Annotated in this window: 57 protein-coding genes, 3 tRNA genes, 1 other RNA gene and 1 riboswitch (1 of these 62 only partly in view); of the genes, 29 read left to right on the top strand and 32 right to left on the bottom strand. The window is 72.8% G+C overall.

Features of this window, described 5'->3' with window-relative positions:
• Both CTE05_RS17835 and CTE05_RS17830 read left to right on the top strand, forming a co-directional pair.
• On the top strand, window positions 1-174 hold the end of the coding sequence (locus CTE05_RS17835; RefSeq protein WP_146847646.1) for an ANTAR domain-containing protein. 525 nt of this gene lie to the left of the window's left edge; 174 of the gene's 699 nt are visible here — the last part of the coding sequence; its start codon lies beyond the left edge, outside the window; its stop codon occupies window positions 172-174.
• Between the two features lie 32 nt (window positions 175-206).
• Window positions 207-1,880 (top strand): cation:proton antiporter domain-containing protein, encoded by a 1,674-nt coding sequence (locus CTE05_RS17830; protein ID WP_146847645.1) that lies wholly within the window; start codon window positions 207-209, stop codon window positions 1,878-1,880.
• 10 nt (window positions 1,881-1,890) lie between these two features.
• On the opposite strand, the gene CTE05_RS17825 is transcribed toward CTE05_RS17830, so the two are convergent.
• From CTE05_RS17825 to CTE05_RS17815, 3 genes are all read right to left on the bottom strand, one after another.
• Entirely contained in the window at window positions 1,891-2,121 is a 231-nt protein-coding gene (locus CTE05_RS17825) for a helix-turn-helix domain-containing protein (protein WP_246123735.1), read from the bottom strand.
• 144 nt (window positions 2,122-2,265) lie between these two features.
• Window positions 2,266-2,880, bottom strand: a complete 615-nt coding sequence (locus CTE05_RS17820; protein WP_186814927.1) for an alpha/beta hydrolase family protein — start codon at window positions 2,878-2,880, stop codon at window positions 2,266-2,268.
• A 30-nt stretch (window positions 2,881-2,910) separates the two neighbouring features.
• Entirely contained in the window at window positions 2,911-3,501 is a 591-nt protein-coding gene (locus tag CTE05_RS17815) for an acyl-CoA thioesterase/BAAT N-terminal domain-containing protein (RefSeq protein ID WP_146847642.1), read from the bottom strand.
• 81 nt (window positions 3,502-3,582) lie between these two features.
• On the opposite strand from CTE05_RS17815, the gene CTE05_RS17810 reads away from it, so the two are divergent.
• Window positions 3,583-4,020 carry a protein-tyrosine phosphatase family protein gene (locus tag CTE05_RS17810; protein WP_146847641.1) on the top strand — a complete coding sequence of 146 codons (438 nt, stop codon included), beginning with the start codon at window positions 3,583-3,585 and terminating at the stop codon, window positions 4,018-4,020.
• Here the strand turns inward: CTE05_RS17810 and CTE05_RS17805 are convergent.
• Window positions 4,010-4,711, bottom strand: a complete 702-nt coding sequence (locus tag CTE05_RS17805) for a hypothetical protein (protein WP_146847640.1) — start codon at window positions 4,709-4,711, stop codon at window positions 4,010-4,012. The genes CTE05_RS17810 and CTE05_RS17805 overlap by 11 nt on opposite strands.
• Window positions 4,708-6,087, bottom strand: a complete 1,380-nt coding sequence (locus CTE05_RS17800; RefSeq protein ID WP_146847639.1) for an acyltransferase family protein — start codon at window positions 6,085-6,087, stop codon at window positions 4,708-4,710. Before CTE05_RS17800 ends, CTE05_RS17805 begins: the two co-directional genes overlap by 4 nt.
• An 87-nt stretch (window positions 6,088-6,174) precedes the next feature.
• Here CTE05_RS17800 and CTE05_RS17795 point away from each other — a divergent pair, with 87 nt between their 5' ends.
• Both CTE05_RS17795 and CTE05_RS17790 read left to right on the top strand, forming a co-directional pair.
• Entirely contained in the window at window positions 6,175-6,603 is a 429-nt protein-coding gene (locus CTE05_RS17795; RefSeq protein WP_146847638.1) for an SRPBCC family protein, read from the top strand.
• A 228-nt stretch (window positions 6,604-6,831) separates the two neighbouring features.
• Complete coding sequence (locus tag CTE05_RS17790) at window positions 6,832-8,208, top strand: M23 family metallopeptidase (RefSeq protein WP_146847637.1); 1,377 nt, start codon at window positions 6,832-6,834, stop codon at window positions 8,206-8,208.
• A gap of 3 nt (window positions 8,209-8,211) precedes the next feature.
• On the opposite strand, the gene CTE05_RS17785 is transcribed toward CTE05_RS17790, so the two are convergent.
• Window positions 8,212-8,481: a DUF7218 family protein gene (locus CTE05_RS17785; RefSeq protein WP_146847636.1), complete on the bottom strand. Its 270-nt coding sequence runs from the start codon at window positions 8,479-8,481 to the stop codon at window positions 8,212-8,214.
• A gap of 189 nt (window positions 8,482-8,670) precedes the next feature.
• Between CTE05_RS17785 and CTE05_RS17780 the strand changes: the two genes are divergently transcribed.
• Window positions 8,671-10,215 (top strand): HD-GYP domain-containing protein, encoded by a 1,545-nt coding sequence (locus CTE05_RS17780; protein WP_146847635.1) that lies wholly within the window; start codon window positions 8,671-8,673, stop codon window positions 10,213-10,215.
• Window positions 10,216-10,350: 135 nt separating this feature from the next.
• On the top strand, window positions 10,351-11,073 hold the full coding sequence (locus CTE05_RS17775; RefSeq protein ID WP_146847634.1) for a hypothetical protein: 723 nt from the start codon (window positions 10,351-10,353) through the stop codon (window positions 11,071-11,073).
• 79 nt (window positions 11,074-11,152) lie between these two features.
• Here CTE05_RS17775 and CTE05_RS17770 read toward each other — a convergent pair whose 3' ends face one another.
• The 3 genes from CTE05_RS17770 to CTE05_RS17760 all read right to left on the bottom strand — a co-directional run bounded on the left by CTE05_RS17770 (window position 11,153) and on the right by CTE05_RS17760 (window position 13,190).
• Window positions 11,153-12,397 carry a WS/DGAT domain-containing protein gene (locus CTE05_RS17770; RefSeq protein WP_186814926.1) on the bottom strand — a complete coding sequence of 415 codons (1,245 nt, stop codon included), beginning with the start codon at window positions 12,395-12,397 and terminating at the stop codon, window positions 11,153-11,155.
• A 156-nt stretch (window positions 12,398-12,553) separates the two neighbouring features.
• Window positions 12,554-12,629, bottom strand: a tRNA-Asn gene (locus CTE05_RS17765).
• Between the two features lie 48 nt (window positions 12,630-12,677).
• Complete coding sequence (locus CTE05_RS17760; RefSeq protein WP_146847632.1) at window positions 12,678-13,190, bottom strand: hypothetical protein; 513 nt, start codon at window positions 13,188-13,190, stop codon at window positions 12,678-12,680.
• A 63-nt stretch (window positions 13,191-13,253) separates the two neighbouring features.
• On the opposite strand from CTE05_RS17760, the gene CTE05_RS17755 reads away from it, so the two are divergent.
• The 3 genes from CTE05_RS17755 (at window position 13,254) to CTE05_RS17745 (ending at window position 14,584) form a co-directional block, all read left to right on the top strand.
• A tRNA-Ile gene (locus CTE05_RS17755) sits at window positions 13,254-13,330 on the top strand.
• A gap of 80 nt (window positions 13,331-13,410) precedes the next feature.
• Window positions 13,411-14,199, top strand: a complete 789-nt coding sequence (locus CTE05_RS17750; protein WP_186814925.1) for a DUF1206 domain-containing protein — start codon at window positions 13,411-13,413, stop codon at window positions 14,197-14,199.
• A 75-nt stretch (window positions 14,200-14,274) separates the two neighbouring features.
• Window positions 14,275-14,349: riboswitch (cyclic di-GMP riboswitch) on the top strand.
• Between the two features lie 16 nt (window positions 14,350-14,365).
• The gene (locus CTE05_RS17745; protein WP_055913562.1) at window positions 14,366-14,584 is read left to right on the top strand and encodes a BldC family transcriptional regulator; all 219 of its coding nucleotides are present in this window, start codon (window positions 14,366-14,368) and stop codon (window positions 14,582-14,584) included.
• Window positions 14,585-14,651: 67 nt separating this feature from the next.
• Here CTE05_RS17745 and CTE05_RS17740 read toward each other — a convergent pair whose 3' ends face one another.
• The 4 genes from CTE05_RS17740 to CTE05_RS17725 are packed head-to-tail and all read right to left on the bottom strand — an operon-like array spanning window position 14,652 to window position 19,156.
• The gene (locus tag CTE05_RS17740) at window positions 14,652-15,896 is read right to left on the bottom strand and encodes an arginine deiminase (protein ID WP_222595510.1); all 1,245 of its coding nucleotides are present in this window, start codon (window positions 15,894-15,896) and stop codon (window positions 14,652-14,654) included.
• A 19-nt stretch (window positions 15,897-15,915) separates the two neighbouring features.
• Window positions 15,916-16,458, bottom strand: coding sequence for a TetR/AcrR family transcriptional regulator (locus tag CTE05_RS17735; protein WP_146847629.1), 543 nt, complete (start codon window positions 16,456-16,458; stop codon window positions 15,916-15,918).
• Between the two features lie 13 nt (window positions 16,459-16,471).
• Window positions 16,472-18,472: a YhgE/Pip domain-containing protein gene (locus tag CTE05_RS17730; RefSeq protein ID WP_146847628.1), complete on the bottom strand. Its 2,001-nt coding sequence runs from the start codon at window positions 18,470-18,472 to the stop codon at window positions 16,472-16,474.
• Between the two features lie 9 nt (window positions 18,473-18,481).
• Window positions 18,482-19,156: an AAA family ATPase gene (locus CTE05_RS17725; protein ID WP_146847627.1), complete on the bottom strand. Its 675-nt coding sequence runs from the start codon at window positions 19,154-19,156 to the stop codon at window positions 18,482-18,484.
• A gap of 148 nt (window positions 19,157-19,304) precedes the next feature.
• Here CTE05_RS17725 and def point away from each other — a divergent pair, with 148 nt between their 5' ends.
• The 5 genes from def (at window position 19,305) to CTE05_RS17700 (ending at window position 23,373) form a co-directional block, all read left to right on the top strand.
• Complete coding sequence (gene def, locus CTE05_RS17720) at window positions 19,305-19,793, top strand: peptide deformylase (RefSeq protein WP_146847626.1); 489 nt, start codon at window positions 19,305-19,307, stop codon at window positions 19,791-19,793.
• Window positions 19,794-19,930: 137 nt separating this feature from the next.
• Window positions 19,931-20,431, top strand: a complete 501-nt coding sequence (locus tag CTE05_RS17715; protein WP_056588075.1) for a DUF3145 domain-containing protein — start codon at window positions 19,931-19,933, stop codon at window positions 20,429-20,431.
• A gap of 134 nt (window positions 20,432-20,565) precedes the next feature.
• Window positions 20,566-21,009 (top strand): FMN-binding protein, encoded by a 444-nt coding sequence (locus tag CTE05_RS17710; protein WP_146847625.1) that lies wholly within the window; start codon window positions 20,566-20,568, stop codon window positions 21,007-21,009.
• The gene (locus CTE05_RS17705; RefSeq protein ID WP_146847624.1) at window positions 20,996-21,859 is read left to right on the top strand and encodes an FAD:protein FMN transferase; all 864 of its coding nucleotides are present in this window, start codon (window positions 20,996-20,998) and stop codon (window positions 21,857-21,859) included. Before CTE05_RS17710 ends, CTE05_RS17705 begins: the two co-directional genes overlap by 14 nt.
• Window positions 21,856-23,373, top strand: coding sequence for an FAD-dependent oxidoreductase (locus CTE05_RS17700; RefSeq protein ID WP_146847623.1), 1,518 nt, complete (start codon window positions 21,856-21,858; stop codon window positions 23,371-23,373). Before CTE05_RS17705 ends, CTE05_RS17700 begins: the two co-directional genes overlap by 4 nt.
• Before the next feature lie 45 nt (window positions 23,374-23,418).
• Here the strand turns inward: CTE05_RS17700 and CTE05_RS17695 are convergent, their stop codons facing one another.
• From CTE05_RS17695 to CTE05_RS17675, 5 genes are all read right to left on the bottom strand, one after another.
• Complete coding sequence (locus CTE05_RS17695; RefSeq protein ID WP_146847622.1) at window positions 23,419-24,666, bottom strand: beta-ketoacyl-[acyl-carrier-protein] synthase family protein; 1,248 nt, start codon at window positions 24,664-24,666, stop codon at window positions 23,419-23,421.
• Window positions 24,667-24,744: 78 nt separating this feature from the next.
• Window positions 24,745-24,993 (bottom strand): acyl carrier protein, encoded by a 249-nt coding sequence (locus CTE05_RS17690; RefSeq protein WP_056090400.1) that lies wholly within the window; start codon window positions 24,991-24,993, stop codon window positions 24,745-24,747.
• A gap of 77 nt (window positions 24,994-25,070) precedes the next feature.
• Window positions 25,071-26,075, bottom strand: coding sequence for a beta-ketoacyl-ACP synthase III (locus tag CTE05_RS17685; protein ID WP_146847621.1), 1,005 nt, complete (start codon window positions 26,073-26,075; stop codon window positions 25,071-25,073).
• Complete coding sequence (locus CTE05_RS17680) at window positions 26,072-27,049, bottom strand: ACP S-malonyltransferase (RefSeq protein ID WP_146847620.1); 978 nt, start codon at window positions 27,047-27,049, stop codon at window positions 26,072-26,074. The genes CTE05_RS17685 and CTE05_RS17680 overlap by 4 nt, the downstream gene beginning before the upstream one ends.
• Window positions 27,050-27,160: 111 nt before the next feature.
• Window positions 27,161-28,474: a PucR family transcriptional regulator gene (locus CTE05_RS17675; protein WP_146847619.1), complete on the bottom strand. Its 1,314-nt coding sequence runs from the start codon at window positions 28,472-28,474 to the stop codon at window positions 27,161-27,163.
• A 135-nt stretch (window positions 28,475-28,609) separates the two neighbouring features.
• On the opposite strand from CTE05_RS17675, the gene CTE05_RS17670 reads away from it, so the two are divergent.
• Window positions 28,610-29,296, top strand: coding sequence for a hypothetical protein (locus CTE05_RS17670; protein ID WP_246123734.1), 687 nt, complete (start codon window positions 28,610-28,612; stop codon window positions 29,294-29,296).
• Between the two features lie 59 nt (window positions 29,297-29,355).
• Here CTE05_RS17670 and aceE read toward each other — a convergent pair whose 3' ends face one another.
• Entirely contained in the window at window positions 29,356-32,100 is a 2,745-nt protein-coding gene (gene aceE, locus CTE05_RS17665) for a pyruvate dehydrogenase (acetyl-transferring), homodimeric type (protein WP_146847618.1), read from the bottom strand.
• 321 nt (window positions 32,101-32,421) lie between these two features.
• Between aceE and CTE05_RS17660 the strand changes: the two genes are divergently transcribed.
• From CTE05_RS17660 to CTE05_RS17630, 7 genes are all read left to right on the top strand, one after another.
• Entirely contained in the window at window positions 32,422-32,844 is a 423-nt protein-coding gene (locus tag CTE05_RS17660; RefSeq protein WP_146847617.1) for a DUF3052 domain-containing protein, read from the top strand.
• Window positions 32,845-32,886: 42 nt separating this feature from the next.
• Window positions 32,887-33,366 carry a peroxiredoxin gene (locus CTE05_RS17655; RefSeq protein ID WP_146847616.1) on the top strand — a complete coding sequence of 160 codons (480 nt, stop codon included), beginning with the start codon at window positions 32,887-32,889 and terminating at the stop codon, window positions 33,364-33,366.
• Between the two features lie 60 nt (window positions 33,367-33,426).
• Window positions 33,427-33,500, top strand: a tRNA-Val gene (locus CTE05_RS17650).
• 78 nt (window positions 33,501-33,578) lie between these two features.
• Window positions 33,579-34,451, top strand: coding sequence for an MOSC domain-containing protein (locus tag CTE05_RS17645; RefSeq protein WP_146847615.1), 873 nt, complete (start codon window positions 33,579-33,581; stop codon window positions 34,449-34,451).
• A gap of 10 nt (window positions 34,452-34,461) precedes the next feature.
• Window positions 34,462-35,631, top strand: a complete 1,170-nt coding sequence (locus tag CTE05_RS17640; RefSeq protein WP_146847614.1) for a Nif3-like dinuclear metal center hexameric protein — start codon at window positions 34,462-34,464, stop codon at window positions 35,629-35,631.
• 38 nt (window positions 35,632-35,669) lie between these two features.
• Window positions 35,670-36,416 carry a zinc ribbon domain-containing protein gene (locus CTE05_RS17635; RefSeq protein ID WP_146847613.1) on the top strand — a complete coding sequence of 249 codons (747 nt, stop codon included), beginning with the start codon at window positions 35,670-35,672 and terminating at the stop codon, window positions 36,414-36,416.
• A 44-nt stretch (window positions 36,417-36,460) separates the two neighbouring features.
• Window positions 36,461-37,207: a histidine phosphatase family protein gene (locus CTE05_RS17630; protein ID WP_246123733.1), complete on the top strand. Its 747-nt coding sequence runs from the start codon at window positions 36,461-36,463 to the stop codon at window positions 37,205-37,207.
• 4 nt (window positions 37,208-37,211) lie between these two features.
• On the opposite strand, the gene CTE05_RS17625 is transcribed toward CTE05_RS17630, so the two are convergent.
• Window positions 37,212-38,381, bottom strand: coding sequence for an SLC13 family permease (locus tag CTE05_RS17625; RefSeq protein ID WP_146847612.1), 1,170 nt, complete (start codon window positions 38,379-38,381; stop codon window positions 37,212-37,214).
• On the bottom strand, window positions 38,382-39,161 hold the full coding sequence (locus CTE05_RS17620) for a YaaA family protein (RefSeq protein WP_146847611.1): 780 nt from the start codon (window positions 39,159-39,161) through the stop codon (window positions 38,382-38,384).
• Between the two features lie 47 nt (window positions 39,162-39,208).
• Between CTE05_RS17620 and CTE05_RS17615 the strand changes: the two genes are divergently transcribed.
• A complete protein-coding gene (locus CTE05_RS17615) occupies window positions 39,209-39,592 on the top strand; it encodes a tautomerase family protein (RefSeq protein WP_146847610.1) in 384 nt (127 codons plus the stop codon).
• Here CTE05_RS17615 and CTE05_RS20810 read toward each other — a convergent pair.
• The gene (locus tag CTE05_RS20810; RefSeq protein WP_146847609.1) at window positions 39,574-39,855 is read right to left on the bottom strand and encodes a LuxR C-terminal-related transcriptional regulator; all 282 of its coding nucleotides are present in this window, start codon (window positions 39,853-39,855) and stop codon (window positions 39,574-39,576) included. The genes CTE05_RS17615 and CTE05_RS20810 overlap by 19 nt on opposite strands.
• Window positions 39,856-39,914: 59 nt before the next feature.
• On the opposite strand from CTE05_RS20810, the gene rnpB reads away from it, so the two are divergent.
• An RNA gene (rnpB, locus tag CTE05_RS17605) (RNase P RNA component class A) lies at window positions 39,915-40,296 on the top strand.
• 33 nt (window positions 40,297-40,329) lie between these two features.
• Here the strand turns inward: rnpB and CTE05_RS17600 are convergent.
• Window positions 40,330-41,124, bottom strand: coding sequence for a M23 family metallopeptidase (locus CTE05_RS17600; RefSeq protein WP_146847608.1), 795 nt, complete (start codon window positions 41,122-41,124; stop codon window positions 40,330-40,332).
• Between the two features lie 275 nt (window positions 41,125-41,399).
• Here CTE05_RS17600 and CTE05_RS17595 point away from each other — a divergent pair, with 275 nt between their 5' ends.
• Window positions 41,400-41,849, top strand: a complete 450-nt coding sequence (locus tag CTE05_RS17595) for a GatB/YqeY domain-containing protein (protein WP_146847607.1) — start codon at window positions 41,400-41,402, stop codon at window positions 41,847-41,849.
• Here the strand turns inward: CTE05_RS17595 and CTE05_RS17590 are convergent.
• The 6 genes from CTE05_RS17590 to map form a co-directional block, all read right to left on the bottom strand.
• Entirely contained in the window at window positions 41,842-42,726 is an 885-nt protein-coding gene (locus tag CTE05_RS17590) for a hypothetical protein (RefSeq protein ID WP_146847606.1), read from the bottom strand. The genes CTE05_RS17595 and CTE05_RS17590 overlap by 8 nt on opposite strands.
• A gap of 71 nt (window positions 42,727-42,797) precedes the next feature.
• A complete protein-coding gene (locus CTE05_RS17585) occupies window positions 42,798-43,208 on the bottom strand; it encodes a VOC family protein (protein WP_146847605.1) in 411 nt (136 codons plus the stop codon).
• A gap of 40 nt (window positions 43,209-43,248) precedes the next feature.
• The gene (locus CTE05_RS17580) at window positions 43,249-43,536 is read right to left on the bottom strand and encodes a DUF6191 domain-containing protein (RefSeq protein ID WP_146847604.1); all 288 of its coding nucleotides are present in this window, start codon (window positions 43,534-43,536) and stop codon (window positions 43,249-43,251) included.
• Window positions 43,537-43,541: 5 nt separating this feature from the next.
• Window positions 43,542-44,237 (bottom strand): MBL fold metallo-hydrolase, encoded by a 696-nt coding sequence (locus CTE05_RS17575; RefSeq protein ID WP_186814924.1) that lies wholly within the window; start codon window positions 44,235-44,237, stop codon window positions 43,542-43,544.
• A 73-nt stretch (window positions 44,238-44,310) separates the two neighbouring features.
• The gene (ppgK, locus tag CTE05_RS17570; RefSeq protein ID WP_146847602.1) at window positions 44,311-45,087 is read right to left on the bottom strand and encodes a polyphosphate--glucose phosphotransferase; all 777 of its coding nucleotides are present in this window, start codon (window positions 45,085-45,087) and stop codon (window positions 44,311-44,313) included.
• On the bottom strand, window positions 45,084-45,956 hold the full coding sequence (gene map / locus CTE05_RS17565; protein WP_146847601.1) for a type I methionyl aminopeptidase: 873 nt from the start codon (window positions 45,954-45,956) through the stop codon (window positions 45,084-45,086). Before map ends, ppgK begins: the two co-directional genes overlap by 4 nt.
• A gap of 79 nt (window positions 45,957-46,035) precedes the next feature.
• Between map and CTE05_RS17560 the strand changes: the two genes are divergently transcribed.
• A complete protein-coding gene (locus CTE05_RS17560) occupies window positions 46,036-46,209 on the top strand; it encodes an SPOR domain-containing protein (protein WP_146847600.1) in 174 nt (57 codons plus the stop codon).
• Between the two features lie 161 nt (window positions 46,210-46,370).
• Complete coding sequence (locus tag CTE05_RS17555) at window positions 46,371-50,420, top strand: eCIS core domain-containing protein (RefSeq protein ID WP_146847599.1); 4,050 nt, start codon at window positions 46,371-46,373, stop codon at window positions 50,418-50,420.
• Between the two features lie 23 nt (window positions 50,421-50,443).
• On the opposite strand, the gene CTE05_RS17550 is transcribed toward CTE05_RS17555, so the two are convergent.
• From CTE05_RS17550 to CTE05_RS17540, 3 genes are read right to left on the bottom strand one after another with little or no spacing between them, the layout of a single operon-like run.
• Complete coding sequence (locus CTE05_RS17550) at window positions 50,444-51,424, bottom strand: endonuclease/exonuclease/phosphatase family protein (RefSeq protein WP_146847598.1); 981 nt, start codon at window positions 51,422-51,424, stop codon at window positions 50,444-50,446.
• A complete protein-coding gene (panB, locus tag CTE05_RS17545) occupies window positions 51,421-52,233 on the bottom strand; it encodes a 3-methyl-2-oxobutanoate hydroxymethyltransferase (RefSeq protein ID WP_146847597.1) in 813 nt (270 codons plus the stop codon). Before panB ends, CTE05_RS17550 begins: the two co-directional genes overlap by 4 nt.
• A gap of 23 nt (window positions 52,234-52,256) precedes the next feature.
• Window positions 52,257-53,942 carry an NAD+ synthase gene (locus CTE05_RS17540; RefSeq protein WP_146847596.1) on the bottom strand — a complete coding sequence of 562 codons (1,686 nt, stop codon included), beginning with the start codon at window positions 53,940-53,942 and terminating at the stop codon, window positions 52,257-52,259.
• 81 nt (window positions 53,943-54,023) lie between these two features.
• Here CTE05_RS17540 and glnA point away from each other — a divergent pair, with 81 nt between their 5' ends.
• Window positions 54,024-55,361 carry a type I glutamate--ammonia ligase gene (glnA, locus tag CTE05_RS17535; protein ID WP_146847595.1) on the top strand — a complete coding sequence of 446 codons (1,338 nt, stop codon included), beginning with the start codon at window positions 54,024-54,026 and terminating at the stop codon, window positions 55,359-55,361.
• Window positions 55,362-55,425: the final 64 nt, after the last annotated feature.

The raw sequence follows: 55,425 nt of genomic DNA, 5'->3' as shown, positions 1-55,425 counted from the left end.
TCCGCGGCGCTGGAGGGCAGGGCCGTCGTCGAGCAGGCCAAGGGGGTGCTCGCGTTCCAGCTGGGGCTGGACATGGCGGCCGCCTACGACGAGCTCCTCGCGCGCTCCGCGACCAACGGGACCACGCTCGCGCAGGTCGCCCGGAACGTCGTCCGCGCCGCTCAGGCAAGATAGGCCCAGACCACCGCGCCGACGAGAGGACCCTCATGGCAGCAGCGGCCCTGTATCTCGGCGCCGCTCTGCTCGGCGGGTTCATCGCGGTGCTCCTGCGCCTGCCGCCCCTCGTCGGCTTCCTCGCCGCGGGTTTCGCCCTCGGTGCCGTGGGCGCCCCGGAGCTGCCCTACCTCGAGCCGATCGCCAACTTCGGCGTCGTCCTGCTGCTGTTCGCGATCGGGCTGAAGCTCGACGTGCGCACGCTGCTGCGTCGCGAGATCTGGCTCACCACCCTCGTGCACCTGGGGATCAGCGTCGCGATCGGGGTCGGGTTCCTCGGCCTGCTCGCCGTGATCGGGTTCGGGTTCCTCGCCGCCGAGTCGTTCGGGGCGCTCGCGCTCGTCGGGTTCGCGCTGTCGTTCTCGTCGACCGTGTTCGTCGTCAAGGTCCTCGACGACCGGTCCGACACCACCTCGCTCTACGGGCGCATCGCCGTCGGTGTGCTCGTCATGCAGGACGTCGCGGCCGTCATCTTCCTGTCGATGTCCAGCGGCGAGCCGCCGAGCCCGTGGGCCCTGCTGCTCGTCCTGCTGGTCCCCGGCCGGCGGATCCTGTACCGGATCTGGGACCGCGTCGGCCACGGCGAGCTGCAGGCCCTGTTCGGGGTGTGCGTCGCGGTGGTGCTCGGGTACGGGCTGTTCGAGCTCGTCGGCATCGCGGGCGACGTCGGAGCCCTCGTCGTGGGCGTGCTCCTCGCGTCGCACCCGCAGGCGGGCGAGCTGTCGCGGTCCCTCATGACGTTCAAGGACCTGATGCTCGTGGCGTTCTTCGTGCAGATCGGCCTGCACGGCACGCCGCACGCGCTCGAGGTCGGCCTCGCCCTGCTCCTGCTCCTGCTCCTGCCGCTGCAGGTCGCGGCGTACGCGGTCGTGCTGTGGCTGATGCGCCTGCGGCGGCGCACGTCGTTCCTCGCCGCGCTGGTGCTGTCGAACTACTCCGAGTTCGGGATCATCGTCGTCGCCGTCGGCGCGAGCACCGGTCTGCTCGACGACCAGTGGGTCGTCGTGGTCTCGCTCGCCGTCGCGTTCAGCTTCGGGCTGTCGGCGGTCGTCAACCGGCGCGGGGTCGAGCTCGCCTCGCGGATGTCCCGGCTGCTCCCCGCCCGCGACAGCGACCGGCTGCACCCCGACGACCGCCTGGTCGACATCGGCGACGCGGACGCGCTCGTCCTCGGGCTCGGCCGGGTCGGCTCCGCCACGTACGCCCGTCTGCGCGACGAGTACGGGCTGTCGGTCGTCGGCGTCGAGCACGACCAGAACCGCGTCCTGTCGCTCGAGGAGGAGGGGTACGACGTCGTGCGCGCCGACGCCACCGACCTGGAGTTCTGGAACCGCGTGCAGCGCGCCGGCCGGGTCAAGATGGCCGTCCTCGCGATGCCGTTCCACAACGCGAACCTCATCGCGCTGGCCCGGCTCCAGGCTGCCGGGTTCACCGGCAAGGTCGCCGCCGTCGCGCGCTACGACGACGACGTCGCCGAGCTCGAGCGCCACGGCGCGGACGCCGTGTTCCACCTGTACGGCTCGGCCGGCTTCGCGCTCGCGGACCACGCGGCCGAGGTGCTGCTGCAGGAGCGGGCAGGTGCGCAGCCCGTACCGCACCCGCCGGCCCGGCCGGGAGACGAGCGGGACATCCTCGACCCGCTCGAGCGGCGTGCGGAGCCCGCCTAGACCTCGACCGTCAGAGGCCGTGCGCCCGCGCCCACGCGACGGCCTCGGCGCGCGTGGACACGCCGATCTTGCGGTAGGCGCTGCGCAGCTGGGTCTTCACGGTGTTGCGGGTGACCCACAGCCGTGCGGCGATGTCCTCGAGGGTGATGTCCTCGCCGAGCTCGCCCATGACGACACGCTCGCGCTGGGTCAGGGCGCTCAGGCCGACGGTGGGCGCGGGGACGGTCTGCTGGTGGGTCACGGGGTGCCTCCTGCGGTGTGACATCGGTTCAGCTGGGGAGGCCGTGCCGTCCGACGAAGGTGCCCGACGTCGGCCTCACCCGCTCTATCGGCGCGCGAACGGGTGAATATGAGCGAGATCGGCGACCAATCTTCTGCGGGCGCGCTAGTGGTCGTCGGCGGCGGACGCGAGCACGTCCGCCGTGGCGTCCCAGAAGGCCGTGCGCACCCGGTGGGTCGCCGACCGGACCTCCATGGGGTGGTCCTGGTCGAACCCCGGCACCCCGGGTGCCACCGCGACGTAGTGGCTGGCACCGTCGCCGGGCACCGCGATCGTCTGTGCCGCACCGCGACGCTTCACGATGTCGTCCATGAAGGAGCACGACGGCCAGAGCTCGTCGTCGCTGCCGCAGGCGAGCACCACCGGACCGGCGATCGCCGCCACGTCGACGGCCGACGCGTCGGGCGGCTCGACGTCGCTCGCTCGCACGCACGCGGGGCTCAGCGGCTGCCCGCCGAGGGTCCACGCCGGGACGGAGTCGTCCGGGTACCCGCACACGAGGTGCCCCGACCCGACCGGCGCGAAGGTCCCGGCGACGAGCTCCGGGTGCTGCGCCGCGAGCCACAGCGCGAGCTCGCCGCCGCGCGAGACACCGAAGGTGAAGAGTGCGTCGGTGTCGACCTCGGCCTGCCCGCGCAGCCACGCGAGGGCGGCGAGCACGGGCTCGACCGGCACGTTCTCGAGCTCCGCGGGCTGGCCGGGCTCGTCGAAGTACGCCACCGCGAGCGCCGGGTACCCGAGGCCCGCGATTCAGCGCGCGGTCGTCGTCGCCGACTCCAGGCCACCTTCCGACCCGCCGAGCACCAGAGCCGCCGGGAGCGGCGGACCCTCGCTGTCCGCGGGCAGCGCGTACGCGCCGACGAACCCGCCGTCCCTCACCGGGCGCGTCTCGACGCCCGGTGCCGTCCCGGGCCGGTCGACCGTGAGCTGAGCGAGGTCCGTGCCCGACGTGCCGGTCACGGTGAGGTCGACGACGTAGGGCTCGTCGAAGATCGACAGCGAGGGGCGCCGGGTGCTCCCGGTCATCGACCAGAACGGTCCCATCGAGTCCGCCGTCGACCATGACCCGCTGGTCGGCGCCGTCGTGGACAGGTCGATCGTGCCGTCGGCGTCCGCGACGAGGTCGGCCTCGGAGACGAACCGCACGTCGTCGACGAGCGTGGTCGCGCTGAGGGTGACCGCCGCTCCCGGCGACAGGCCCGTCACGCGGAGCGCGACCGGAGCGAACGCGCCGTCGACGGGCGTCGCGATGATCTCGGGCCGGTCGCCGCTGCAGGCGGTGAGCACGAGGACGGCCGCGGTCAGCAGGGCGCCGGCGAGCAGGTGGCGAGGCGTGCGCATGTCCGTATCCAACCGCTGCACCGACCACGGCAGATCAGCCGTGCGGGGGAGAGGAGGGCGGGCCGGCGAGAGGATGTCCGGGTGAGCGTCTGGAGCACGCACGTCGAAGGTGTCGTCACCCTGCCCGACGGTCGCCGCGTGCGTGGCCGGGGGTTGAGCGCCGGTCCTCCGCACGGCGACGAGCTGCCGGAGTACGGCGTCTACCTGACGGCGACACCACCCCCCGAGATGGGGTGGGAGTCGCACTGGGTCTGCTGGCCCGACTTCCGGCTCCCGCGGTCGTCGGCGGACGCGATCGCCGCCCTGGAGGCGGCGTACGAACGCGCGGCGTCGACGAGGGTGGAGGTCGCCTGCGACGGGGGCACCGGACGGACGGGGACGGCGATCGCCCTCCTCGCCCGGTTCGCGGGCGTCCCGGGCGACGAGGCGGTCGGCTGGGTGCGGGAGCATTACCGTCCGAGAGCGGTCGAGACGCCGTGGCAACGCCGCTTCGCCGCCCGTGCTGCCCTCAGCCGCTGACCGGGGCGTCCCGCTCGGTCGGCGACATGGCGGCGCGTGCTGCGTGACCCACCGTGGGCGCCAGGACGACGAGCGCGACGGCCGCCAGCACGTGCCAGACGCCGTGCCCCTGCCAGAGCGACGTCGGGTCGCACCAGGGCCAGCCCTCCCGCGACATCGTCCCGGCCGCGGCACCCACCGCGAGCAGCCCGAGGGCCCAGGCGGTGCGCCGCCGCAGCTCGGGGAACGCGCGGGCCCGCACGACGGTCAGGAGCACCGCGACGGCGGCGACGACGCCCTGCGCGAAGTCCCCCGGGCGCGGGGCGAGCACGACGAGCGGGACCAGCGCGATCGCGGGCGCCGCCCACCACCACCACGCCCGGCTCCGACCGCCGAGGTCCGCCACCGCGTCGGCGCCGAGGAAGGTCAGGGTGGCCAGCAGCGGAAGGTCGTGGGCGACGTCGGACCACCCCGGGTCGGGTCCGTGCTCGAGGAGGGAACCGATCCCGACACCCGCCACCAGCGCGGCGAACGGGAGGACGCGTCCGACGGACCCCGTCTTCCGGGCCTGCAGGACGATGACCAGGGCGCCGACGACGAACGCCAGGCTGGTCCACGCGGCCACGGGTTCGGCCCACGGTCCGTCGGTCACGCGCTCGCACTGCTGGTCGGTGGGGACGGAGCTCAGCAGCCACAGGACGGTGTCGATCACGGGCCGGGCTCCGGCGTCGCGCCCGACCGCCGTCGGCCGGTCAGGAGCGCGAGCCCGAGGGCGACGAGCAGCAGCTCGCCCACCGGCACCCCGGCGATCGTCGGCAGCAGCCCTCCGGGCCCGCCGACGCCGAGCCCCGCGAGGCCGGCCAGGCACGCGACGACCCCCGTGCCGACCACCACCGGGGTCGGCTCGGTGCGGCTGACGGGTGGCACGCGGCGCTCCCAGCGCGCGGTCACCGCGACGATCCCGACGAGCATGACCGCGAGGATCGCGATCCACGGCACCCGCCAGGCGAACCACGCGGCGGAGCCGACCTCGCGCTGCTCGAGCACCCCTGTCGCCACCAGCGTGGTGCCGGCGATCACGACGGGGACCATGTGCCACAGGTACACCGTCAGCACGACGGCATTGACGGCCACGACGCCGAGCCACAGCCGAGGACGCCGCAGCGCCCTGTCCGCCGCGGGCCGCAGGAGGAGCACCACGCCGGTCTGCGCGCACGCGAGCGCCAGCAGGGCGAGGGTCGGTGGCGCCGTGTTCTCCAGCTCCGGTGGCCGGGCGCCGCCCACCATGGTGACGGCGTAGGGACCCCACCCGGTCAGCACGACGAGCGCTGCCAGCCCGCCGCCGGTCAGGGCGTAGGCCGGCCAGCGGGCTCGGGTCAGAGCGCCCCGGTACCAGGCCACCCCGAGCTGGTGGATCGCTGCCCACGCCGCGAGGTAGCTCGCCCCCGCCGCCGCCGCGTGGCCGGACAGGATCCGGGCGGCGTCCCCCGCTGCGACGACGCCGACGAGGACGAGGACGCTGCCGAGGCCCCACCTGCGGTCCGCGGCGAGGAGCAGGGGTGCCAGGCTCACCACCGCGAGGTAGACCACCAGGAACCACAGCGAGATCGCGGCCGCCCAGACCGCCGTGCGGGCGACCCGGACGTCGGCTCCGAGCAGGATCGCAGCCCCGTAGCCGCCGACGAGCACGGTGAGGAAGGCCGCGGCCGGCCGGAGCAGACGTAGTGCCCGGCTCCGGACCCAGGCGGCAGCGCTCACGCCCCTGCTGCGGTGCGAGGACCAGGACGCGGCGTTGGCGTACCCCCCGACGAGGAACACCACGGGCATGACCTGGAACAGCCACGTCCACGGGTGGGTCCAGGGGAGGGTCGTGAGGACGTTGGTCCACCCCAGGCTCCCGCGCTCGACGGTGACCGCCGAGACCGTCCAGTGGCCGAGGACCACCACGACGATCGCGACGGCCCGGAGCAGGTCGACGTAACGGTCCCGGTGCGCGGGCGTGGCTGCGTCGACCTCGGCCGCGCGCGACGACACGCCGGTCGTCCGGCTCGGCCAGGATCCCGGCTCGTGGTCGTCGGTGTGGGGCACCGGCCCTCCTCTGCCCGGCCGTCCTCTCTCCCCGAGGCTAGTGCGCGCCGCGGCGGGCGAGCCTGACCTCGTCCCTAGACTCGGCGCATGCCCGGCCTGCAGCACTCGGTCACCATCGCTGCCCCTCCCGCGCGGGTGTGGGCGGTGCTCGTCGACGTCGAGCGGTGGCCCGAGCGGATCCCGACGGTCGACGCCGTGGAGCGGCTGGACGCCGGACCGCTGGCCGTCGGCTCCCGGACCCGGGTGCAGCAGCCCCGGCTGCCCGAGGCGGTGTGGACGGTCACCGGGCTCGTCGACGGGGTGTCGTTCACCTGGGAGTCGAGCTCGCCCGGCGTCACGGTCACCGCCAGCCACGTCGTCGAGCCGCACGCAGCGGGGAGCAGCCTGACCCTCGCCCTGACCGTGTCCGGACCGATGTCGGGGGTCGGCTGGCTGATGACGCGGTCGCTCACGCGCCGGTACGTCGAGACCGAGGCCGCCTCGATCTCGGCGGTCGCCGAGACCGCCGGCGCGTGAGGAAGCCCCCGCCGAGGGGGGTGAACCCGGGCCGCGGTCGCGTGTCAGGACCGTCCGTCGGGGCGACCCGCACGTAACCTGCCCCAGGCCGCGCCTGCCTCCTGTCCCCGAACCCGGCCGCACCCCATGTCGACACCCCCTCGCGGTAGACGGTCCCGGTCCCGGGCCTCCTCCGGCGTGCCCGGGCGTCGACTGCGACACCGGGCAGGTGCCGTCCTCCTCGCCGGGGTGATCGCCCTGACGGGTACCGCCGAGGCCGGCTTCGCGGACGGCATCGACGACCGCCGTGCCGAGGCCGAACGGCGCAGCGGCGCGGCCGACCGTCGTGCCGAGGAGCTGGAGGCGTCGATCGAGGGTCTCAGCGTCGAGCTGAGCCGGGCCGCGCTGGACCTGCAGGCCACCCAGGCGCGGTTGCCGGCGGCGCAGGCCGAGCTCGAGGACGCTCGCGCGGCGCTCGAGGCGTCCCAGCGCGAGGCGGCCATCGTCGCCGGCCGGCTCCAGGACGCGACCGACCTGCGAGGGAGCCTCGTCGCGACCATCGCCGAGGACCGTGCCGACGAGAAGGCGCTGCGTGCCGCGGTGGGCGCCATGGCCCGGGAGGCGTACCGGGGCGCACCCGGCGTCTCCGCCATGGACGTGATGCTCGACGCCGAGGACGCGACCGACTTCCTCGACAACGCCCGGCTCGTCGACGCGGCGCTGCGCAGCCAGGCACGCGTCCTGGACGAGCTGCGCCAGGTCGAGGCGAACAACCGCAACAGCGAGACCCGCCTGGGCGCCGTGACGGACCGCGTCGCCGAGCTCAAGGAGCAGGCCGAGGCGAACGTCGTCGCCGCCGACGAAGCTCGTCGGGTCGCTCAGGCGCGCGAGGACGAGATCACCCGGCTCATCGCCGACCAGAGTGCCAAGCAGGACGCGATCGCCTCGCTCAAGGGGCAGGCCGAGGCCGAGCAGGCGGAGGTCGACGCCGAGCGGGCCGTCATCGAACGTGAGCTCGTCGCGATCATCGCCGAGCAACGAGCAGCACGGGAGGCGGCCGAGGCAGCGGCACGGGCCGCCGAGGCGGCTGCACGCGCGGCCGCCGAGGCCGCTGCGCGTGCCGCCGCGGAAGCAGCCGGACGGGAGCCCCCACCGCCCCCTCCACCCCCGCCGCCCGTGCAGCCTCCGTCGGGGTCGGGGTCGGGGTCGGGGTCCGGGGCCCTGTTCTCCAACCCCACCGCGACCACCCCGATGTACGTGACCTCGGAGTACGGCATGCGGTTGCACCCGATCCTGGGCTACGTGCGCCTGCACGCCGGGATCGACCTGCGCACCGGGTGCAACAACCCCCTGTACGCGCCGCGGGACGCGACGGTGCTCTGGTCGCAGTGGCGCAACGGGTTCGGCAACCAGGTCATGCTCGACTACGGCACGGTCGGCGGGGACTCGGTCATGAGCAGCTCCAACCACCTCACCCGGTCGGTCGTCCGGGCAGGGCAGTCCGTGACCCGGGGGCAGCTCATCGGGTACTCCGGCAACACCGGCCTGTCCGGTGCGTGCCACCTGCACTTCGAGGTCTACGTGAACGGCTCGCCCGTGAACCCGCGGCCCCTGCTGGGTCGCTGACCCTCAGTGGTTCCGCAGGGCGCGGACCAGCTCGGACTTCGTCATCGACGACCTGCCCTCGATGCCGATCTCCGCAGCGCGCTTGCGCAGCCTGGCGACCGTCCAGTCGTCGTACGAGCCGGACTCGCCGCCCTTGGCCGCGACCTTCTCGCGGCTCGACGCCGCCGCGGCGTTGGCGATCCGCGCCGACTTCTCCTTGCTGTTGCCCTCGTCGCGCAGCTCCTCGTAGAGGTGCTTGTCCTTGACGCTGGGTCCAGGGTCCCGTCCCGGCATGGTGGTCTCCGATCCGCACTCCGCCGTCGATCGCGACTGCGCCCGCTGCTGGACTCCCGTCGAGCGTAGGCAGGAGCGCCGGCTCGCGCGCGCGCACGGGAGTCGACCGCCGGGGGTCGCCCGTGCGGATGACGGCGCGTCACACGGTCGCCCTATCAAGGTGGAGGTGCGCGACGTCGATGCAGAGACGTGGCCTCCGGTCCGACGCAGAACTACGACGATGTCAGCCTCAGCGTGTGGAAGGGCCACCCGATCCTTGCCGGGGTCGTCCGCGTGCTGATCGCCGTCGTCCCCGTCGTGCTGTCCGTGGGGCTGGGCCTCGCCGCGGTGCACTGGTTCCCGCCGCGACGTCTCGGCGTCAACCCGTGGGTCTGGCTGCTGGCCGAGCTCGTCTGCGTGACGGTGGTGCTGGTCGTGGCCACCCGGGCCGTGCGCACGCTGCTCCCGCTGACGACGCTGCTGCGACTGACGCTGTACTTCCCCGACCGCGCTCCGTCGCGGCTCACCGTCGCCATGAACCACTACTCGCCGCACGTGCTGCACGCGCGTGCGGACCGTGTCAGCCGCGGGCGGGGGGTGCCTCCGGACGGCGAGCATGCGGCGGAGATCCTGCGCCTCGTCGCGTCCATCAGCGATCACGACCCGCTCACCCGCGGCCACTCCGAGCGTGTCCAGGCCTACTCGGCACTGATCGGCACCGAGCTGGGCCTCTCCGCGCAGGACGCCGCCAAGCTCAGCTGGGCGGCGCTCCTGCACGACGTCGGCAAGCTGCGCGTCCCCGCGGGCGTCCTGAGCAAGCCGGGTGAGCCCACGGCGGGTGAGTGGAGCGTCCTGGCGGGCCACCCGCAGGCAGGGATGGAGATCGCCGCGCCTCTGCGCGAGTGGCTCGGACCGTGGCTCGACGTGATCGGTCAGCACCATGAGCGGTGGGACGGCGCCGGCTACCCCGCGGGGCTCGCCGGGACCGAGATCAGTCTCGGCGCCCGCATCGTCGCGGTCGCCGACGCCTACGACGTGATCACCTCGGCGCGCTCGTACAAGAAGCCCCTGCCCGCAGCCGCCGCGCGCGCCGAGCTGGCGCGGTGTGCCGGTGAGCAGTTCGACCCGCAGGTGGTCCGCGCCTTCCTCGAGATCGGGCTCGGCAACCTCCGCCGCGTCGCCGGACCTCTGGGCGTGCTCTCCGCGCTGCCCGGTCTGCCGTTCCCCTTGGCCGACCTGCCCGCCACCGTGCAGCGGCTGAGCAGCGCAGGTGCTCTGCAGGGCGCGGGAGCGATCGGCCTCGTCCTGTCGCTCACGTCCGCGGGCGCCCTGGCAGGCGGAGCCGGCTCGCCAGCGGTGCCCCCGTCGGCGCCGGCCGACCAGTCCCAGGGCACCGTGCCTCGACCCGAGGCGGACCCGGGCACCTCGGCGGTCCCTGTCGTCGTGCCGACGTCGACGCCGGACCCGGCCGACGAGCCCGTGGCCGCGGCACCGGACCCGCCCGGCGAACCCGTGGACACGGCGCCGGACCCGGTCGGTGAGCCCGTGGCCCCGGCGCCGGCCGGCTCCGGCGCACCGAAGCCGGCCCCCGACCCGCCTGCAGCCCTCCCGGCCCTGCCGACCGCTGCGGCGCCGTCGCCCGACGGTGCCGACGGGGTGAACAGCAAGGGGACGGGGAGCACGAACGGTGGCGTCGGAGCGGACCGCACGAAGGGGGCCGAGGGCAACCGAGGGAACGGCGCGACGAACGGGTGACGGAGCCGGCCGCGGACTGGATCGGCTGGCCGGGCGTGTCGTCCAGCACGTGGCTCACGACGTCACGGGCGCCTCTTGCCGCGAGCGCCGGGGCGACGGAGACTGAGCGGATCCTTCCGGTCGGAGGTGTTCGACGTGCACGACGACTCGACGTTCCCGGACGTTCTCCCGATGCTCGCCGTCGGGCGTCATCGGGACCCCCGCGACGGCGGCTGTCTCATGGAGTGGGTGAGCGTGCTCGCCGGTGAGCGTTGGAGCGACCATCCCGCGTGCACCCATCCTCTGCTCGCCCACCTCGCCCGCTCGGTCAACGACCGCGTGAGCGACGCGTCCCGGCATGCGCTCCTGGACCTGGCCCCGTTGCTCGCCGGTGCTCGGAGCGGCGTTCCGTCGTGGTCGCTGGAGATCGCCGTGGTCACCGTGCGGCACGCCCTGCGGCGGGCGGGGGCGCTCGACGGGCGCGAGCTCGCTGTCGCCCTGATGACGCTCGACCGGTTGCTCGCGCCGCCGGACGGGCGCGAGCCGGCCGAGATGCGTGCTGCGACCGCCGAGGCGCTCGCGACCGTCCCGACGGCCGCCGCGTGGGCCGAGGACTTCACGCGGGCGATGGGCCCGCCGCGGCACGTCCGGGGCCTGACGCGCGGGATCGTGGACGCCTCGGTCACGACCGTCTCCGCGTCGTCCGACGCGGACGACGCGCTGGTCTCGATGCTCACCGACGCTGTCCTCACCTACCAGGAGCTGACCGTCGGCGGTGCGGTGGCGAGCGATCGCTCTCGGGGGACGACGCCTGAGCGGCTCCATGGCACACCCCGTGGCACGGGCCCTGCCCTGTCAGTGGCGGCCGCTCAGGGCTGACCCTGGACCGGCGACTCCGTGAAGCACACCGCGCTCCGTGGGCAGTCCCATCGCCCGCGCGGACCTCCCGCATCGTCGGTCAACCCGGCAGTCGGCTCGCCTTCGGGGCCCGGTCGACGCCCGGCGGTGCCGCGGCCAGGGCCGCGATCCCGTCGAGCCCGGCGCGGAGGTCCCGGGCCAGCGCGTCCGCGAGGTCGGCCGACTCGGGCGAGCACACGACAGCGACATCGAGTCGACCGCCGAGCGACACCGCCACGGCGCAGGTCGTCACGTTGCCGACGGGAGGGACCAACGGGACCGTCCCCACGAGGGGCGCGCCGAGCATCCGCACGGGCGCTTCCGGTCCGGGTGCGTGGGTCACCACCGTGCTGATGAGCCGTTGGCGGTGCAGGACGACCGGCAGCAGGCCGAGCCGTGCCGCGACGCAGACGCCGAAGGGTGCGAGCGGCCACGTCCACGGGCGGATGCGGCTCTTGGCACGGCGCGTCCGCGCGGCGAGTGCTGCCAGCGCCTCTGCGGGGTCACCGTCCCCCTTCGGGACCGCGATGCGCAGCGCGCCGACGTGATTGCCGAACCCGGACCCCTGCACGGTCACCGGGACGGAGATGACGATCCTCTCTCCGGGTCCGGCGCGGGCGAGGTCTGCACGCCCGAAGGCCCGTGCCCATGCCCACAGCAGCGCGTCGTTGACGGTCGCCCCGCAGGTCCGCGCCCCCGCACGTACAGCGGCTCGATCCACCGTGACGGAGACGGCGGTGACGCCACCCGTGACCGGTCGCAGCAGCGGGCTACGACCGGCGCGGCCGTTGTGCGCGAGAGCGTCGCCGGCCCGCACCGAGCCGCGGCGGACGGACGGCCGTGCGGTGCCGATCGGAGCGTCGGAGAGGGCATCGAGGAGCAGGCCGAGCAGGCTCGGGCCGTTGCCCAGCACGTGGTGGCTGGTCCACACGAGCGCCGACCGCGCGTCGTCGCCGATGTCGAGCACGGTGAGCCGCCACGCCGGGCGGTCTTCCGGGAGCGGTCGCACGAGGTCCTCGACGGCGACCGTGACCGGGTCGGCGCCCGGCAGCGTGCGGTGGACGACCTGCAGGCTGAGTTCGACCGTCCCGACCTTCCACGTCGGCGCCCCGAACGGTCCGCGCGGCCGGTGCACCCGGGCCGTGAGGCGAGGCTGGGACTCGACAGCGCGCTCGAGGCGACGGCGCACGTCGACGACGTCGGGCGCCGGTCCGCCGAGCACCAGCAGCACCGTGATGTGCCGCGGGTTGGGGCCGACGTCCGTTGCGAGCTCCGCCCGGTCGAAGACCGTCAGCCGATCCACCACAGGGGCAGTCTGGACGGTCCTGGTTCGCCCGGGGCAGAGCCGAAGGTCCTGCCGACCGCCCTGCATCGCTCGCCTGGGCGCCGGACACCCGACTGAGTGGCCGCGGGAACGAGAAAGGCCCCCGCCTGCGTCTCCGCTGGTCAGAGGCCTGTCTGCTGGCTCCCTCGACTGGACTCGAACCAGTAACCGTCCGATTAACAGTCGGATGCTCTGCCAATTGAGCTACGAGGGATCGTGCGGGAAGAAACTCTAGCAGCCGTGAACGGGTGCCCCGGACACGTCAGCGAGGCAGTCCGACGGCGTCGCGGACCTCGTCCTCGGCGGCGTCCACGACGGCTGCGACGGCAGGATCGGACAGGTCGATCGACGCATCCCCGAGGACCTGCGTGAACATCGTCCCGACCTCGTCGCGCCGCAGGACGACCCGGGCGCGCTGACCACGGGGGAGTGTGACGGACACCGCATGCACCACGGACTGCTGCACGCGCTCACGGAACGTCTGCGAGAACGCGAACGACCCGGGCACCTCGGCGAAGGTCAGCCGCTCCGACTCTCCCCACACCCAGCGCAGCGACATCGTGCGCGTCGCCGGGTCGAGGGAACCGTGGTCGACGTCGGACCACGGGTGCCGGACGACCGGACCCTCCGGGGGGACGAGGTGCAGGGCACGTCGGGACGCGACCGCCCACCGTCCGTCGGACAGCTCGGTGCTCACCAGGACCGTGTCGCCCGGGCGCAGGTCGAGCCGGGTCCGGTCGGTCGCGGGCAGTCGATGACGGGAGAACAGGGCCACCACCTCACGGTACCCGCGTGGGGGCCGTGGCCGACTCACGCTCGGTAAGGTGTGCGGTGCTTCGGGGCAGTAGCTCAGCCGGTCAGAGCAGCGGACTCATAATCCGTCGGTCGTGGGTTCAAGCCCCACCTGCCCCACCACCTCGTCGTCTCTCCGGTCGCCGGAAGGGCCCGCTGCTGCCACGATCGGCGCCGGGGGGTCGAGACGAGGAGACGACGCGGTGACGACGAGCGGTACGGCGAATGCACAGAGGTCCTGGGAGCTGGCGGCGCGGGCCGGGTACGCGGTCAGCGGGGTCCTCCACATCCTGATCGGTGTCCTGGCCCTGCGGGTGGCCTTCGGGAGCGGCGGTGAGCAGGCGGACCAGTCCGGTGCGCTGAGCACGATCTCCAGCACCCCGTTCGGTGCCCTGGTGCTGTGGTTCTCGGTGGTCGCGTTCCTCGCGCTCGGTGCGTGGCAGGTGGCGAAGGCGATCCACGGGGGCTTCGGCTCGAACGACACGGGGGAGCGCGCGAAGGCCGTCGGGCGTGCGGCCGTCTACATCGCGCTCGCGTTCGCGGCCCTGAGCTTCGCGCGCGGGGGCGGTTCCGACGCGTCGACGCAGACCGCGGACATGACGGCGAGGCTGATGGCGGCACCGTTCGGCCGGCTGCTGGTCGGCGCGGTCGGTCTCGCGATCATCGGCGTCGGCGTCTACCACGTCTACAAGGGGTGGAAGAAGAAGTTCCTGGAGGACCTCCAGCGCCTCCCGTCGGGGACGGCAGGACCTGCGGTCCGCCGGCTCGGGATGCTCGGCTACGTGGCCAAGGGCGTGGCGCTCGGCATCGTCGGTGTGCTCTTCGTCACGGCCGCGGTGACCGCGGACCCGTCGAGGTCGACGGGTCTGGACGGTGCCCTGCACACCCTGCGGGACCAGCCCGCCGGCGTCCTGCTGCTGGTCATCGTCGCTCTGGGGTTCGTCGCCTACGGTGTGTACTCGTTCGTCCGTGCCCGATATGGCCGCATCTAAATCACCCGTTTGCGCGCGAATCGTGCGGCCCAGGTTGTTGCACAGGCGTCCAGATACGGGCATAGTTCTCTTTGTCAGCGACAACGGCAAACCCGCTGCAAGGCGGGGACGCAAAGCCACGGGGCCTACAGGGCCAGCCGAGCTACCGAACGACAGGAGAACCATCATGGCTGTTACCACCACGGACGCCCCCCTCTCGCAGGGTGCACTGCTCACGCCGGGCGAGGTCGCCGTTCTGTTCCGCGTCGACCCGAAGACGGTCACCCGCTGGGCCCAGGCCGGCAAGCTCTCCGCCGTCCGCACCCTCGGCGGCCACCGCCGTTTCCACGAGTCCGAGGTGCGTTCGCTCCTCACCGGCGTTCCCACGCAGCGCACGGCGGAGTGAATTCACTCTCCACAGCACCCAAGAAAGCCCTCCGAGCTCATTGAGCACGGAGGGCTTTCTGCATTCCTCACAGGTCGATCGGGTCGCGGCTGATCGGGCACGTCATGCAGTGCCCGCCCCCGCGTCCGCGGCCCAGCTCCGCGCCGCGGATCTCCAGGACCTCGACGCCCGCGGCCCTGAGCAGGGCGTTGGTCGTGGTGTTGCGGTCGTACGTGAACACGACGCCCGGCTCGACGGCGACCGCGTTGTTGCCGGAGTCCCACTGCTGGCGTTCGGACGCGTACGCGTCACCGCCGGTCTCGATCACGCGCAGCCCGGGGAGCCCCAGGGCTGTGGCGACCACGTCGACGAACGGGGTCGTGCCTTCGTCGGTGAGGTGCACGCGGCCGTGGTCGGCGGGGCGCAGGGTGAACGAGTGGATCGCGTCGACGATCTTCGGGTAGAGCGTCACCACGTCCCTGTCAGCGAACGTGAAGACCGTGTCGAGGTGCATGGCCGCGCGCAGCCGGGGCATCCCGGCGACGACGACGCGGTCGGCGGCACCCTGCGCGAACAGCGCCGCCGCCAGCTGGGTGATGCCCTGCCGGGACGTCCTCTCGCTCATCCCGACCAGCACCGTCCCGTTCCCGATGGGCATGACGTCGCCGCCCTCCACGGTCGAGCGACCCCAGTGCTGCTCGGGATCACCCCACCAGACCGTCGAGCCGACGAACGCCGGGTGGAACCGGTAGACGGCCTTCATCAGGAGCGTCTCGTCCTGACGGGCCGAGAAGTAGAGCGGGTTGAGGGTGATGCCTCCGTACAGCCAGCAGGTGGTGTCTCGGGTGTAGAGCGTGTTGGGCAGCGGGGGCATGACGTACTCGCGGGCGTCGGGGGAGTACTCGGCGAGCGCGAAGTGGTCGTCGTCGAAGCCACCGGTGATGTCGACGGTCGCCAGGCCGCCGATGAGGAACTCGGCGAGCTGCCGCGGGTCGAGCCGTTCGAGGAACTCCCGGGTGTCGTCGATCAGCTCCAGTCCGACGTCCTCCGGCACGATCTTGCGGTCCAGCAGCCAGTCGCGGGCGCCGGGCACCGCCATCGTCTCGGCGAGCACGTCGTGGAGCTCGAGCACCTCGACGTCGCGCGTCCGTAGCTCGGCCACGAACGCACGGTGGTCGCTGATCGCGTTGTCGACCCAGAGGACGTCGTCGAACAGGAGATCGGCGGCGTTGGTCGGGGTCAGCCGCCGGTGCGCGAGCCCGGGCTCGCAGACCAGCACGCGGCGCAGGCGTCCCACCTCGGAGTGCACTCCGTTCGGTGCGTCCATGGGCATCTCGGCGGCTCCGGTCGGCTCAGTGCACGGTGGCGAGCACGGCTGCTCTCACGTCGTCCAGCGTGCGCGACGGCTGGAAGACCAGCCACTCGAGCCCGGCCAGGAGCGTGGCGCCGAACAGGGCGGCGGCCGTCAGGGACGGGTCGCGGTCCGGCCAGGTCTCGGCGACGACAGCGGCGAACGCTCCCATCGACTCGTCGCGGACCAGCCGGATGGAGTCCTGCCAGCTGCGGCCCGTCCGGAACGTCTCGGCGACCATGAGCTTCGCGAAGTCGGGGTGCGCCCGGATCTGGGTGAGCAGCTCGGTGACCAGCGCCTCGAGCGCCTCTCGGCCGTGCAGGCCGTCGGTGGCGGTGCGCAGCGCAACGGTGAGCCGCGCGACGCCCTCGGTGATGATCGCCTCGAACAGTCCCGACTTGGAGCCGAAGTTGTAGAAGACGCTGCCCTTGGCCACACCGGCGGCCGAGGCGATGTCGTCGACGGACGTGGCCGTGAACCCCCGGTCGGCGACGAGGGAGAGCGCGGCCTCGACGATGTGGTCACGGGTCGCGGTCGCGCGCATGCTCGCCAGCCTCTCAGATGCTCAGGGCGGGATGCAGTCGCGGTACGGTCCACGTCCGCAGGCGCCCCGCCTTCCAGGCGGTGACGGCCAGCGAGACGGCGGCGACTCCGAGCAGGTACACCACCGCGGTCCAGAGCCGGGCGTCGGGCGTCCCCGTGATCAGGCTGCGCAGGCCGCCCACCGCGTACGTCATCGGCAGCACGTGGTGGACCGCCTGGAAGAACGCCGGCGTCGTCTCCACGGGGTAGGTCCCGCTGGCCGACGTGATCTGCAGCATCAGCAGGGCGATCGTCGCCACCTTGCCCGCCGCCGAGCCGAGCACCGACAGGAGCATCTGCTGGAGCGCCAGGAAGCTCGCGGCGACGAGGAGGAGGAACGCGACGGTGCCGACGGGGTGCCCGATGCTCAGACCCAGCCCGAGGCCGACGACGCCGAGCAGCAGCGCCACCTGACCTGCGCCGATGACCAGCGACGGCAGGTACCCGGCGAGCGCGACCCGCCACCCCGACGCGGGCGTCGCGAGCGCGCGGGTGGGCAGGGGTCGCAGGAGCAGCCACGTGATGAGGCCGCCGACGAACAGGGCGAGCGGGAGGAACAGCGGGGCGAAACCCTCGCCCAGGCTCGCGGCCGGGGCGACGTCCTCGTCGTCGATCGCCACCGGCGTGGCCAGCGTGTCCGCACGAGCCGTCCGCTGCTCGTCGCTGTCGTCGGGGATCCGCGTCGCACCGTCGGTCAGACCTCCCGCGAGCTCGTCGGCGCCGCCGCCGAGCCGGCTGGTCCCGTCGGCCACCTGGGCCGCACCGTCGGCGAGCGTCGCCGTGCCCGTCGCGAGGGACGCCGATCCCGCTGCGAGGCTGTCGGCACCGGCCGCGGTCCGCTCGGAGCCGGAGGCGAGCGCGGACGCGCCGGACGCCACGGCGGCGGACGAGTCGGCGAGCGTCCCGAGCCCGTCGCTCAGCGTCTGCGCGCCCGCCGCGGCCTGCGCGGCACCGGAGTCCAGCGCGTGGAGCTGGTCGGTCATCGCCGTGACCGTGGTCGCGTCCGGCAGGTGCGACCCGTCGAGCCCCGCGAGGAGGGCGGCCGCGTCCGCGTCGCCGGCGGCGGCGCGCGCAGCGAGGTAGGCATCGACCTGGGTGAGCCCGTCGACGAGCGCGGGGAGCCGCCCGGCGACGGCGTCGACCTGCTGGGTCGCGGTGTGGACCCCGTCGGCGACCGCCTGCGTGCCGGAGGCCAGGTTCCCGCTCGCGTCGGCGGCCGTGCGCGCGCCGACGGACAGCTGCGCGGCGCCGGACGACAGCCGGTCGGCGCCGCCCGCGACCTGCCGGACCCCGTCGTCGAGCGTCGCCGCTCCCGCGGCCAGCCGTGCGGCGCCGTCGCGGACACCGTCGGCGCCGTCGGCCACCTGTCGCGCGCCGTCGCCCACCTGCTGTGCCGCGTCGCGCAGGGAGACGGCCCCGTCGGCGGCCTGCAGCATGCCGTCACGCGCCGACCCGAGGCCGACCAGCACCTGGTCGACGGCCTGCGCGCCGGCCGTCGCGGCGACCCCGTCGCGCACGTGGTCCATCGCCGACCGCCCGAGCGTGGTGCCGATGAACGAGTTCGCGTCGTTGTAGGTGACGTCGATCTGTGCGGGCGTCGGCGCGTCGCCGCCCGCCGAGACGAGGTCCGCCGAGAAGTCGGCGGGGATGGTCACCGCGAAGTAGTAGTCGCCGTCACGCACGCCGGCGGCCGCGTCCGCGGCGTCCGTGACCACCCAGTCGAGCGCCGCGCCGTGGGTGAGCTCGTCGGTCAGGTCCTGGCCCGCTGTGACCCGGCTCCCGTCACGGTCGGCGCCGGTGTCGGCGTTCACCAGCGCGACGGGCACGGCGTCCAGGTGACCGGTCGGGTCCCAGAACGCCCAGAGGTACAGGGCGCCGTACAGGAGCGGGACCAGCAGCATCGCGGCGACAGCGAGCCGGGGGAGTCGGCCGCGGCCGAACCGTCGCAGCTCGGTGCCGGAGGTGAGGGAGAGCATGTCGAACCTTCAGAGGGTGGGGGCGGAGACGGGCAGGACGGTCCAGCGGGTGCCGACGGCCTCGTCGGGGTCGGCGCAGGACGCGACGACGGTGACGCCGGAGCCGGCGAGCGCGTCGAGCCGGTCCCAGACGATCCGGCGACGGGCGCGGTCGTGCACCTGGTCGACGTCGTCGACGACGAGCAGCCGGGGTCGTTGGGCCATGGCCAGGGCGATCCGCAGCAGGAGGGCGTCGACCTCGTCGAGGTGCCAGACCACCGTCTGGGCGGCGGGGAGGGGGAGGTCGCCGAAGACGGGACCCAGCACGCGGTCGACGGTCCCCTGGTCGGCGCGGGGCGCCCGCCGGTACCAGGGCGCGAGCCACGCGAGCCGCTCCCGCACGTGGTCACCGACGGTCACCGAGTCGTCGAGCTCGTCGATCCCCGTGAAGCCGGCGAGCGCGGTCTCGCGCTGCGCGAGCGCGCGCTGCGCCGGCAGCCGGTGACCGAGGACGAGGAGGTCGGACGCCGGGTCCGGCACCATGCGGCCCGCCAGGGCGAGCAGCAGGCTGGTGCGACCCGTGCCCTGCGGCCCTTGCACGAGCGTGAGGGTGCCAGGGGCGATCTCCAGGTCGACGGGTCCGAACACCGGTCCGCGGTCGCCGTGCAGCTGGAGGCCGCGTGCTGTGACGGCTGAGGTGGACATGACGACTCCTTAGACTGACTGGTCAGTACAAATTCTACGCCCGGCCGCTCGTCTCACCGCTGTCGCCCTCGTCACACACGCCGCCGCAGCGGCCCGCCCGGACGCGTCCTCGCCTCGCCGACCGGCCCGTCGTGCGAGGATCTTCGGCATGGCCATGCGAGAGATCCGGACCGTCGGGGACCCCGTCCTGCGCACCCCGTGCGACCCGATCACGACGATCGACGACCGCGTCCGCGGTCTCGTCGACGACCTGCTCGAGACCGTCGACACCGAGGGGCGCGCCGGCCTGGCAGCGAACCAGATCGGCGTCAGCCTGCGGGCGTTCTCCTGGAACATCGACGACGAGGTCGGCTACGTCCTCAACCCGGTGATCGTCGAGCTGTCCGAGGACGAGTACCAGGACGGCGACGAGGGGTGCCTGTCGGTCCCGGGTCTCTGGTTCCCGACCCACCGGTCCTGGTACGCGCGGGTCGTCGGCACGGACCTGGACGGCAAGGAGGTCGTCGTCGAGGGCGTCGAGCTCATGGCGCGCTGCCTCCAGCACGAGGTCGACCACCTCGACGGCATGCTCTACCTCGACCGCCTGGAGCGGTCCGTGCGCAAGAAGGCCATGCGCGCCATCCGCGACACGCTGTAGTTCGCTGGCGTCGTCGGCCGACGTCCGGCATGCTGTCCCCAGCACGCCGCGAAGCTGTCCGTCCGGCATGCGTGCTCCTGAGAACGTGACTGAGGTCGTTGGGGAAGGCGAACCTCGAGCCCGTTCAGGAGGACGACATGGCTGGTGCGATCACCCGCGGTGTACTTTTCGTGCACTCTGCACCGCGCGCGCTGTGCCCCCACGTGGAGTGGGCGGCAGGCAACGTGCTGGGCTCACGCACCACGTTCGACTGGACGGCGCAGCCGGCCGGTCCGGGGTTCTACCGCGCCGAGTACTCGTGGCAGGGCGCGCAGGGCACGGGCGCGCGGCTGGCATCCGCGCTGCGTGGCTGGGCCCACCTGCGCTACGAGATCACCGAGGAAGCCAGCCACGGCGTCGACGGGTCCCGCTGGAGCCACACGCCGGAGCTGGGGATCTTCCACGCCGCGACCGACGTGCACGGCAACATCGTCGTGCCGGAGGACCGCATCCGAGCCGCTCTCGAGCACGCCGCCGACCCGCTCCGGCTGCGCACGGAGCTCGACCTCGCGCTCGGTCAGGCGTGGGACGACGAGCTCGAGCCGTTCCGCTACGCCGGTGCGGGCGCCCCGGTCCGCTGGCTGCACCGTGTCGGCTGACGTGCCTGCTTAATCGCTTCGCTCGTCCCCTGGACGTTCACAGCGTGCGCCCAGCCGTGGACCCTAGCGTCCTGACCTGTTGCATCACGCCGCGCAGGCCGGCACCAGGGGGACACGATGAGGGGACATCACGCATGAGGACGCCACGCAGGACCACGATCGCGCTCGTCTCGGGGGTGTCCGCGCTCGCCGCGCTCGCCGCCTGCAGCAGCGGAGCCGCGAGCCCGGACACCGCGGACGAGGCCGCCGAGCAGCCGTCGGAGGCCGCCACCGAGGAGCCCGGCTTCGCCGACGGGACGTACACCGCGAGCGGTTCGTACGAGTCGCCCGCCGGACCGGAGACGGTCGGTGTCTCGATCACGCTCGCGGACGGGCTGGTGACGGCCGTCGAGGTCACGCCCGAGGCCACCAACCCCGCGTCGCAGAAGTTCCAGAACCAGTTCGCCTCGGGGGTCGCGGACGTGGTGGTCGGGCAGCCGATCGAGGGCCTCACCGTCGACGCGGTCTCCGGCTCGTCCTTGACCCCGGAGGGGTTCAACGCGGCCCTGGTGGAGATCGCTGCGGATGCGCAGGCCTGAGGCCTCGTTCGACGCGATCGGCACGCGCTGGTCGCTGCACGTCGACGGACCGCTGGACGTCGTGACCCTCGCGCGGGTGCGCTCCCGGATCGCGTCGTACGACGCCGTCTGGTCGCGGTTCCGCGACGACTCGGTGGTCGCCCGGATGTCCCGCGAGCCCGGGACCTACCGGCTGCCCGCGGAGGCGAGACCGCTGCTCGACCTCTACGCCACGCTCGGTCGCTGCACCGAGGGCGCCGTGTCCCCGCTGGTCGCACGCAGCCTGGTCCGGCTCGGGTACGACGCCGACTACTCGCTGCGGCCCGTGGGGGAGCCCGAGCCGGCTCCGGCCTGGGACGAGGTCCTCGAGCGCGACGGCACCACGCTCGTCGTCCGCGAGCCCGTCCTGCTCGACGTCGGAGCCGCGGGCAAGGGGCAGCTCGTGGACCTCGTCGCGGCCGAGCTGCGGGACTGCGGCATCGAGCAGTACGTGGTCGACGCCGGCGGGGACCTGGTGCATCGCGGCGGCGCCGCGTTCCGGGTGGCCCTGCAGCAGCCCGGCGACCCGACGCGCGCGATCGGGGTCGTCGAGCTCGACGGCGCCGCGCTGTGCGGGTCCGCGGTGGACCGCCGCGCGTGGGGTGACGGACTGCACCACGTCCTCGACGCCCGCACCGGTCTGCCGACGCAGGACGTCCTGGCCACCTGGGTGGTCGCCGACTCGGCGATGGTCGCGGACGGACTGAGCACCGCCCACTTCTTCGCCGACCCCGACCGGCTGGAGGCGACGTTCGACCACACGTACGTCCGGGTGCACGCGGACGGTCGGGTCCGCTACTCGCTCGGTCTACCAGGGGAGCTGTTCGCGTGAGCGCCGTCGACCGAGTGCTCGGCCGGGTGACGATGTACCGGCTCGTGACGATCGCCCTCGGCGGTGTGCTCCTGGCCGCGCTGGTGCTGTCCGTCCTCGGGCCGGTGCAGCAGGACCCCGTCGCCCTCGTGGTCAGCACCGTCGTCGCCGTGGGCGTCAGCGTCCTCGCCGGTCGGGCGTGCGGCGCGCTCTGGCGCACCCGGGTGCACACCGAGTCGGCGGTCATCACCGGACTGATCCTGGCGCTCCTGTTCTGGCCGGAGACCACTCCCGCCGGGCTCGGCGTCGTCGCCTTGGCCGCCGTCCTGGCCGCGCTGTCCAAGTTCGTCGTGGCGGTCCGGGCGCGGCACGTGCTCAACCCCGCCGCGGCGGGAGCGCTCGCTACCGGGCTGCTGGCTCCGCTGTTCGGAGGCTTCGGGGCCACCTGGTGGGTGGCGACACCTGCCCTGCTCCCTGTCGTCGTCCTGGCCGCGCTGGCCGTCGTCGTGCGCACCCGGCGGTACGCGCTCGTGGCCACCTACCTGGCGGCGGCGCTCGCCGTGCTCCTGCCGCGGCTCGTCGCCGCGGGGGCCGCACCTGTCGAGGCCCTGGTGACCGCCCTGCAGTCCTACCCGCTGGTCTTCGCCGCCGGGTTCATGCTCACCGAGCCCCTCACGCTCCCACCGCGCCGGTGGCAGCAGCTGGCGGAGGCGGGCCTGGTCGGTGCGCTGACGGTCGTCCCGTTCAGCCTCGGCGCCCTGTACGCGTCCCCGGAGCTCGCCCTCGTCGTGGGCAACGTCCTGGCGTTCACGGTGGGTCAGCGGCGCGCGGTCCACCTGCGGGTGCGTGCCCAGCGCATGGTCACGCCGGGCGTCCGCGAGGTCGTGTTCGCGGCCGACTCCGCCGTGCGGTTCCGCCCCGGGCAGTGGATCGAGCTCCACGTCCCGCACCACGGCCCCGACGCTCGCGGGTCCCGCCGGGTGTTCTCGCTCGCCACGCCGCCCGACCACGCCGACGGGGTCGCCGTCGCGTTCCGGGTCACCGAGGCCCTCAGCTCGTTCAAGCGGGCGCTCAGCGAGCTTCCCGAAGGGGGCCTCGTGCGCGCGACCGGCGTGGGCGGCGACTTCGTCCTGCCGAAGGACACCGGCATCCCGCTGCTGCTGGTCGCGGGCGGCATCGGCATCACCCCGTTCGTGAGCCAGCTCGCCGACCTCGCCCGATCCGGTCAGCAGCGGGACGTCGTCGTGGTCCTGCTGCTCGGCCCCGGCGACGAGGCTCCCTATGCCGACGTGCTCGTCGGGTCCGGGGCGCGTGTGGTCGTCGTGAGCCCGGAGCCGCCGCCCGCGATGCCGGAGCCCTGGGAGTTCGCCGCGGGGCCGACGATCGACGGGACCATCCTGCGTGCGACGGTGCCCGACGCCGACCGCCGGGTCGCCTACGTCTCCGGGGGACCGGGCATGGTCGACCACTCGCGCCGCGTCCTGCGCCGCGGGGGCGTCCGCCGCATCCGCACGGACGCGTTCACGGGCTACTGAGCACACCGGCGACCAGGGACGCGAAGGACTTGCTCGCGTCCGAGATCAGACCGACGCGACAACCAGGGCGACGTTGTGGCCGCCGAAGCCGAACGAGTTGTTGATCGCGGCGATGTCGCCGTCGCGCAGCGTCCGGGGCTTGTCGCGGACCAGGTCGAGGACCAGCTCGGGGTCGGGGTTGTCGACGTTGATCGTCGGCGGCGCCTGCCGGTCGTGCAGCGCCAGGACCGTGAAGATCGTCTCCAGCGCGCCGGCGCCACCGAGGAGGTGGCCGGTCATCGACTTGGTGGCCGAGAGCGCGACGTGATCGGCCTCGTCGCCCAGCAGGCCGCGGATCGAGCGGGCCTCGATGAGGTCGCCCACCACCGTCGACGTCGCGTGCGCGTTGACGTGCACCACGTCCATCCGGGCGATCCCGGACTCCTCGAGCGCGGCGCGCATCGCGCGGATCTGGCCCTCGCCGGACGGCTCGGGGGACGTCATGTGGTAGCCGTCGGCGGAGAGACCGACACCGGCGATCCGGGCGTACACACGGGCGCCACGGGCGGCAGCGTGCTCGGCGCTCTCCAGGACGACCACCCCGGCGCCGTCCCCCATCACGAAGCCGTCGCGGTCGACGTCGTAGGGGCGCGAGGCGCGCTCGGGGTCGTCGTTGCGCAGCGAGAGGGTGCGCGACGCGGCGAACGCGGCGACGTTCATGGGGTGGATCGACGCCTCGGTGCCGCCGGCGATGACGACGTCGGCGCGCCCGGTGCGGATCATGTCGACGCCGTAGCCGATGGCCTCGGCGCCCGAGGCGCAGGCGGACACGACCGCGTGGGCTCCGGCACGGGCACCGAACTCCAGGGACACGTAGGCCGTCGGCGAGTTGGGCATGAGCATCGGCACCGTCATGGGCAGGACCCGACGCGCGTTGCCGCTGGCGAGCAGGCCCTCCCACGCGTCCAGGATCGTGCGGATGCCGCCGATGCCGGAGGACACGACGGAGCCCAGGCGTGCACCGTCCACCTCGGGCGAGCCGGCGTCGGCCCAGGCCTCGCGGGCGGCGATGACCGCGTACTGCGCGGACGGGTCCATCTTCTTCATCTCGGGCCGTGCCATGGCCTCGGCGGGGTCGACCTTGATGGTCGCCGCGAACTCCACGGGCAGACCGAACCGCTCGACCCAGTCGTTGTCGAAGCGGCGGGCGCCCGACTCGCCGTTCAGCGCGGCGGCCCAGGTGCTGGGGACGTCACCGCCGAGAGGGGTGGTGGCTCCCAGTCCGGTGACGACGACGTCGGGTACGTGGCTCATCGGTGCTCCAGATCTGCGGTCGAGATGCTGTGGTCGGTCCCGGGCGTGAACGCCCGGGACCGACCCGGTCGCGCAGGATCAGGCCTGCGCGCCCGTGATGAACGAGACGGCGTCGCCGACGGTGGCGAGGTTCTTGACCTCGTCGTCGGGGATGCGCACGTCGAACTTCTCCTCGGCGAGCGTGACGATCGTCATCATCGACAGCGAGTCGATGTCGAGGTCGTCGGTGAAGGACTTCTCGGGCAGGACGGAGTCCGTGGGCAGACCGGTCTCCTCGCTGACGATCTCGGCCAGGCCGGCCAGGATCTCCTGCTCGCTGTACGCCATCGGTTTCTCCTCGTGTGGTGTTTCTGCGGTGTGGGGTCGGACGAACGGTACAACCGGGGGGTCGTACCTCACGTGTTTCAGGGCAGGACGACGACCTGGGCCGCGTAGACCAGACCGGCTCCGAAGCCGATCTGCAGGGCGAGCGCACCGCTGCTCACCTGACCCTCGCGCAGCAGCCGCTCGGTCGCCAGCGGGATCGACGCCGCCGACGTGTTGCCGGTGTCCGCGATGTCGCGGGCCACGACGACCGTGTCCGGGAGCTTGAGGGTCTTGATCATCTGGTCGATGATCCGCATGTTCGCCTGGTGCGGGATGAAGGCCTCGATCTCGTCGGCCGTCACGCCCGCCGCGTCCATCGCCTTCTGCGCGACGGGGGCCATCTGCCAGACGGCCCACTTGTAGACGCTCTGGCCCTCCTGGCGCAGCGTGGGCCAGCCGAGACCCTCGTCCCGGGTCGCGAGCCACGAGTGCGTCTGGCGGATCGCCTGCGACTGGCTGCCGTCCGAGCCCCAGATGGTCGGGCCGATGCCGGGGGTGTCGGACGGGCCGATGACGACCGCGCCGGCGCCGTCACCCAGCAGGAACGAGATCGACCGGTCCGTCGGGTCGACGAGCTCGCTCATCTTCTCCGCGCCGATCACCAGGACGTTGCGGGCGGTGCCCGCGCGGACCAGCGCGTCGGCCTGCCCGATGCCGTAGCAGTACCCGGCGCAGGCGGCGGAGATGTCGAACGCGGCCGCCGGCGTCGCGCCGATGCGGTCCGCGATGACCGCCGCAGCCGCCGGCGTCTGGTGGAAGTAGGTGACCGTGGACAGGATCACGGCGTCGATGTCGGCTCCCGTGAGGCCGGCGTTGTCGAGCGCGGCCCGCGCGGCGCCCTCCGCGAGGTCGAGCACGTCGGTGCCCGCCTCGGCGCGGCGACGCGTGACGATCCCGGTCCGCTGGCGGATCCACTCGTCGGAGGAGTCGATGGGGCCGACCAGCTCGTCGTTGGGGACGACCCGCTCGCCGCGGACGCCTCCGATGCCCAGGATGCGGGTGTGGGCCGGGCCGGTGGCCTGCGTGAGAGTGGGACGGGTCACGACGACTTCTCCTGGTGGCTCTCGGGGGTTCCGGCGTGCCGACGGACGAGGTCACGCGCTGCGTCGAGGTCGGCGGGGGTCTTGACGGCGACCGTCTCGACCCCGGGCAGCGTACGCCGGGCCAGCCCGGTGAGCACCCCTCCCGGGGCGACCTCGAGCATCCCGGTGACGCCGAGCGACTGGAGCGTCGACTGGCACAGGTCCCAGCGGACGGGGTTGGCGACCTGCGCGACGATCAGCTCGAGCGCCCGCGCCCCGGACGCCGTGACGCTCCCGTCGGAGTTGGTCAGGAGCGGGACCATCGGCTCGCCCGGCGTGACGTCGTCGGCCGCGGCCCGCAGCTCGGCGACGGCCGGCGCCATGTGCTCGGTGTGGAACGCCCCGGCGACCTGGAGCGCGATGACGCGAGCCTTGGCCGGGGGAGCGGCCGCGAACGCGGCGAGGGCGTCGAGCGTGCCCGCCGCGACCACCTGGCCACCGCCGTTCACGTTCGCGGGGACAAGTCCGTGCTCGGCGAGCGCGGTGAGCACCTCGTCGGGGTCCCCGCCCAGCACCGCGCACATGCCGGTGGGCGTGGTGGCCGCGGCGCGGGCCATCGCGGCGCCGCGCACCGTGACCAGGCGCAGGGCCTCGTCGTCGGTCAGGACGCCGGCGATCGCCGCCGCGGCGAGCTCGCCGACGGAGTGCCCCGCGGTGACGCCGACCACGCGCTGCGCGGCGATGTCGAGGGCGTCGTCAGGCCCGAGGTCGAGGACGGCACGCAGGCTCGCCAGCGCGGACGCGACGAGCAGGGGCTGCGCCACTGCCGTGTCCCGGATGGTGTCGGCGTCCGACGTGGTTCCGTGGGCGACGAGGTCCAGACCGGTCGTGCGGGAGGCCCGCGCGACCGAGTCGGCGACGGACGGCAGCTCGAGCCACGGGGCGAGCATGCCGGGGGACTGGGCGCCCTGACCGGGGCAGACGACGACGAGCACCCGACCACTCTGCCTGGCGGAGCGGGTCGGCCTGGCTCACGGCGTGCACCAACCTTCTCCGGTGCCCTTGTACGACTCCTACAACGCGCCGGGCGCGTCGACGTGCATGGGTCAGCGACCGCCGGCCATCGGTGAGGGGTCCACGGCGTCGAGCCGGCCGAGCGCCAGCGCCGTCTGCAGCACGTACGACTCGCGGGCGTCCAGCGGGTCCCAGCCGGTCACGTCGGCCACGCGACGCAGGCGGTAGCGCACCGTGTTGGGGTGCACGTACAGCGTGCGGGCCGCCGCCTCGAGCGATCGACCGGTGCCCAGGTACGCCGACAGGGTCTCGAGCAGCGACCCCTGGCTCGCCGCCAGCGGCGCGTAGGCCTGCGCGACGAGCGTCCGGCGCGCGGTGAGGTCCCCGATGAGCACCCGCTCGGGCAGCAGCTCGTCGGCCTGCACAGGACGCGGGGCCTGCTCCCACGCGGGAGCGGCGAGGAGCCCGGACAGCGCGGCTCGCGCGGACCGGGCGGAGTCGGTGAGGTCGCCGACCACCGGGCCGACGACCACGGGCCCGGGACCGAACCGCGGCAGGAGCGTGCCCGCGGCCGCGAGCAGGTCACCCTCGCCGCCCAGGAACACCACGAGCCGGTCGCCCTGGATGCCGACGAGGGCGTCGTCGGCCGCCCGGCGGGTGGCACGACGCAGCTCCGCGGCCCGGACGTCGTCGAGCGCGGAGGTCGTCGTCCCGACCATGACCAGCGTGGATCCTCGTCCGCTCCACCCCAGCGCGGCGATCCGGGAGCGCAGGGCGTCGTCGACGTCCCCCCGGACCAGGGCGTCGACGACGAGCGCCTCGAGGCGGGCGTCCCACGCGCCCCGGACCTCGGCGGCCCGGGCGTAGACCTCGGCGGCGGAGAACGCGACCTCACGCGAGTAGCGCAGCACCGCCTCGCGGACCTCGCGCTCGTCGCCCGGAGCGGCCAGCCGGTCGCTGTGGGACTCGACCACGTCCACGACGACGCGCACGAGCTGGAGCGTGTGCTGCAGCGAGATGGACCGGGTGAGCTCGGGCGGGGCGGCGGCGAAGATGTCGCCGACCCCGTGCGGCGGGCGGGTCGGCTCCGCGAACCAGGTGACGAACGCCGTGATGCCCGCCTGGGCGACCAGGCCCACCCACGAGCGGTCCTCCGCAGGCAGCGCGCGGTACCACTCGAGGTCGTCGTCGAGCCGTCGCATGGCGGCCGCGGACAGCAGCCCGGCGCTGTCCCGCACGCGACGCTGGGTCTCCGGGCCGCCGCGTGCCTCGAGCACCGGCGCGCGCAGGCGGGCGGGCGCCACGCGGCGGGTCCGGACCGGCGGCGTCGGCGACGGGTCCGGCGCGTCAGGCCGGTCGGCGGCAGCGGCGGGGGCGGAGCCCTTCCCGCGCAGGGTGCTGGACATGGGGCCGAGCATAGGGTCCGGCCTTGTGGGAAGTCGACAAAAGCCGGTCCGGCGCGGCCGACGCCGTGGCGCGTCCTGGGTGTGAGGTTCGTCCTCGGAAGGGTGTGGTCCGTCCCCAGCGGATAAGGTCGCGTCATGGCTCTTCTGCCCCGTTTGCGTCAGCTCATGCGACGGCCGTCCTCGGCCTCGCGGGTCGGCGCGCGCCGACCGACGAAGGCTGCGCGGCGCGGCGACACGCTCCACGAGGACGCGCTGCGCTCGATGCTCAGCGACGACCCCAACAACGAGCGCGCCTTCGTGGCCCTCGCGGAGATCGTCCGTCGCCGGGCCGCCGAGGCCAGCCCCGACCACGACCCGCTCTCCGCCGAGACCACCGACACCGAGCGCCAGCGTGCCGCCGACCTGGCCGTGTGGGCGCTCGGCGAGGAGCTCGCCGGGAACCCGCGCGCCTGGTACGCGCTCATCGAGGTCGCACGCCTGTCGGTGCACGACGACCACGAGGGCACCCTGCGCCGGCTGACCACGGCCGCGGAGCGGGACCCGTCCGGCCGGGCGCTGGTCGAGGCTCTCGCCCTCCTGCGCGAGGCCGGTCTGCCGGTGGACGCGCTGGGTCTCGGGGTCGGCCACTGGCGCCCCCGCGAGCACGACCCGGAGGTCGCCCGCCAGCTGGTGCTGGCGTCGATCGAGGCCGGCCGCCCCCTCGAGGCCAAGCAGCACATCGCCGCCCTGGACCTGTACCCGAACCCGCGGGCGGTCGCCGACCTCAAGGCCGAGCTCGCCCGCGACGTCGCGCACGCCGAGCAGACGATCCCCGGCACCTGACGCACCGACGACGAAGGCCCGGTCTCCGAGGAGACCGGGCCTTCGTCATGTCCCCGTGGTCAGCTGTCGCCGCCGGTGTTGCCGGACGTGCCGGCCGTGACGTCGTACAGCCGGTAGCGCTCGATGGCCTGGGCCGGCGCCTCGGGTGCCACGGCTCCGGTGCGGGCGAGCTGCTGGAGCACGCGGACCACCGTCGACGGGCCGTCGATCTTGAAGTGACGACGGGCGGCCGCGCGGGTGTCCGAGAAGCCGAAGCCGTCGGCACCGAGCGTGGCGTACGTCCCTGGGACCCACGCGCGCACCTGGTCGGCCACGAGGTGGTCGAAGTCCGTCGTCGCGACGAACGGGCCCTCGGCGCCCTGGAGCTTGGCCGTCAGGTACGGCACGCGCTCCTCCTCGCCGGGGTGCAGGTACGCGTGCTGGTCCGCGGCGAGGCCGTCGCGACGCAGCTCGTTCCAGCTGGTCACCGACCAGACCGCGGCCTGGACGCCCCAGTCCTCGGCGAGGAGCTTCTTGGCCTCGAGCGCCCACGGCACCGCGACGCCCGACGCCAGGATCTGGGCGCGCGGCCCGTCACCCTCGGCGGGGGCGACCAGGTGGATCCCGCGCAGGATGCCCTCGACGTCGACGTCCTCGGGCTCGGCCGGCTGCTGCATCGGCTCGTTGTAGACGGTGAGGTAGTAGATGACGTCGCGGTCGCGGTCATGACCCTCGCCGTACATCCGCTCGATGCCGTCCTTGACGATGTGCCGGATCTCGTACCCGTACGCCGGGTCGTAGTGCACGACGTGGGACATGGTCCCCGCCAGCAGCGGCGAGTGACCGTCGGCGTGCTGCAGACCCTCACCCGTCAAGGTGGTGCGGCCGGCGGTGGCGCCGATGAGGAACCCGCGCGCCATCTGGTCCCCGGCGGCCCAGAACTGGTCGCCGGTGCGCTGGAACCCGAACATCGAGTAGTAGAAGTAGAACGGGATCAGGGGCTCGCCGTGCGTCGCGTACGACGTGCCGACGGCCTGGAACGCCGACGCGGAACCGGCCTCGTTGATGCCCGTGTGCATGATCTGGCCGGACTCGGACTCCTTGTAGGAGAGCATGAGCTCGCGGTCCACGGCCATGTAGTTCTGGCCGTTCGTGTTGAAGATCTTGGCGCTCGGGAAGATCGAGTCCAGGCCGAACGTGCGGGCCTCGTCGGGGATGATCGGCACCAGGCGGTGGCCGAACTCCTTGTCCCGCACGAGGTCCTTGAAGAGGCGGACGAGCGCCATCGTCGTGGCGACCTCCTGGTGCCCCGAACCCTTGGCCAGGCCCTCGTAGACCTTGGCCTCCGGCAGGACCAGCGGCTTGTGCGTCGTGCGACGCTCGGGCACGAAGCCCCCGAGCTGACGGCGGCGGTCCAGCATGTACTGGATGCCCTCGTCCTCGGCGCCCGGGTGGAAGTACGGCGGGACGTACGGGTTCTCGTCGATCTGCTCGTCCGTGATCGGGATGTGCAGCGAGTCGCGCAGCGTCTTGAGGTCGTCGGACTTGAGCTTCTTCATCTGGTGCGTGGCGTTGCGCCCCGCGAAGCCGGAGCCCAGCCCGTAGCCCTTGATGGTGTGCGCCAGGATCACCGTCGGCTGCCCGGTGTGCTCGCGGGCGGCCTTGTAGGCGGCGTAGATCTTGCGGTAGTCGTGCCCGCCGCGCTTGAGCGCCCAGATCTCGTCGTCCGACATCTTCTCGACGAGCTGCTTGGTCCGCGGGTCGCGGCCGAAGAAGTGCTCACGGATGAAGGCGCCGCTCTCGGCGCGGTACGTCTGGAAGTCGCCGTCCGGCGTCGTGTTCATCAGGTTGACGAGCGCGCGGTCCTTGTCGGCGTTGAGCAGGGCGTCCCACTCGCGGCCCCAGATCACCTTGATGACGTTCCAGCCGGCGCCGCGGAACTGCGCCTCGAGCTCCTGGATGATCTTGCCGTTGCCGCGGACCGGGCCGTCGAGCCGCTGCAGGTTGCAGTTGACGACGAACGTCAGGTTGTCCAGACCCTGCTGACCGGCGAGCTGGAGCATGCCGCGGGACTCGGGCTCGTCCATCTCGCCGTCGCCGAGGAACGCCCAGACGTCCTGCTGGCTGGTGTCCTTGATGCCGCGCAGGTGCAGGTACCGGTTGGTCCACGCCTGGTAGATGGCGGACGCCGGGCCGAGGCCCATCGAGACCGTCGGGAACTCCCAGAGGTCCGGTGCGAGCCGCGGGTGCGGGTACGACGGCAGGCCGCCGCCCGGGTGGGACAGCTCCTGGCGGAACCCGTCCAGCTGGTGGGCCGACAGCCGGCCCTCGAGGTACGCCCGCGCGTAGACGCCGGGGGAGGCGTGGCCCTGGAAGTAGACCTGGTCACCGCCGCCCGGGTGGTCCTTGCCGCGGAAGAAGTGGTTCAGGCCCACCTCCGTGAGCGTCGCGACCGACGCGTACGAGGAGATGTGCCCACCGACACCGATCCCGGGTCGCTGCGCGCGCGTGACCATCACCGCGGCGTTCCAGCGGATCCACGAGCGGTAGCGACGCTCGAGCGCCTCGTCGCCCGGGAAGTAGGGCTCGTCGTGCACCGCGATGGTGTTGACGTAGGGCGTGTTGAGCGAGGCCGGGATGGCCACGTTCCGCTGTCGCGCGTGCCGCAGCATGCTCAGCAGCACATAGCGCGCGCGAGGGCCGCCCTTCTCGTCGATGAGCCCGTCGAGGGACTCCACCCACTCGCCGGTCTCGTCCGGATCGATGTCCGGCACCTGGCTGAGCAGGCCACCGATGAGCGGTCCTGTCTCGTCGATCGAAGCCACCAGCGCTCCTTGCCTCTCGTCCGCGCGCACGAGCCCGGTCGGCATCGGCGGCGCATCTGGCCCGAACCTGGGGCGCGCGCCGGTTGGGGCGGCGACGACGGGTGCGGGTAGTCGACCCATTCTCTGACCCCGCGGGCCCGAAAGTCACACCGAGTACCAGGAACGTCCACGTGACGTCCGCGACAGTGGGTCGTCCGGCCGCGCGACACCATCATCCGTGCAGGTCTTGCGTGCGCCCGCCCGGGTGCGGTGGGCTAGCGTGTGCGGCAATGAGCAGGCGGCCCCGGACGGGGTCGCCGAGACGGAGGGAGCGGTCCGGACGTGTCATCCACCGCGGACGAAGGCGCGTCGCAGACGGCCGCCCGCTTGGGGTTCACCTCGGGGCAGGTGGTCCAGGAGTTCGGCTACGACGACGACGTCGACGACGAGCTGCGCGCCAGCCTGGAGAGCGTGACCGGCACGGAGCTGGTCGACGAGGAGTACGACGACGTCACCGACGGCGCCGTCATCTGGTTCCGGGACGGCGACGGTGACCTCACCGACGCGCTCGTCGACGCCATGACGGTGCTGGACGACGGCGGCCCGATCTGGGTCCTCACGCCGAAGGCCGGACGTCCCGGCCACGTGTCGCACAGCGACATCGAGGAGGCGGCCACGACGTCGGGTCTGCACGCCATGAGCACGTTCTCGATCGCACCCGACTGGTCCGCCACCCGGCTCGGAGCGCGCGGGCGCGGTCGCTGACCCGCCTCGCACGACCAGGTGGTCGTTGTTACAGTCCGCGCCATGGACGCCACCGAACGCACAACGCCGCCGCTCGGCGAGCTCGCCCCGGACTTCTCGCTCCCCGACACGCACGGCACCCCGGTGACCCTGAGCGGGCTGCGGGGCGGCCCGGCCGTCCTCGTGTTCGTGCCCTTCGCGTTCTCCGCCACGTGCACCGGTGAGCTCTGCCAGCTCCGGGACAACATCAAGGAGTTCGAGCAGGCCGGCGTGCACGTCGTTGTCGTCTCGTGCGACCCCGGGCACGCGCTGCGCGCTTGGGCGGCCCAGGAGGGCTTCGGCTTCGACCTGATCTCCGACTTCTGGCCGCACGGCGAGGTGGCACGCGCCTACGGCGTCTTCGACGAGACGCGGGGCTTCGCGGTGCGCGGCAGCTTCCTCGTCGACGCCGAGGGCGTGCTGGTGTGGAGCATGGTCAACCCTCCCGGGCGAGCCCGCGACTTCGCCGCCTACCGCACCGCGCTGGCGGACCTCGCCGCCTGACGCCGGCGCGCGCCGGTATCCTGGGCGACCGTCGGGCCGCCCGCAGGTCGGGCGGTCCTGGGGCCTGTAGCTCAGCTGGTCAGAGCGCCGCGCTTACACCGCGGAGGTCGCCGGTTCGAAACCGGCCGGGCCCACCGCACGGCGTGGCACGGCGTGACGCCTCGCGGTCACGTCGTCGCCGGCCCAGCCGTCGTGGTTGTTAGGGTCCGACCATGCCGGAGCCCTCTCTCGTCGTCTCGGCGCTCACCGTCTACCCGGTGAAGTCGTTCGCCGGCACCCCGACCACGTCGATGGAGGTCGAGATCGCGGGACCGCGCGGCGACCGCCGGTGGATGGTCGTCGACGAGCACGGCTCGACTCTCACCGCCCGCAGCCACCCGCGCATGCTCGCCGCGCGGGCGACGTCGTACCACGGCGGCGTCCGCCTCGTCTCCGACGACCTGCCGACGCTCGACGTGGCCGAGCCGTCGGGACCGCCCGACCTCCCGGTGCAGCTCAAGCGCCTCGACACGGCGACCCGCGCGGGCGACGAGGCCGACGCGTGGGTCTCGGAGCTGCTGGGGCAGCGCGCGACGCTCGTCTGGCTGGACGACCCGGCCCGCCGGGGGATGGCCGAGAAGCACGGCGGCACCCGCGCGGACCCGCTCGCCCTCACCGACACCGGACCCGTGCACGTGACGTCGACGGCGTCGCTGCGCCGTCTGGACGCCTGGGCGGCCGAGCTCCACGACGAACGCGTCGCGCGGGCCGTCGAGAAGGGCGACCCGGCGCCCGCACCGCGCACGGTGCTCGACATGCGACGGTTCCGCCCGAACCTCGTGGTGGACGGCGACCTCGACCCGTTCGTCGAGGACGGCTGGGCCACGCTGACGGTCGGGGACGTCGAGCTGAGGTTCGCGGACCACTGCGGGCGGTGCGTCCTGACGACGATCGACCCGGACACGCAGGTCAAGGGCAAGGAACCGCTCGCGTCGCTCGCGCGGCACCGGCGCCGGGACGGCGAGGTGTGGTTCGGGATCCAGATGGTCCCCGTGCGGGGTGGCGTCGTCACGGTCGGCGACCGCGTCGCGACGACGGACCGGTAGCGTGCGGCACGTGAGTGCACCGGTCCTGCGTGACGTCGTCCGGCTGCTGGAGCGCCGCTACCCCCCGTCCACGGCCGAGTCGTGGGACGCGGTCGGTCTGGTCACCGGCGACCCGTCCCAGCCCGTGCGGCGGGTCCTGTTCGCGGTCGACCCGGTCGCGGCCGTCGTCGACGAGGCGACCGCGTGGGGTGCGGACCTCGTCGTGACGCACCACCCCCTGCTCCTGCGGCCGGTGCACTCCATCGCCGTCACCACGTTCAAGGGAGCGCTGCTGCACACGCTCGTCCGCTCCGAGACCGCTCTGTACACCGCGCACACCAACGCGGACGCGGCCGCCGGGGGAGTCAACGACGCGCTCGCCGCCGCGCTCGGGCTCGTCGGGACAGCTCCGTTGGATCCCGCCCCGGCAGAGGCGCTGGACAAGCACGTGGTGTTCGTCCCCGTCGCGGACGCAGAACGTCTGGTCGACGCGCTCGCGGCCGCGGGAGCAGGGGCGATCGGCGAGTACACCCGGTGCGCCTGGACGTCGACCGGTGAGGGGACGTTCACCCCGTCGGACGCCGCGTCCCCCACGGTCGGGTCCGCCGGAGAGGCGTCGCACGTCGTCGAGGCGCGCGTCGAGATGGTCGCGCCGCGCCGCCTGCGCTCGTCGGTCGTCGCCGCGATGCGCGCCGCCCACCCGTACGAGGAGCCGGCGTTCGACGTGCTCGAGCTCGCCACGTGGCCCGGCTCGACCGGCACCGGCCGCGTCGGGACGCTGGCAGAGCCGACGACACTGCGGGCGTTCGCGGCCACCGTCGCGGCGGCCCTGCCGGCGACCGTCCAGGGCGTGCGGTTCGCGGGCGACCCGGACGGTCGGGTCGAGCGGGTCGCGGTCGTCGGCGGGTCGGGCGACTCGTTCTTCGACGCCGTCCGCGCGTCGGGCGTCGACGCGTACGTGACCGCCGACCTGCGTCACCACCCGACGTCCGAGCTCCGGGAGCGGGCCGCGCACGAGGGCTCGTCCACGCCGTACCTGGTCGACGTCGCCCACTTCGCCTCCGAGTGGCCCTGGCTCGCCCACGCGGCCCGCGCCCTGGAGGAGGACGTGGCCGCCGCGGGCACTACGGTGGAGACCCGCGTCAGCACGGTGAGCACCGACCCGTGGACGGGACGCGTCGCGAGCCCGGGAACCGCCTGAACCTGCACGACCTCCACAGCACCGCCGGAAGGACACCCGTGACGACTGCACCCGCAGCAGACCAGCGCCGACTGCTCGACGTCCAGGCTCTCGACACCCGCCTCGACCAGATCGCCCACAAGAAGCGCACCCTGCCGGAGCTCGCGCGGCTGACCGAGCTGGACTCGCAGGTCACCGACCTGCACACGGCCCTGGTGACGTCCCAGACGGCGGTCAGCGACCTCCAGCGCGAGCTGCGCAAGGCGGAGGCGGACGTCGAGCAGGTCCGGGTGCGGGCCGCTCGTGACCAGGCACGGCTGGACTCCGGCACGGGCAGCCCGAAGGACCTCCAGGCGCTGCAGAGCGAGCTGGGCACGCTCGGGCGTCGGCAGGCCGAGCTCGAGGAGGTCGAGCTCGACGTCATGGAGCGGCTGGAGGCCCACGAGAGGGCGCTCGCCGAGGTCACGACCGCGCACGAGTCGCTCGCGGAGAAGCGTGCGGGCGTGGAGGCGGAGCGCGACGCCGCGTTCGCCGCGCTCGACGCCGAGGCGGAGACGGTCCGCGCCGAGCGGGCCACGGCGGCGGACGGGCTCGACGCGGGGCTGGTGACGCTCTACGAGCGGCTGCGTGCGCAGCTGGGCGGCAAGGGTGCCGGTGCCCTGCGCGGTCGCCGGTGCGAGAGCTGCCGGCTCGAGCTGAACCCGCTCGACGTCGAGGCGATCGTCAAGGCCCCCGAGGACCAGGTCGTGCGCTGCGAGGAGTGCGGTCGGATCCTCGTGCGCCTCCCGGAGCCCGCGAAGGGCTGACCTGCGGGTCGCGGGTCGGGCGGCGGAGGGACAGACTGCGAGTCGTGAGCGAACCGATCGACACCACGCCGGCCGATCCCGTCGGCTCCCCGCCTGCGCGGGCACCGCGACCGTCGGGCGCCGGCGTCCGGTTCGACGAGGAGCAGCCGGTCACGGTCGTCCTCGTCCGGCACGGGCAGACGACGATGACCGTCTCGCGCGGGTACTCCGGGTCCGGCGAGCCCGGCCCGCCCCTCGACGAGACCGGTCTGCGGCAGGCGCGCGACGCCGCGGACCTCGTCGACCGCGTCGGCCGTGACCTCTGGGGTGACATCCCCTACCCGAGCGAGATCATCGCGTCGCCCATGGTCCGCACCCAGCAGACCGGCGCGATCATCGCCGAGAAGCTCGGACTGCCCGTCCGGACCGACGCCACGTTCCAGGAGGCGAACTTCGGGGAGTGGCAGGGGCTGACCGCCGAGCAGATCGAGGAGCGGTGGCCCGGGCAGCTGGAGCCGTGGCACACCAAGGCCGACCTCAGGCCACCCGGCGGCGAGTCGATCGAGGACGTCGGCCGCAGGCTGCAGCGCGGGCTCGACGCGCTGCTCGCCGGCGGGGTGGACCGGACGGTCGTCGTCGTGAGCCACGCCGTCTCCATCCGCGCAGCCCTCGGGGTCACGATGGGCGCGCAGCCCTCGTCGTGGAGCCAGCTGCGCGTCGCGCCCGCGTCGGTGAGCATCGTGCGGCTCTTCGCGGACCGTCGCGACGAGATCGCCGTGGTGGGGGTGCCGAGCGAGGGCTGGTCGTCCTGACCTGTCAGCTCGTTGCGACGAGGGCGAGCGTGGCTGCCACGACCGCGAGCGGGGCGAGCAGCAGCCCTTGCCGCACGATCGTCCCGGCGGGGACGTCCAGCATGACCGTGCGGCACCGTTGCCACCACAGGACGGTCGCCAGCGAGCCCCACGGCGTGATGAGCGGCCCGACGCCCGTGCCGACGAGCAGCGCGGCGAGCCGCAACGGGTCCGTCCCGACCGCCGGTTCGAGCGCGAGGTAGGCCGGGAGGTTGTTCATCGCGTTCGCCGCGAGCGCGCCCGTGGCGGCGACCTGCAGCAGTGCACCCGGACCGTTGCCCGTGCCCGCGGCCTGGGCGAGCAGCGTGCCGAGGCCCTGGGCGTGGGCGGTCGCGACGACGACGAACAGGCCGAGGACCACGAGCAGCGTCCGCCACGGGACCAGGTCGCGGGCTGCCACGGGGAGCTTCTGGTGTCGGGCGAGCGTCACGACGAGCAGGACGACAGCGACCACGATCGCGGTGGGCGCGGTGGGTGCGCCGACGACGAACGCGACCGCCAGGACGCCGACCGCGACCGCGCACACGACGAGCAGCGGCCGGTCGCGCACCGGGTGCGTCGGGCCGGGGTCGTACGTTCCGCTCAGCGACCGCCGGTCACGCGCGGCCAGGACGGCGACGGTCACCACGACCGCCGCCAGCGCCGGCGCCCACATCAGGCCGAGGTAGCCGACGCCGTCGGCGCGCAGCAGGTGGTCGGCGAGCAGGTTGGTCAGGTTGGAGACCGGCAGGACCAGCGACGCGGTGTTCGCGAGCGCGAGCACGGCGAGCGCGAACGGCAGCGGAGGCGTGCGCGTGTGCCGGGCGAGGGCGATGACGACCGGGGTGAGCAGCACGGCGGTCGTGTCCAGCGACAGCACGGCCGTGCTCACGGTCGCCAGCACGACGACGAGCCCCCACAACGCCCAGCGGCGGCCGCGGGCCAGCCGCGAGGCCAGACCCGCGGCGGCGTCGAACAGCCCCGCCCCGGCGCACATCTCGGCGACGACCGTCAGGGCCGCGACGAAGACCAGGACGGGCAGCGTCCGCTCCGCCAGGACCCGTGCGTCCGTGACGGGGAGCGCACCCGTGACCAGCACGAGCACGGTCACGACGACCGCGACGAGCCACCACGGCACGTGCCGACGGCGTGCCACTCAGGCCACGACGAGCTCGAGCGTGCGCGCACCCCGCGTCGCAGGACCCAGCTCGACGGCGAGCAGGACGGAGCCGACGAGCTCACCGGCGACCCGGGCCAGCGCCTCGGCATCCTGCGGTGCGCGACCACGACGGGTCAGCAGGTGGCGCGTGAGCACCCCGCGCGTGTGCTTGGCGTTGTGCGAGACGACCGACCGCTTCCCGTCGAGCTCGCGCAGCACCCGCACCTGCACCCAGTCGGCGGACCGGGGCGGGTGCCACGCCGCGAGGTACGTCGCTGAGCGGCAGTCGACGACGAGCTCACCGTCTGCGCGTTCCGCGAGCTCGACCCCGAGGGGACCTCGCCACACCCCGGGCAGGTGCCCCAGGCCCGGCAGGTGCGTGGCCATGGACAGCCGGTACGCGGGGATGCGGTCGTCGGGGGCGACGAGGCCCCAGAGCCCGGACACGATCCGCACGGCGTCGGCGGCGCGCGCGCGGCCGGTCGGGGTGAGCCGGTCCAGGCCGGCCGCCGCGTAGAGCACGCCGGTGTACACGTGCTTCGCCGGACCCGTCGGGAGGCTGCGCAGGTGCACGTTGCGCGCGACCTCCGCATCGAGGCTCGCCCCGACACCCAGCACCTGCATGGCGTCCGTCGACGCGCTGACCTCGATCAACGCGTCCAGCACCTTTTCCCGCACCGGGTTGAGGCCGGGGGAGGAGAGGCTGTCCAGGTCGAGCTGGGGGCCGCGGGCGCGCGGCGGCGTCTTGCCCTCGGAGGGCGGCAGGAGCACGAGCACGCCTGAACTGTAGGCTCCGCGCGACGGTGCAGCGCGAGGAGGACCACATGGCGCACGTGAAGATCTACGGCCGGCGCGACGTCTGGCAGGACCGACGCGGATCCGTCTCCGACGCCGTCCACCGTGCCGTCGTCGGCACCTGGGGCCTCCCCGAGGACAAGCGGTTCCACCGCTTCCTGCTCCTCGACGCCGACGACCTCGTCGCACCGCGCAGCAAGGACTACCTCGTGGTCGAGATCCTCTGCTTCACCGGCCGCTCCCGCGAGGCCCGCCGCGCCCTCATCGCCGCGTTCTACGACGACGTCGCACCCACGCTCGGTCTCGGCACCGACGACCTCGAGATCATCATCATCGAGAGCCCCCCGGAGAACTGGGGGATCCGCGGCGTCTCCGGCGACGAGCTGTCCCTGACCTACCGCGTCGACGTCTGAACCGACTGCCGCGGGACGCCCATCAGCTGCCCCCCGACAACAGGCACCGTCCCCTCCGCAGGAACGAGCCCGCGCGCACGTCCGACGGCCAGGGCCGACTCCCGATCAGCCACGCCGAGCTTCACGTAGATCGACCTGACCTGCGACTTCACCGTGTTCCGCGTCACGTACAACGATCCCGCGATCTCGTTGAGCGTCAGCGGCAGGGCCAGGTGCGCGAGGATCACGCGCTCGCGTCGCGTCAGGGCGTGTGTGATGTCCATGGCGTTGGTTCGACGCCGAGCTCCGCGCGGATGGGTGGCGACTATGCTGGCGCCGCGGATGAGTCAGTCAGGCGGCCGCGTCGAGCCCTCGGGCTCGCCGAGGAACGTCCGGGCTCCGCAGAGCAGGGTGGTGGGTAACACCCACCCGGGGTGACCCGCGGGACAGTGCCACAGAGAACAGACCGCCCGACCGGCTCGCCGGTCGGGCAAGGGTGAAACGGTGGTGTAAGAGACCACCAGCGTGCCGGGCGACCGGTGCGGCTAGGTAAACCCCACCCGGAGCAAGGTCAGACAGGGAGCGTTCGAGGGCTGCTCGCCCGAGCTCCCGGGTAGGCCGCTGGAGGCGTACGGCAACGTGCGTCGTAGAGGGATGGCCGCCACTCGCGCAGTGCGGGCAACCGCGCGCGAGGACAGAACCCGGCGTATCGACTGACTCATCCGCACATCGCCCCGACCCGCGGGCACCCTGCCGGCTCAGACGGCGGTGAAACGGTCGAAGTCCGCGCCGGCCACCTCGACCACCGGCACCCCGGCAGCCTTGAAGGACTCGACCGTGCCCGCGTCCCCGAGGCCGACGGCCTGACCGCCGGACCACACCGCGAACCCGCGCCCGCCCTTCTCCGGCGGGCAGAAGAGCAACCACGTCGACGTCGACCTGCGTACCAGCCGCATGAAGTCGCCGTCGCTGATGGGCACGACCTTCGCACCGGCCGCAGCCCACGCGTCGACCGTGGCCTGGTCCCCGATGCCGGTCAGGACGCCGCCGTCGAGCAGGCCGGTGCCGAACGTCGGCGAGTTGACGAGAGTGGGCATGTCGTCCTCCAGACTCGGTGGGGGTTGCTTCTCCACGAGGAGGGCAACGCCGACGACGTTGGCCTCCAGGTGCGGGACCGGGTCGATCTTCACGCCGTCGACCGACACCTCGAAGTGCAGGTGCGCGGCGGTGGCCGAGCCCGTGGCGCCGGCCAGGCCGATGATCTGGCCGCAGCTCACCCGGTCGCCCTTGGACACGCGACGTTCGGACAGGTGCGAGTAGCCGATCCACACGCCGCCGCCGACGTCGATCCGTACGTAGTTCCCCGGCGAGCCCTTCGCGAACAGGGACTTGACGACGGTGCCGTCGCACGCAGCCCGCAGCGGGGTCCCGCTCGCTGCGCGGAAGTCCGTACCGGTGTGCGCCTTCACGACTCCCGTGACCGGGTGCTTGCGTGCAGGGTTGAACCCGGACGTGACTTCTCGACCCTCTGTGGGGTACACCCAGGTCGCCATGCGGTCACCCGCCGGACGTCAGGGAGATGTTCAGGTCGGTCATCGCGCCGCCACCGATGAGCGTGACCTCGGCAAGGGGTGATCCTGGTGCCTGGCGCGGCCCTGCCGTCGGGCTCTGCCTGGACGACGTCGGCGCCGTGGCGGCGCCGATACTCGTCACAACTGTAGGACGGCGACGGCGACACCGTCGAGAACAAAGCACCGCATTTCGCCCGAATCAGCCGTGCGACACGTCGCGCCTGCGCCGCGAGGCGCGGGCAGGGCACGATGGCTCCATGAGCACCCTGGACCAGCTGACGTCCGACCTGACCACCGCCATGAAGGCCCGCGACACCGTGCGCACCGGCGTCCTGCGCCAGATCATCGGTGCGGTGCGCTTCGAGGCGAAGGCGGGCTCGGTCGAGAAGGAGCTGTCGGAGGACGACGTGCTGAAGGTCCTGGCGCGCGAGGTCAAGAAGCGCCGCGACTCGGCGCAGATCTACACCGACGCGGGTGCGCCGGAGCGGGCGGCGACGGAGACGGCCGAGGCGGACCTCATCGAGACGTACCTGCCGGCGCAGCTGTCGGACGGCGAGCTGCAGGCGCTGGTCACTGCGGTGATCGCGGACGTCGGCGCCACCTCGGTGCGGGACATGGGTGCCGTCATGAAGGAGGCGTCCGCGCGCGCGGGTGCGTCCGCGGACGGGAAGAAGCTGTCGACGCTGGTGCGGGCCGCGCTCAGCTGACGGAGGCGGGCAGCGACTCGTAGGTGCGGCCCGTCAGCATCGACGCGACGTCGGAGGTCCACGGCAGCGGCGGCTCGGGCATGACGACGAGCCACGCACCGTCCCGGTCGAAGAACCGCAGGTCGCCGTCGAACGCGTACGTGTCGCGCACGTGCACGCCGAGGTCGGTGACCGTGAACGTCAGGTTGAACAGCCACGCGGCGGGGTCCTGGATCCGGGCGTCGCTGTCGAGGTCCCGGGACGTCCACAACCGCATCCAGGTGACGCTGCGGGACTCGCGTGCGGGCACGACGAGGGGGTGCCCGGGCAGCAGGTCCAGCTCGCCGCCGGCGGGTTCGATGACGTTGACCTGGGCGACGCCGTCGGAGACGTTCTCGAACCAGATGGTCAGGGCGGTACGGAACGCGTACGTCTCGTCGCGCCCGACCTGGAGCTGACCGGTCAGCGGGCGCCACCGGTCCTGGCCGCCGGTGGTGAGCTGGCAGTACTCGAGCGCCGGGCGGCCGGGGGTGCCGGAGCCCTCCGGGAAGGCTCGGGCGACGATCGTCGGGGCCAGCACGTCGAGCCGCGCCTCTTCGAGCATCCTGCGCATCCGGTCGGCCTCGGCACGCTGGCGGTCGGCGTCCCTGCGTGCTCCCTGGGCCTCCTGCTGGGCGAGGGCGATCGCGTCCCGGGCGATCCCGACCTGCTCGTCGAAGACCTTCGTCTGCTTGTGCGTGGCCTCAGCCAGCCGCTTGGAACGGCGGGCAGCCTTGCCTGCGACGATCCAGGCGCCGAGCGCGGCGATGAGGGTCAGGAGGGAGACGGCGAGCGGTGCCCACTGTTCCCAGTCCTGCCAGGCGACGTCCCCCACGACCGGTAGTTCGACGCTGATCATTCAGGGAAGGTACCGACCGATTCGTCCGAATTCGACCCTGACGCGCCCCCGTCACCCGTGTGGGGGAACGATCACGCGCCGGACGCCTCCGCGGCGAGCGCTGCCGCGAGCTGGTCGGGGGTGCTGCGCAACAGGCAGAACTCGTTGCCCTCAGGGTCGGCCAGCACGTGCCAGGGGACGTCGCCCTGACCGATGTCCACGCGCGTCGCGCCGAGCGAGAGCAGGCGGTCGAGCTCGGAGGCCTGGTCGGAGCCGTTGGGCGGGCGCAGGTCGGCGTGCAGACGGTTCTTGGCGACCTTGGCGTCGGGGACCCTGATGAAGAGCCATCCGGTCGCGGCGCCGTCGGGCGGTTCGATGGCGATCTCGTCGTCGTCCTCGGCCGGTTCCCAGACGTAGGACCACCCGAGGGCCTCGCTCCACCAGCGGGCGAGGGTGTGCGGGTCGGCGGCGTCGATCGTCAGGTGCGAGACCACAGGCGTCATGCGTCGCACGTTAGGGGCGACCGCCGACACGCGCGACCCGTCACCTCGGGTCGAGGCGGACGACACCCGAGTCGAGGTCGAGCCGCCCGGCGGCGTCCCCGGTCTGCTTGATGTCGAGCTGCTGGCGGTCCTGCTCGGCGGTGAGGTACTCGCGGTTGGGCTGGAACACGTCGACGAGCGCACCGAACGCGCCGGCACCACCCACGCCCCCGCTCGGGCGCCGTTCGCGCGGACGGCGGCGGTCGAACCAGCCACGGGCCGTCATGCGGTCGACCGCGACGAGCAGGAGCGCGAGCGTGACCACCCCGCCGGCGACGAGCCATCCCATGTGGCTCATCGTCCCACGGCGTCCCGGTGGGCGACATGGGCCGCCGCCGTCCAGGGATGCGCGCACCGCTCGTCGTCGACGTCGGCCCCGGCGACGAGTGCGGACAGGTACGCACGGTCAGCCGCGACGCGTCGAGGGAGATCGCTCCCGACGCTCCCGTGGCCGGGGACGACGACGGCGGCACTGGTTGCCTCCAGCAGCGCGAGCGCTCCCAGGTAGTCCCCGACGGGGTCGTCCGCCGACAGGTCCAGCAGCGGGATCTCGACGTCGGAGAGCATGTCGCCCGCGACGAGCACCCCGGCGTCGGGCAGGAAGAGCGCGGTGTGGGGCCGGGCGTGGGCGGCGTGCACGAGGACCTGCACGGTCGGGCCCGGCCAGTCGAGCACACCGGGGGAGCGGCGGGGGAAGTCGGATGCAGCCGCGGCGACCGGGGCGGGCGGCTCACCGCTCCGGGCGAGCTCGGGGTCGGCGTCGCGTTCCGCCGCGAGCGTCTCGCGGTCGGTGGCCGGGACGCCGGCCGACCAGCGCGGCAGGTGCGCGAGGGCGGGACCGTCGAGCACGTGGTCCCAGTGCGCGTGCGTCGACCAGACGGCGACGGGGGTCCAGCCGCGCGCCCGGATCGTCGCGGCGAGGCCGTCCACCTCGGAGGCGGTCACGGCGGGGTCGACCACCAGGCACGTCCCGTCGGGGCCCACGACCACGGTCGACGTCGTCGTGTAGACAGCGCTCGTCGCGACGTGGACCCCGGGAGCGACCTCGACGAGGTCGCGCTGGTCAGCCGTGAGCCTGCGCCGCCAGCGCGGCAGCGCCGACGATGCCCGCTGCGTTGCGCAGCTCGGCCGGGACGATCTTCGTGCGGATGTCGAGAAGCGGCAGGAAGTCCTTGTGGTGCTTGCTCACGCCGCCGCCGACGACGAACAGGTCGGGCCAGAACAGGTTCTCCACCACGGTGAAGTAGCGCTGCAGGCGCTCCGCCCACTGCGCCCAGTCGAGCCCCTCCCGGTCGCGCACGCTCTCGGCGGCCCGCGACTCGGCGTCGTACCCGTCGATCTCCAGGTGCCCGAGCTCGGTGTTGGGCACCAGGTGGCCGTCGACGATGAGGGCCGAGCCGATCCCGGTGCCGAGCGTGACGACCATGACGACCCCCTGCACGCCCTTGGCCGCGCCGTACACGACCTCGGCGTACCCGGCGGCGTCGGCGTCGTTGACGGCGAGCACCTTGCGGCCCGTCGCGTCGTGCACGGCCTTCTCGACGTTCGTGCCGATCCACGACTTGTCGACGTTCGCCGCGGACTGCGCGACACCGTGCAGGATCACCGCGGGGAACGTGACACCGATCGGCACGTCCTTGCCCAGGTCGAACGAGTTGACGACCTTGGCGACCGTCTCCGCGACGGCGTCGGGGGTCGACGGCTGCGGTGTCGGGATCCGGAGCCGGTCGGCGGCGAACTCGCCCTCGGCCAGCGACACGGGTGCGCCCTTGATCCCGCTCCCGCCGATGTCGATGCCGAATGCCGTCTCGGGGGACTTCTTGTGCTTGTGGTCGCTCATGGCAGGGTCAGGATCTCCGCTCCGGTGTCGGTGACCAGCAGGGTGTGCTCGAACTGCGCACTGCGTCGGCCGTCGGCCGTCAGGACGGTCCAGTCGTCGTCCCACATGACCCAGTCGGGGGTGCCCAGGTTGAGCATGGGCTCGATGGTGAACACCATCCCCGGCTCGATGGTCGTGTCGTACGCGGGAGCCGCGTCGTAGTGGGGGACGACGAGCCCGGTGTGGAACGCGGGGCCGACGCCGTGCCCGGTGTAGTCGCGGACGACGCCGTACCCGAACCGCGCCGCGTACTTCTCGATCACCCGGCCGACCACGTTGATCTCGCGCCCGGGGACGACGGCCTTGATGGCCCGGGCGAGCGCCTCCTGGGTGCGCTCGACCAGCAGCCGCGACTCCTCGTCGACGTCGCCGGCGAGGAACGTCGCGTTGTTGTCGCCGTGCACCCCACCGACGTAGGCCGTGACGTCGATGTTCACGATGTCGCCGTCCTCGATGACGGTCGAGTCGGGGATGCCGTGGCAGATCACCTCGTTGACGGACGTGCACAGCGACTTCGGGAAGCCGCGGTAGCCGAGGGTCGACGGGTAGGCGCCGTGCTCGACGAGGAACTCGTGCCCGATCGCGTCCAGCTCGTCGGTGGTGATGCCGGGTGCGACGTGGCTGCCGACGAGCTCGAGGGCCTGCGCGGCGAGGCGGGCCGCGACCCGGACGCGCTCGATCATCTCGGCGTCGAGGACGTCGCTGCCCGTCCACCGTGCAGGACCCGGCCGGCCGACGTACTCGGGACGGGCGATCGACGACGGGACGGACCGGCGAGGGCTGAGCGTGCCCGGGACCAAGGCGGATCGTGGCGCGTGGACGGGCGGCATACCTGGCAGTCTACGGACAGGAGGGCATCGCGGCCGGTCAGCAGCCATCGGCACGGAGCCCGGACGAAGGGAGACCGCCGTGGCGGACAAGTTCTGGTTCAACATCGAGACCCACGAGGTCGAGGAGGGCCGGCAGAGCGACTGGACCAAGCTCATGGGGCCGTACGAGACCCGCGACGAGGCGACGCACGCCCTGGAGAAGGCCCGCAAGCGCAACCAGGACTGGGAGGCGCAGGACGAGGAGCAGTCCTGAGCACGGTGCACCACCGCGCAGCCTGAGCTGCCCCGACGGGCAGCCGCGAGGGCGGTGATACCTCTCCCACCGTCGGCGCCGGGCGTCGATGGGCTATGACGGGTGGATGACCGGGCAGCTTCTCGCGCGCGCCGGCAGCGGCTCCTCGGACGGGTGAGGTCGTGCCGACGACGCTCGCGCGCGACGCGGTCCAGGAGCCGGAGCGGCGGCACCGGCCCGCACCGGTCGGGACCCCTGCCGCCCGGCAGCCGACGGGTGCGATCCACTCGAACGGTGAGCTCGCCCGGCTCGCCCGCGCGGGCGGCCCGGCGCCGCCCCTCGGCCTGCAGGCGTGGAGCAACCGCGTCGCCCGGTCCAGCCTGGCCGTCACCCATCCCGACGACCCGGTGGAGCGCGAGGCCGAGCGGGTGGCCTCCGACGTCGTGCACCGGCGGCCCGTCGCGGAGCCCTCCCCACCGGTGACGCCGGCCGCTACGACCGCCCGGCGGCCCGCCGCGCGGGAGCCCGACACCGCACCGGCGGTCGCGCCGCCCGCGCCGGAGGCCGGGTCGGTCGCCGAGCACGCGGAGGAGATCGCCGAGGGCGGGCAGGTCGAGGTCCCGCAGTCCGTGGCGTCGCTCATCGCCAGCCCGGGGACCGGCGTCCCGCTCGAACCGGCCGTCCAGGCCCGGGTGGCACCGGTCCTCGGCGCCGACCTCAGCTCCGTCCGCGTGCACCAGGGTCCCGACGCGAGCTCCGCCGCCGCGGCGCTGCAGGCGCGCGCGTTCACCGTGGGCGCCGACATCTTCCTGGGCGAGGGCGAGTCGGCCACCGACCTCGAGCTCATGGCGCACGAGTCCACGCACGTCGTGCAGCAGCAGGCCGTCGGCGTCTACCGTGCCGAGGTCGCCCGCCTGGCCCTGGGCACGGTCATGCCCGACTGGCTCATCAGGGACATCCAGTCGATCCCCGGGTACTCGGTGGTCAGCACCGTCGTCGGCAGCGACCCGATCACGGGGGAGTCCGCCACCGAGAGCAGGCAGGGGTTCGTCGAGAAGCTCCTCACGTTCGGACCGTTCGGTGCCGCGTCGGGCCCTGTCCTGCAGGCCGCGAAGGTGCTCGATGACGTCTTCACGATGCTCGACGAGGGTCTCAAGCGGCACAACCTCACGTTCGACCGGGTGCTCGCCGACCTCGACAGTGCCTGGGAGGAGATGTCGATCACCGAGGGCGTCGAGTTCAACCTCGCGATCGCGCGTCGCTACCTCTCGGCGATCGTCAACGACGTCAAGGCGTTCCTCGGCGAGATCGCGGACGCCGTCATCGCCAAGGTCCGGTCCGTGCTCGCGGCCGTCGCGGAGCCGCTGCTGGAGAAGGACAGCATCGCCCCCTACTGGAGCCTCGCGAAGAAGGTCCTGCACACCAACCCTCTGACAGGCGAGGACGTGCCGGCGACCACGGTCGACATCCTCACCGAGTTCCTCAAGCTCATCGGCCAGCAGAAGGTGCTGGACCAGATGATCGAGCGCGGCACGCTGCAGAAGACCGCCGACTGGGTCGACTCGAAGATCGACCAGTTCCAGGGCATCGTCGGCCAGGTCGCGGCGCTGCTCGAACAGGCCGGCGCGGCGCTGAGCCCGGCGAACCTGCCCAATCTCCTGGACACGCTGCCCGCGCTGGCCGACCAGGCGTTCTCGATCATCAAGCAGATCGGCGACTTCGCGCAGGACGTGATCGCGCAGGTGCTCGTGCTGGTCAAGGACTCGCTGCTGGCGTGGCTGTCGTCCTACGCCAAGAAGATCCCCGGCTACGAGCTGCTGACCGTGATCCTGGAGAAGGACCCGTTCACCGGCGACGTCGTGCCCCGGACGGCCGAGAACCTCATCAAGGGGTTCATCCTCCTGCTCCCCGGCGGCGACGCGATGTACGCCAAGCTCGCCGAGTCGGGTGTCATCGCGAACGCCGCAGGCCGGATCACGTCGGCGATGACCGAGCTGAACATCTCCTGGTCGCTGATCACCGACACGTTCCTCGGCGTGTGGAACCTCGTCACGCTCGAGTCGCTGCTCTCGCCGATCGAGACGTTCGACAAGATCCTCGACCAGTTCGGGGACCCGCTCGAGCGGATCATCCGGTTCGCCGCCGTCGTGGTCCAGGTCGTCGTCGAGCTGATCCTGCGCCTGATGAACTTCCCGCCCGAGATCTTCGGGCACATCCTCAGCCAGGTCGAGTCGGCGATCGAGGACATCAAGCGGGATCCCGTCGAGTTCCTGCTCAACGTCGTGGAGGCGATGAAGCAGGGCTTCAGCCGGTTCTTCGACAACATCCTCGAGCACCTGCTCAAGGGGCTGGCTGCCTGGATGTTCCGCGGTCTGAAGTCCCTGGGCATCGAGACCCCGACCGAGCTGACCCTCGAGGCGGCCATCACCCTGGTCATCCAGGTGTCCGGCGTGACGGTCGAGCTCCTCTGGCAGCGTCTCGCGGCGAAGATCGGCCAGGAGAAGGTCGACAAGATCCGTGAGGCGCTCGAGCTGGCCGGGCAGGCGTTCGACTTCATCAAGGACGTCCAGGAACGCGGCATCGAGGCGATCTGGGACAAGATCAGCGAGCAGCTGAGCAACCTCTGGGACCTGATCTTCGACGCCGCGAAGTCCTGGATCATGAAGGAGATCGTCAACAAGGCGATCGCCAAGGTCCTCTCGATGCTCGACCCCACCGGCATCATGGCGGTCGTCAACTCGTGCATCGCGTTCTTCAAGGCCGTCCAGTCGGTCCTCGACTACATGCGCGAGCTGCTCGAGCTCATCGACTCCTACGTCTCCACCGTCGCGCAGATCGCGAAGGGCAACGTCGGACCCGGTGCTGCGATGCTCGAGACGGGCCTGGCCAACGCCGTCCCGGTCGCCATCGGCTTCCTCGCCAACCAGGCCGGCCTCGGCGACGTCCCGGAGCAGGTCAAGCAGATCATCATCGACCTGCGCGCCAAGATCGTCGAGGCCATCGACTGGTTGATCGACAAGGCCATCTCCTTGGCGAAGTCCGCGCTCGACGCCCTGTTCGGGGGCGAGGAGGGCGAGGAGGACGCGCCGCCCGTCTGGGACGGGAAGTTCAAGGTCGGCAACGAGGACCACCAGCTGTTCTTCGAGAACGACGCGATGCTCGTCGCGTCCGAGGAGAAGCACCCGATCCCGCCGGAGGTCACCGAGGCTCGTGCGCTGCTCGACCAGATCAGGGTCGCGTTCCACCAGAAGACCGGGCGCAAGAAGGGCGAGAAGACCATCAAGGAGCGGGACGAGGAGATCCAGAAGCTCGTCGACCAGGTCAAGGCGCTCCTGATCGCCCACCCGGACCTGTGGAACAAGCTCAAGACCGGTGTCGGGCACGCCCCGAACATCGGGAACGTGGCACCGCACGGTTCGCAGGACACCGGCTGGCAGCCGCCCAAGGGTCAGGAGCAGTTCATGCCGTACTGGGCGCTCGAGTCCGAGCACGTGGTCCCGGACAACCACGTGACGGCGCTCTTCGAAGAGCTGGTCATCGCGCCCACGACGAACGTGGAGTACTCCGCGATGACGACCGTGATGCTCTACATCGGTGCCAGTGCGACCAAGACGTCGACCGACGCGGCCGCCCGCGCGGCGCTGAAGGCGAAGCTGAGCGCGGTGCTCGACAAGGGCGTGCAGACGCTCGTCGCGATCTTCGAGGCGGACTCCGAGGAGGAGTCGGAGCCGAAGTCGTTCCTCGACGCCGTCTCGAAGGTCGAGCAGGAGGTGTGGTCGGCCTTCGACGCGTTCGAGAGCGACGACGCGGTCAGACGGAGCGCGGACGCCGTCATCGCGGAGGGCAAGAAGGATCGTCCCGAGCAGCCCGGGACGGCGAGCAAGGTCGTGCGTGGCGGTGACGACCTGCCGGCGTCGGACAAGATCGCGCAGGCGGCCAAGGCGCAGCTGGCGGTGATCAAGGGCTTCGCGTTCGCGGAGGATCAGGCGGCACGTCAGAAGGCGTACGAGGCGTTCAACGGGGTGGACTCGCTGCGCAAGGCGTTGGTCAACGCGAAGAAACGGCTCCGGACGGCGAGGAACAACGTCGCGGCGTCGACGTCGACCGATCCTGCGGAGCTGCAGAGGCTGCAGGACGCCCTCGCTGTGGCGACGCAGGAGGAGAAGGACGCGCGACTCGCGCGCGACACGGCGACCGCCAAGGCCAAGGCCGAGGCGAAGCTGGCCACGTGACCGGTGCGTCCCGTGCCGACGGGTCAGCGGCGCGCGAGCGTCGCGACGATCGGGCGGTGGTCGCTCGCCCCGGTCCGCGGCAGCACCGCGAAGCCGGTCACGCGCCAGGCGCGCGCGTCGACGAGGACGTGGTCGATCGGCGCAGAGAACACCGTGGGGACGTCCGCCGGCCACGTGCCGGACGAGGCGACACCGGCGGCCCGTGCTGCGTCGACGCACGGTCCGAGGTCCTGGAGGCCGGGGTGGTCGAGCGTCGCGTTCAGGTCGCCCGCAACGATCGCCCCGGGCGTCGACGCGCACGCGTCGGCGATCAGACGGGTCTCCGTCCGCCAGGACGGCATCGCGCCCTGACTGATGGGGGCCATGGGGTGTGCGGCGACGAGCACCGGTGAGCCCGTCGGCTCCGCGGGTTCCGCGCGCAGCGACCCGAGGCGCGTCGGCAGCGGCTCGGCGACGGGGTACGTGCCGACGGCGGGGGAGACCAGCAGCGCCGTCCCGGCGATGAACGAGGTGTTCCCGTCCGCGGTCAGCACCTGCATCGGCCGGCCCGCGGCGGCGAGCCGGTCGGCGGTCGACCGGGCGATGGTGGCCGACGTCTCGGGCAGGACCACGACGTCGGCGCGGTGGGCGAGGACGAGGTCGGCCAGCACCTCGGCGCCGACCGTGTCGAGGGTGTTGAACGACAGGACGACCACGTCGTCGGTCGTGGACGCAGGTGCCGCCCCCTGCGGGTACGACCGGACGACCAGCACGGCGGCCTGCGCGGCGGCACCGAGCGCGAACGCCAACGCCAGCGGGAGCAGCCGGCGGCGCGACCACGGGACCACCACCAGCACGGTGACCACGGCCGCGGCCCCCACCCCGAGCAGCGCACGGAACGAGACCACCTGGGCGACGGGGAAGACGCCCGACGCGACGGGGACGGCCAGCGCGACGAGAGACCCACCGACGAGGGCCGCGAGGACCCAGACGACGACCTGGAGGCGTCTGCCCCGCGTCGTCACTTGTCGAACTGGTGGTCCGCGTCCGGGAACGTGCCGCCGCGCACCTCGTCGGCGTAGGCGGACGCCGCCGCCTTGAGCGCTGCACCGACCTCGCCGAACCGCTTGGCGAACCGCGGCGACCAGTCCGTCATCCCGGCCATGTCGACCCAGACCAGCACCTGGCCGTCGCACTGCGTGCCGGCGCCGATGCCGATCGTGGGGATGTGCAGGATCTCCGTGACCCGCGCGGCCACCGGGGCGGGCACCATCTCGAGGACCACAGCGACGGCGCCGGCCTCCTGGATGGCCACGGCGTCCTCGCAGAGCAGCTCGGCCTCGAGGTCGCCGCGACCCTGCACGCGCGGGCCGCCGAGCAGGTTCTCCGACTGCGGCGTGTACCCGAGGTGCCCGACGACGGGGATGCCGGCGTCGGTGATCGCCCTGATCTGGGCAGCCACCCGCTTGCCGCCCTCGAACTTCACGGCGGCGACGCCGGTCTCCTTCATCATGCGCACGGAGGTCGCGAGCGCCTGCTCCGGCCCGGCCTCGTAGGAGCCGAACGGGAGATCGGCGACGACGAACGCGCGCCTGGCCGCCCCGGCGACGGCCCGCGCGGGCGGGATGAGGTCGTCGACCGTCACCGGCAGCGTCGTGGTGTGCCCGTGCATGGTGTTCCCGATCGAGTCGCCGACCAGCAGCATGTCGATGCCGGCCTCGTCGAAGATCCGCGCGGTGACGGCGTCGTAGGCGGTCAGCATGGTCAGGCGCTCGCCGCGCTCCTTCGCCTCGCGCAGGTGGTGCACGCGCACGCGCTTCGGGGTGGGGGTCATACGTGGAGCTCCTGTCGGGGTGGTCACGGCTCGCGCCACTGGGTGGTGATGGGCAGCCGACGGTCGCGGCCGAACGCCAGGGCGGTCACCTTGGTGCCCGGCGGGTACTGGCGACGCTTCCACTCGGCGCGGTCGACGAGGGTGAGGACCTTGTCGACGACGGCGGGGTCGAACCCGCGGGCCAGCAGCTCGGCCCTGCCCTCGGCGTTCTCGACGTACGCGTCGAGCACCTCGTCGAGGATCTCGTACGGGGGGAGCGAGTCCTGGTCGACCTGACCCGGGCGGAGCTCCGCCGACGGGGGCTTGGTGATCGAGGACTCCGGGATCGGGGGGAGCTCGTCGGGGCCGAACACGCCGTCGAGCGCCGCGTTGTTCCGCCAGCGGGCCAGCGCCCACACACGGGACTTGTCGATGTCCTTGATCGGTCCGAACCCGCCGACGGCGTCGCCGTAGATGGTGGAGTACCCGACCGCGAGCTCCGTCTTGTTGCCGGGAGCGAGCACCAGGTGGCCCTCGGAGTTGGAGATCGCCATGAGGATCACGCCCCGGATCCGGGCCTGCAGGTTCTCCGCGGCGAGGCCGTCGAGGGGGAGCTCGCTCTCGAACGCGTCGACCATCGGCCCGATCGGCTGGACGCGGTAGTCCGCACCGATCCGCTTGGCCAGGTCCGCCGCGTCGTCCTTGCTGTGCTCCGAGGAGTACACCGACGGCATCGACACGCCGACGACGTTCTCGCCCCCGATCGCGTCCGCGGCGATCGCGGCGACGAGCGCCGAGTCGATGCCGCCGGACATCCCGAACACCACCGAGCGGAAGCCGTTCTTCGTCACGTACCCCCGCAGGCCGGTCACCAGGGCGCGGTAGACCTCCTCGTCGGGCGACAGCGGCGGTGCGACGGGGCCGGTCGCGGGTGCGTCGTCGTCCCCGAGCAGGTCCCACACGAGCAGGTGCTCGACGAACTGCGGCGCGCGCGTCAGCACGGTGCCGTCGGTGGCGATCACGAACGAGCCGCCGTCGAACACGAGGTCGTCCTGCGCGCCCACCAGGTTCACGTACGCGACGGGTGCCTCGACCTCGTGCGCGCGACGGGCGGCCAGCTCGACGCGCTGGTGCCCCTTGCCCTCCTCGTACGGCGACGCGTTCAGCACCACCAGCAGCGAGACCTCGTTCTCGTCCATCTGCGAGACCGGTCCGCCGTCCTGCCAGATGTCCTCGCAGATCACGACGCCCACGCGACGGCCGAGGACGTCGATCACGCAGACGTCGTCGCCGCCCGCGAAGATCCGGTACTCGTCGAAGACGCCGTAGTTGGGCAGGTGGTGCTTGTCGTACCGGACCTGCACCTGGCCGTGCTGGAGCAGGACCGCCTGGTTGGTGGGGCGCCGCGGACCGTCGGGGGCGCCGGGCTCGTGCACGGGCGTCACCGACTTCTCACCGACCGTGCCGACGAGGACCGCGAGGTCCCCGAGCCCCTCGTCGGCCAGCGCCGCCGCCGTGCGCTGCAGCGCAGCCTCGGCCCCGCGACGGAACGACGCACGCAGCGCCAGGTCCTCGATGGGGTATCCGGTGAGCGTCATCTCGGGGAAGACCACCAGGTCGGCGCCCGCCTGGGCGGCTGTCCGGGCCCAGTCGAGGACGGCGCGGGCGTTCGCGTCGACGTCGCCCACGCGCGTGTCGATCTGCGCGAGGGCGATGCGGGGGGAAGGCATGTGGACGAGCCTAACCATCTCGTGCGACCCACCTTCCCCAGTGGCCCTGTGCCGGACCGTTCATCAGGCAGGATGTACCGCATGGACAGGCAGCAGGAGTTCGTGCTCCGCACGGTCGAGGAGCGGGACATCCGCTTCATCCGTCTCTGGTTCACCGACGTGCTCGGGATCCTGAAGTCGGTGGCGGTGGCACCCGCGGAGCTCGAGGCCGCCTTCTCCGAGGGGATCGGGTTCGACGGCAGCGCCATCGAGGGCCTGACCCGGGTGTACGAGGCGGACATGATCGCCAAGCCCGACCCGTCGACGTTCCAGATCCTGCCCTGGCGGGGCGAGCGGCACGGCACCGCCCGCATGTTCTGCGACCTGCTCACGCCGGACGGCGAGCCGTCGCTCGCGGACTCCCGCACCGTGCTCAAGCGCGCGCTGTCCAAGGCCGCCGACCAGGGGTTCACCTTCTACACGCACCCCGAGGTCGAGTTCTACCTGTTCGACGCGCCGGCCGACCCGACGCTGCCGCTGGTGCCCGTCGACCAGGGCGGCTACTTCGACCACGTGCCGCGCGGCACCGCGCACGACTTCCGCCGCGCGGCGATCACGATGCTGGAGTCGATGGGCATCTCGGTGGAGTTCTCCCACCACGAGGCCGGACCGGGCCAGAACGAGATCGACCTGCGCTACGCCGACGCCCTGACCACCGCGGACAACATCATGACGTTCCGCACGGTGGTCAAGGAGGTCGCGCTCGAGCAGGGCGTCTTCGCGAGCTTCATGCCCAAGCCGCTGGCCGACCAGCCCGGCTCCGGCATGCACACGCACCTGTCGCTGTTCCAGGGCGACCGCAACGCCTTCCACGAGCCCGGCGGGCACCTGGAGCTGTCGAAGACCGCGCGCTCGTTCATCGCGGGCCTGCTCAGGCACGCCGCCGAGATCACCGCGGTCACCAACCAGTTCGTCAACTCCTACAAGCGCCTGTGGGGCGGTGCCGAGGCGCCGAGCTACGTCTGCTGGGGCCACAACAACCGCTCCGCACTGGTCCGCGTGCCCATGTACAAGCCCGGCAAGGGCAACTCGAGCCGCATCGAGTACCGCGCGGTCGACTCCGCCACGAACCCGTACCTCGCCTACGCGCTCCTGCTCACCGCCGGCCTCAAGGGTGTCGAGGAGGGCTACGAGCTGCCCGAGGGCGCCGAGGACGACGTCTGGGAGCTCACCGACTCGGAGCGCCGCGCGCTCGGCATCGAACCGCTGCCGACGTCGCTCGACGCCGCGATCTCCCTCATGGAGAAGTCGGAGCTCGTCGCGGAGACGCTCGGTGAGCACGTGTTCGACTACTTCCTGCGCAACAAGCGTCAGGAGTGGGAGGCCTACCGCTCGCAGGTGACGCCGTACGAGCTGCGGCGGTTCCTGCCGGTGCTGTGAGCTCGACCTCTCCGGGGCGCGGCTCGTCGCTGGCCGGTCGGCTGACCCGCGTCGGGGTGTCCGA

The organism is Cellulomonas terrae (assembly GCF_007990265.1).
Lineage (GTDB): Bacteria > Actinomycetota > Actinomycetes > Actinomycetales > Cellulomonadaceae > Cellulomonas > Cellulomonas terrae.
This window is presented reverse-complemented; position numbering and strand designations above follow the sequence as displayed.

What these genes read in the sequence shown, in the direction of transcription:
- CTE05_RS17830 (WP_146847645.1), top strand. Translation starts at nt 207, where the DNA reads ATGGCAGCAGCGGCCCTGTATCTCGGCGCCGCTCTGCTCGGCGGGTTC.
- CTE05_RS17815 (WP_146847642.1), bottom strand. Translation starts at nt 3,501, where the DNA reads ATGCGCACGCCTCGCCACCTGCTCGCCGGCGCCCTGCTGACCGCGGCC.
- CTE05_RS17795 (WP_146847638.1), top strand. Translation starts at nt 6,175, where the DNA reads ATGCCCGGCCTGCAGCACTCGGTCACCATCGCTGCCCCTCCCGCGCGG.
- CTE05_RS17785 (WP_146847636.1), bottom strand. Translation starts at nt 8,481, where the DNA reads ATGCCGGGACGGGACCCTGGACCCAGCGTCAAGGACAAGCACCTCTAC.
- CTE05_RS17745 (WP_055913562.1), top strand. Translation starts at nt 14,366, where the DNA reads ATGGCTGTTACCACCACGGACGCCCCCCTCTCGCAGGGTGCACTGCTC.
- CTE05_RS17740 (WP_222595510.1), bottom strand. Translation starts at nt 15,896, where the DNA reads ATGCCCATGGACGCACCGAACGGAGTGCACTCCGAGGTGGGACGCCTG.
- CTE05_RS17735 (WP_146847629.1), bottom strand. Translation starts at nt 16,458, where the DNA reads ATGCGCGCGACCGCGACCCGTGACCACATCGTCGAGGCCGCGCTCTCC.
- CTE05_RS17730 (WP_146847628.1), bottom strand. Translation starts at nt 18,472, where the DNA reads ATGCTCTCCCTCACCTCCGGCACCGAGCTGCGACGGTTCGGCCGCGGC.
- CTE05_RS17725 (WP_146847627.1), bottom strand. Translation starts at nt 19,156, where the DNA reads ATGTCCACCTCAGCCGTCACAGCACGCGGCCTCCAGCTGCACGGCGAC.
- def (WP_146847626.1), top strand. Translation starts at nt 19,305, where the DNA reads ATGGCCATGCGAGAGATCCGGACCGTCGGGGACCCCGTCCTGCGCACC.
- CTE05_RS17715 (WP_056588075.1), top strand. Translation starts at nt 19,931, where the DNA reads ATGGCTGGTGCGATCACCCGCGGTGTACTTTTCGTGCACTCTGCACCG.
- CTE05_RS17710 (WP_146847625.1), top strand. Translation starts at nt 20,566, where the DNA reads ATGAGGACGCCACGCAGGACCACGATCGCGCTCGTCTCGGGGGTGTCC.
- CTE05_RS17705 (WP_146847624.1), top strand. Translation starts at nt 20,996, where the DNA reads ATGCGCAGGCCTGAGGCCTCGTTCGACGCGATCGGCACGCGCTGGTCG.
- CTE05_RS17695 (WP_146847622.1), bottom strand. Translation starts at nt 24,666, where the DNA reads ATGAGCCACGTACCCGACGTCGTCGTCACCGGACTGGGAGCCACCACC.
- CTE05_RS17690 (WP_056090400.1), bottom strand. Translation starts at nt 24,993, where the DNA reads ATGGCGTACAGCGAGCAGGAGATCCTGGCCGGCCTGGCCGAGATCGTC.
- CTE05_RS17675 (WP_146847619.1), bottom strand. Translation starts at nt 28,474, where the DNA reads ATGTCCAGCACCCTGCGCGGGAAGGGCTCCGCCCCCGCCGCTGCCGCC.
- CTE05_RS17670 (WP_246123734.1), top strand. Translation starts at nt 28,610, where the DNA reads ATGGCTCTTCTGCCCCGTTTGCGTCAGCTCATGCGACGGCCGTCCTCG.
- CTE05_RS17655 (WP_146847616.1), top strand. Translation starts at nt 32,887, where the DNA reads ATGGACGCCACCGAACGCACAACGCCGCCGCTCGGCGAGCTCGCCCCG.
- CTE05_RS17645 (WP_146847615.1), top strand. Translation starts at nt 33,579, where the DNA reads ATGCCGGAGCCCTCTCTCGTCGTCTCGGCGCTCACCGTCTACCCGGTG.
- CTE05_RS17615 (WP_146847610.1), top strand. Translation starts at nt 39,209, where the DNA reads ATGGCGCACGTGAAGATCTACGGCCGGCGCGACGTCTGGCAGGACCGA.
- CTE05_RS20810 (WP_146847609.1), bottom strand. Translation starts at nt 39,855, where the DNA reads ATGGACATCACACACGCCCTGACGCGACGCGAGCGCGTGATCCTCGCG.
- CTE05_RS17600 (WP_146847608.1), bottom strand. Translation starts at nt 41,124, where the DNA reads ATGGCGACCTGGGTGTACCCCACAGAGGGTCGAGAAGTCACGTCCGGG.
- CTE05_RS17595 (WP_146847607.1), top strand. Translation starts at nt 41,400, where the DNA reads ATGAGCACCCTGGACCAGCTGACGTCCGACCTGACCACCGCCATGAAG.
- CTE05_RS17590 (WP_146847606.1), bottom strand. Translation starts at nt 42,726, where the DNA reads ATGATCAGCGTCGAACTACCGGTCGTGGGGGACGTCGCCTGGCAGGAC.
- CTE05_RS17585 (WP_146847605.1), bottom strand. Translation starts at nt 43,208, where the DNA reads ATGACGCCTGTGGTCTCGCACCTGACGATCGACGCCGCCGACCCGCAC.
- CTE05_RS17580 (WP_146847604.1), bottom strand. Translation starts at nt 43,536, where the DNA reads ATGGGATGGCTCGTCGCCGGCGGGGTGGTCACGCTCGCGCTCCTGCTC.
- ppgK (WP_146847602.1), bottom strand. Translation starts at nt 45,087, where the DNA reads ATGAGCGACCACAAGCACAAGAAGTCCCCCGAGACGGCATTCGGCATC.
- map (WP_146847601.1), bottom strand. Translation starts at nt 45,956, where the DNA reads ATGCCGCCCGTCCACGCGCCACGATCCGCCTTGGTCCCGGGCACGCTC.
- panB (WP_146847597.1), bottom strand. Translation starts at nt 52,233, where the DNA reads ATGACCCCCACCCCGAAGCGCGTGCGCGTGCACCACCTGCGCGAGGCG.
- CTE05_RS17540 (WP_146847596.1), bottom strand. Translation starts at nt 53,942, where the DNA reads ATGCCTTCCCCCCGCATCGCCCTCGCGCAGATCGACACGCGCGTGGGC.
- glnA (WP_146847595.1), top strand. Translation starts at nt 54,024, where the DNA reads ATGGACAGGCAGCAGGAGTTCGTGCTCCGCACGGTCGAGGAGCGGGAC.